General features: G+C 63.6%; 54 protein-coding genes (1 of these 54 cut by a window edge). 39 read left to right on the top strand and 15 right to left on the bottom strand.

What is annotated here, in order from left to right:
* The 6 genes from EB233_RS00270 to EB233_RS00245 form a co-directional block, all read left to right on the top strand.
* A protein-coding gene (locus EB233_RS00270; protein WP_064990536.1) for a lytic murein transglycosylase crosses the window boundary here: on the top strand, positions 1-335 show its 3' end. It extends 913 nt beyond the left edge of the window; only the last 335 of its 1,248 coding nucleotides appear in the window; its start codon lies off the left edge, out of view; it ends in the stop codon at positions 333-335.
* A gap of 260 nt (positions 336-595) precedes the next feature.
* Positions 596-2,239, top strand: coding sequence for an ABC transporter substrate-binding protein (locus tag EB233_RS00265; protein ID WP_064990537.1), 1,644 nt, complete (start codon positions 596-598; stop codon positions 2,237-2,239).
* Positions 2,240-2,257: 18 nt separating this feature from the next.
* Positions 2,258-3,319 (top strand): ABC transporter permease, encoded by a 1,062-nt coding sequence (locus EB233_RS00260; RefSeq protein ID WP_064990538.1) that lies wholly within the window; start codon positions 2,258-2,260, stop codon positions 3,317-3,319.
* On the top strand, positions 3,316-4,236 hold the full coding sequence (gene nikC, locus EB233_RS00255; protein ID WP_064990539.1) for a nickel transporter permease: 921 nt from the start codon (positions 3,316-3,318) through the stop codon (positions 4,234-4,236). Before EB233_RS00260 ends, nikC begins: the two co-directional genes overlap by 4 nt.
* Positions 4,233-5,066, top strand: a complete 834-nt coding sequence (locus tag EB233_RS00250) for an ABC transporter ATP-binding protein (RefSeq protein ID WP_064990540.1) — start codon at positions 4,233-4,235, stop codon at positions 5,064-5,066. Before nikC ends, EB233_RS00250 begins: the two co-directional genes overlap by 4 nt.
* The gene (locus EB233_RS00245; RefSeq protein WP_064990734.1) at positions 5,063-5,809 is read left to right on the top strand and encodes an ABC transporter ATP-binding protein; all 747 of its coding nucleotides are present in this window, start codon (positions 5,063-5,065) and stop codon (positions 5,807-5,809) included. Before EB233_RS00250 ends, EB233_RS00245 begins: the two co-directional genes overlap by 4 nt.
* 67 nt (positions 5,810-5,876) lie before the next feature.
* Here EB233_RS00245 and EB233_RS00240 read toward each other — a convergent pair whose 3' ends face one another.
* The 3 genes from EB233_RS00240 to EB233_RS00230 are packed head-to-tail and all read right to left on the bottom strand — an operon-like array spanning position 5,877 to position 11,091.
* A complete protein-coding gene (locus EB233_RS00240; protein WP_081294166.1) occupies positions 5,877-8,972 on the bottom strand; it encodes an efflux RND transporter permease subunit in 3,096 nt (1,031 codons plus the stop codon).
* Positions 8,972-10,048, bottom strand: a complete 1,077-nt coding sequence (locus tag EB233_RS00235) for an efflux RND transporter periplasmic adaptor subunit (RefSeq protein WP_064990541.1) — start codon at positions 10,046-10,048, stop codon at positions 8,972-8,974. Before EB233_RS00235 ends, EB233_RS00240 begins: the two co-directional genes overlap by 1 nt.
* Positions 10,045-11,091, bottom strand: coding sequence for an efflux RND transporter periplasmic adaptor subunit (locus EB233_RS00230; RefSeq protein ID WP_244277713.1), 1,047 nt, complete (start codon positions 11,089-11,091; stop codon positions 10,045-10,047). Before EB233_RS00230 ends, EB233_RS00235 begins: the two co-directional genes overlap by 4 nt.
* Here EB233_RS00230 and EB233_RS00225 point away from each other — a divergent pair.
* Complete coding sequence (locus EB233_RS00225) at positions 11,090-11,338, top strand: hypothetical protein (protein WP_171892190.1); 249 nt, start codon at positions 11,090-11,092, stop codon at positions 11,336-11,338. The two genes, EB233_RS00230 and EB233_RS00225, sit on opposite strands and share 2 nt — an antisense overlap.
* A gap of 69 nt (positions 11,339-11,407) precedes the next feature.
* A complete protein-coding gene (locus EB233_RS00220) occupies positions 11,408-12,685 on the top strand; it encodes a 4-aminobutyrate--2-oxoglutarate transaminase (protein WP_064990736.1) in 1,278 nt (425 codons plus the stop codon).
* Positions 12,686-12,787: 102 nt separating this feature from the next.
* On the opposite strand, the gene EB233_RS00215 is transcribed toward EB233_RS00220, so the two are convergent.
* Complete coding sequence (locus tag EB233_RS00215) at positions 12,788-14,041, bottom strand: NAD(P)/FAD-dependent oxidoreductase (RefSeq protein ID WP_064990543.1); 1,254 nt, start codon at positions 14,039-14,041, stop codon at positions 12,788-12,790.
* Between the two features lie 433 nt (positions 14,042-14,474).
* Between EB233_RS00215 and EB233_RS00210 the strand changes: the two genes are divergently transcribed.
* The 18 genes from EB233_RS00210 (at position 14,475) to trmB (ending at position 31,676) form a co-directional block, all read left to right on the top strand.
* Positions 14,475-15,764: an imelysin family protein gene (locus tag EB233_RS00210; protein ID WP_064990544.1), complete on the top strand. Its 1,290-nt coding sequence runs from the start codon at positions 14,475-14,477 to the stop codon at positions 15,762-15,764.
* Positions 15,765-15,871: 107 nt separating this feature from the next.
* Positions 15,872-16,183, top strand: coding sequence for a hypothetical protein (locus tag EB233_RS00205; protein ID WP_027054541.1), 312 nt, complete (start codon positions 15,872-15,874; stop codon positions 16,181-16,183).
* Complete coding sequence (gene bfr, locus EB233_RS00200) at positions 16,149-16,634, top strand: bacterioferritin (protein WP_027054540.1); 486 nt, start codon at positions 16,149-16,151, stop codon at positions 16,632-16,634. The genes EB233_RS00205 and bfr overlap by 35 nt, the downstream gene beginning before the upstream one ends.
* Positions 16,635-16,646: 12 nt before the next feature.
* Complete coding sequence (locus EB233_RS00195) at positions 16,647-18,248, top strand: di-heme oxidoreductase family protein (protein ID WP_064990545.1); 1,602 nt, start codon at positions 16,647-16,649, stop codon at positions 18,246-18,248.
* Positions 18,248-19,327 carry an imelysin family protein gene (locus EB233_RS00190; protein WP_064990546.1) on the top strand — a complete coding sequence of 360 codons (1,080 nt, stop codon included), beginning with the start codon at positions 18,248-18,250 and terminating at the stop codon, positions 19,325-19,327. Before EB233_RS00195 ends, EB233_RS00190 begins: the two co-directional genes overlap by 1 nt.
* 3 nt (positions 19,328-19,330) lie before the next feature.
* Positions 19,331-20,434 (top strand): DUF1513 domain-containing protein, encoded by a 1,104-nt coding sequence (locus EB233_RS00185; protein WP_064990547.1) that lies wholly within the window; start codon positions 19,331-19,333, stop codon positions 20,432-20,434.
* 96 nt (positions 20,435-20,530) lie between these two features.
* Positions 20,531-21,208: a tRNA (adenosine(37)-N6)-threonylcarbamoyltransferase complex dimerization subunit type 1 TsaB gene (gene tsaB, locus EB233_RS00180; protein WP_064990737.1), complete on the top strand. Its 678-nt coding sequence runs from the start codon at positions 20,531-20,533 to the stop codon at positions 21,206-21,208.
* A complete protein-coding gene (gene rimI, locus EB233_RS00175; protein WP_010913305.1) occupies positions 21,208-21,702 on the top strand; it encodes a ribosomal protein S18-alanine N-acetyltransferase in 495 nt (164 codons plus the stop codon). Before tsaB ends, rimI begins: the two co-directional genes overlap by 1 nt.
* Positions 21,703-21,729: 27 nt before the next feature.
* Entirely contained in the window at positions 21,730-22,530 is an 801-nt protein-coding gene (olsA, locus tag EB233_RS00170) for a lyso-ornithine lipid O-acyltransferase (RefSeq protein ID WP_027054535.1), read from the top strand.
* Positions 22,531-22,713: 183 nt separating this feature from the next.
* Positions 22,714-24,015 carry a tRNA (N6-isopentenyl adenosine(37)-C2)-methylthiotransferase MiaB gene (gene miaB, locus EB233_RS00165; RefSeq protein WP_425487744.1) on the top strand — a complete coding sequence of 434 codons (1,302 nt, stop codon included), beginning with the start codon at positions 22,714-22,716 and terminating at the stop codon, positions 24,013-24,015.
* A gap of 136 nt (positions 24,016-24,151) precedes the next feature.
* The gene (locus tag EB233_RS00160) at positions 24,152-25,144 is read left to right on the top strand and encodes a PhoH family protein (RefSeq protein ID WP_019863063.1); all 993 of its coding nucleotides are present in this window, start codon (positions 24,152-24,154) and stop codon (positions 25,142-25,144) included.
* An 18-nt stretch (positions 25,145-25,162) separates the two neighbouring features.
* Positions 25,163-25,663 (top strand): rRNA maturation RNase YbeY, encoded by a 501-nt coding sequence (ybeY, locus tag EB233_RS00155; RefSeq protein ID WP_064990549.1) that lies wholly within the window; start codon positions 25,163-25,165, stop codon positions 25,661-25,663.
* Between the two features lie 27 nt (positions 25,664-25,690).
* Positions 25,691-26,785 (top strand): hemolysin family protein, encoded by a 1,095-nt coding sequence (locus EB233_RS00150; RefSeq protein ID WP_064990550.1) that lies wholly within the window; start codon positions 25,691-25,693, stop codon positions 26,783-26,785.
* A 16-nt stretch (positions 26,786-26,801) separates the two neighbouring features.
* Entirely contained in the window at positions 26,802-27,272 is a 471-nt protein-coding gene (locus EB233_RS00145; protein WP_064990551.1) for a VOC family protein, read from the top strand.
* 95 nt (positions 27,273-27,367) lie between these two features.
* Positions 27,368-28,960 (top strand): apolipoprotein N-acyltransferase, encoded by a 1,593-nt coding sequence (gene lnt, locus EB233_RS00140; protein ID WP_064990552.1) that lies wholly within the window; start codon positions 27,368-27,370, stop codon positions 28,958-28,960.
* Between the two features lie 138 nt (positions 28,961-29,098).
* Complete coding sequence (locus tag EB233_RS00135) at positions 29,099-29,518, top strand: helix-turn-helix domain-containing protein (RefSeq protein ID WP_027054529.1); 420 nt, start codon at positions 29,099-29,101, stop codon at positions 29,516-29,518.
* A gap of 168 nt (positions 29,519-29,686) precedes the next feature.
* The gene (metK, locus tag EB233_RS00130) at positions 29,687-30,952 is read left to right on the top strand and encodes a methionine adenosyltransferase (RefSeq protein WP_064990553.1); all 1,266 of its coding nucleotides are present in this window, start codon (positions 29,687-29,689) and stop codon (positions 30,950-30,952) included.
* Between the two features lie 22 nt (positions 30,953-30,974).
* Entirely contained in the window at positions 30,975-31,676 is a 702-nt protein-coding gene (gene trmB, locus EB233_RS00125; RefSeq protein ID WP_064990738.1) for a tRNA (guanine(46)-N(7))-methyltransferase TrmB, read from the top strand.
* A gap of 19 nt (positions 31,677-31,695) precedes the next feature.
* On the opposite strand, the gene EB233_RS00120 is transcribed toward trmB, so the two are convergent.
* Positions 31,696-31,860, bottom strand: a complete 165-nt coding sequence (locus EB233_RS00120) for a hypothetical protein (RefSeq protein ID WP_081294167.1) — start codon at positions 31,858-31,860, stop codon at positions 31,696-31,698.
* Positions 31,861-32,209: 349 nt separating this feature from the next.
* Between EB233_RS00120 and rimP the strand changes: the two genes are divergently transcribed.
* The 10 genes from rimP to EB233_RS00070 all read left to right on the top strand — a co-directional run bounded on the left by rimP (position 32,210) and on the right by EB233_RS00070 (position 44,565).
* A complete protein-coding gene (rimP, locus tag EB233_RS00115) occupies positions 32,210-32,842 on the top strand; it encodes a ribosome maturation factor RimP (protein WP_064990554.1) in 633 nt (210 codons plus the stop codon).
* Positions 32,843-32,894: 52 nt separating this feature from the next.
* A complete protein-coding gene (gene nusA / locus EB233_RS00110; protein ID WP_010913320.1) occupies positions 32,895-34,490 on the top strand; it encodes a transcription termination factor NusA in 1,596 nt (531 codons plus the stop codon).
* A 38-nt stretch (positions 34,491-34,528) separates the two neighbouring features.
* On the top strand, positions 34,529-35,179 hold the full coding sequence (locus EB233_RS00105) for an RNA-binding protein (protein ID WP_064990739.1): 651 nt from the start codon (positions 34,529-34,531) through the stop codon (positions 35,177-35,179).
* Positions 35,176-37,758, top strand: coding sequence for a translation initiation factor IF-2 (gene infB / locus EB233_RS00100; RefSeq protein WP_064990555.1), 2,583 nt, complete (start codon positions 35,176-35,178; stop codon positions 37,756-37,758). The genes EB233_RS00105 and infB overlap by 4 nt, the downstream gene beginning before the upstream one ends.
* Positions 37,759-37,885: 127 nt before the next feature.
* A complete protein-coding gene (gene rbfA, locus EB233_RS00095; protein ID WP_027054522.1) occupies positions 37,886-38,311 on the top strand; it encodes a 30S ribosome-binding factor RbfA in 426 nt (141 codons plus the stop codon).
* Positions 38,311-39,297 carry a tRNA pseudouridine(55) synthase TruB gene (gene truB / locus EB233_RS00090; protein WP_064990556.1) on the top strand — a complete coding sequence of 329 codons (987 nt, stop codon included), beginning with the start codon at positions 38,311-38,313 and terminating at the stop codon, positions 39,295-39,297. The genes rbfA and truB overlap by 1 nt, the downstream gene beginning before the upstream one ends.
* Positions 39,298-39,341: 44 nt before the next feature.
* Complete coding sequence (gene corA, locus EB233_RS00085) at positions 39,342-40,436, top strand: magnesium/cobalt transporter CorA (RefSeq protein WP_064990557.1); 1,095 nt, start codon at positions 39,342-39,344, stop codon at positions 40,434-40,436.
* Positions 40,437-40,524: 88 nt separating this feature from the next.
* Positions 40,525-40,899 (top strand): 30S ribosomal protein S15, encoded by a 375-nt coding sequence (gene rpsO / locus EB233_RS00080; protein ID WP_272481095.1) that lies wholly within the window; start codon positions 40,525-40,527, stop codon positions 40,897-40,899.
* Positions 40,900-41,178: 279 nt separating this feature from the next.
* Complete coding sequence (gene pnp, locus EB233_RS00075) at positions 41,179-43,326, top strand: polyribonucleotide nucleotidyltransferase (RefSeq protein ID WP_064990558.1); 2,148 nt, start codon at positions 41,179-41,181, stop codon at positions 43,324-43,326.
* Positions 43,327-43,554: 228 nt separating this feature from the next.
* Positions 43,555-44,565 carry a class I SAM-dependent methyltransferase gene (locus EB233_RS00070; RefSeq protein WP_064990559.1) on the top strand — a complete coding sequence of 337 codons (1,011 nt, stop codon included), beginning with the start codon at positions 43,555-43,557 and terminating at the stop codon, positions 44,563-44,565.
* Positions 44,566-44,569: 4 nt separating this feature from the next.
* Here EB233_RS00070 and EB233_RS00065 read toward each other — a convergent pair whose 3' ends face one another.
* The 4 genes from EB233_RS00065 to fabA all read right to left on the bottom strand — a co-directional run bounded on the left by EB233_RS00065 (position 44,570) and on the right by fabA (position 48,909).
* Entirely contained in the window at positions 44,570-46,114 is a 1,545-nt protein-coding gene (locus EB233_RS00065; RefSeq protein ID WP_027054517.1) for a putative bifunctional diguanylate cyclase/phosphodiesterase, read from the bottom strand.
* 175 nt (positions 46,115-46,289) lie between these two features.
* On the bottom strand, positions 46,290-47,093 hold the full coding sequence (gene fabI, locus EB233_RS00060; protein ID WP_064990560.1) for an enoyl-ACP reductase FabI: 804 nt from the start codon (positions 47,091-47,093) through the stop codon (positions 46,290-46,292).
* 30 nt (positions 47,094-47,123) lie between these two features.
* Positions 47,124-48,344, bottom strand: a complete 1,221-nt coding sequence (gene fabB / locus EB233_RS00055; protein WP_027054515.1) for a beta-ketoacyl-ACP synthase I — start codon at positions 48,342-48,344, stop codon at positions 47,124-47,126.
* 49 nt (positions 48,345-48,393) lie between these two features.
* Positions 48,394-48,909, bottom strand: a complete 516-nt coding sequence (gene fabA / locus EB233_RS00050; protein ID WP_010913332.1) for a 3-hydroxyacyl-[acyl-carrier-protein] dehydratase FabA — start codon at positions 48,907-48,909, stop codon at positions 48,394-48,396.
* Between the two features lie 242 nt (positions 48,910-49,151).
* On the opposite strand from fabA, the gene irrA reads away from it, so the two are divergent.
* Together irrA and EB233_RS00040 are read left to right on the top strand one after the other, a co-directional pair.
* Positions 49,152-49,583 carry an iron response transcriptional regulator IrrA gene (irrA, locus tag EB233_RS00045; RefSeq protein ID WP_064990740.1) on the top strand — a complete coding sequence of 144 codons (432 nt, stop codon included), beginning with the start codon at positions 49,152-49,154 and terminating at the stop codon, positions 49,581-49,583.
* A 28-nt stretch (positions 49,584-49,611) separates the two neighbouring features.
* The gene (locus tag EB233_RS00040) at positions 49,612-49,971 is read left to right on the top strand and encodes a DUF4260 domain-containing protein (protein WP_064990561.1); all 360 of its coding nucleotides are present in this window, start codon (positions 49,612-49,614) and stop codon (positions 49,969-49,971) included.
* A gap of 46 nt (positions 49,972-50,017) precedes the next feature.
* On the opposite strand, the gene EB233_RS00035 is transcribed toward EB233_RS00040, so the two are convergent.
* Positions 50,018-50,578, bottom strand: a complete 561-nt coding sequence (locus tag EB233_RS00035) for an SH3 domain-containing protein (protein WP_027054511.1) — start codon at positions 50,576-50,578, stop codon at positions 50,018-50,020.
* A gap of 148 nt (positions 50,579-50,726) precedes the next feature.
* Between EB233_RS00035 and EB233_RS00030 the strand changes: the two genes are divergently transcribed.
* Complete coding sequence (locus EB233_RS00030; RefSeq protein ID WP_064990562.1) at positions 50,727-51,728, top strand: 2-hydroxyacid dehydrogenase; 1,002 nt, start codon at positions 50,727-50,729, stop codon at positions 51,726-51,728.
* Positions 51,729-51,885: 157 nt separating this feature from the next.
* On the opposite strand, the gene EB233_RS00025 is transcribed toward EB233_RS00030, so the two are convergent.
* From EB233_RS00025 to dnaA, 5 genes are all read right to left on the bottom strand, one after another.
* Positions 51,886-52,362, bottom strand: a complete 477-nt coding sequence (locus tag EB233_RS00025; RefSeq protein ID WP_064990741.1) for a GNAT family N-acetyltransferase — start codon at positions 52,360-52,362, stop codon at positions 51,886-51,888.
* 14 nt (positions 52,363-52,376) lie between these two features.
* Positions 52,377-53,129: a molybdopterin-synthase adenylyltransferase MoeB gene (locus tag EB233_RS00020; RefSeq protein WP_064990563.1), complete on the bottom strand. Its 753-nt coding sequence runs from the start codon at positions 53,127-53,129 to the stop codon at positions 52,377-52,379.
* Positions 53,130-53,160: 31 nt separating this feature from the next.
* Positions 53,161-54,300: a DNA replication/repair protein RecF gene (recF, locus tag EB233_RS00015; protein WP_064990564.1), complete on the bottom strand. Its 1,140-nt coding sequence runs from the start codon at positions 54,298-54,300 to the stop codon at positions 53,161-53,163.
* Positions 54,301-54,378: 78 nt separating this feature from the next.
* Complete coding sequence (gene dnaN, locus EB233_RS00010; protein ID WP_010913340.1) at positions 54,379-55,497, bottom strand: DNA polymerase III subunit beta; 1,119 nt, start codon at positions 55,495-55,497, stop codon at positions 54,379-54,381.
* Positions 55,498-55,864: 367 nt separating this feature from the next.
* Complete coding sequence (dnaA, locus tag EB233_RS00005) at positions 55,865-57,409, bottom strand: chromosomal replication initiator protein DnaA (RefSeq protein WP_064990742.1); 1,545 nt, start codon at positions 57,407-57,409, stop codon at positions 55,865-55,867.

Raw genomic sequence — 57,409 nt, 5'->3', positions numbered from 1 at the left:
GCCGCAGCGGGCCGGCGTTCATCGCCACGCCCAATTTCTACGTGCTGAAGGAATACAACACGAGCGACCTCTACGCGCTGTTCATCGGCCATGGCGCCGACCGCATCGCGCATGGCGATCAGAGCTTTTCCGGCAGTTGGGGCGCGGTCGGCGATCTCCACCGCTCCGACATCGCCGCGCTGCAGCGGGCGCTGGAAGCCAAGGGCTATGATGTCGGCAGTGCCGACGGCCTGCCCGGCTTCAAGACCCGCCGCTCGATCGGCAAGTGGCAGACGAAGAACGGCCAGGCCGCAACCTGTTTTCCAGACGCCGGCCTGGTTGCCGCCCTGAAATAGCGCGAGAATTAGCAGATTTTTCTCGACCGGCCGCCTCGATTGGCCGGTATATGCGTCGACGCGCCTGCCACCATTCTGCTCCAATGAGCCGTCGTGTAAATGCTCGTTGCCGGCCACGAGGTCGCCGGATATGGTGTTGACCAACTGGACAAAAACCGCAACGGTAAGAGGTCGTGGGGCCGTCTTCAGGCCTTGAAAGAATGCCGCAATCCTGAGCCGGGAACTCAGGTCAACAAACAACAAAACAGGGAACAATCACCATGATGATGGAAAAGCTTGCTCTACGATCCCGCATCCTGCTTGCGGGCGCCGCCATGTCGGCACTGCTTCTGGCTGGAGCGCCTGCCGGCGCCGTCACCCCCGCCGACACGCTGGTCGAGGGCTTCGCGATCGACGACATCATCTCCATGGATCCGGGCGAGGCGTTCGAACTGTCGACCGCCGAAGTCACCGGCAACACTTATGACCTGCTTGTCCGCCTCGACCTCAGCGACACCTCCAAGGTCAAGCCAGATCTCGCCGAAAGCTGGACCGTCTCGGACGATGGCCTGACCTACACCTTCAAGCTCAAGCCCGGCCTCAAATTCGCCTCGGGCAACCCGATCACCGCGGCCGATGTCGCCTATTCGTTTGAACGCGCCGTCAAGCTGGACAAGAGCCCGGCCTTCATCATCGACCAGTTCGGCATCAGCGGCGACAACGTCGCCGAGAAGGCCAAGGCAATCGATGACACCACCTTCCAGTTCGTCGTCGACAAGGCCTATGCGCCGAGCTTCGTGCTGAACTGCCTGTCGGCCACCGTCGCTTCGGTGGTCGATGCCAAGCTGGTCAAGGAGCATGTCGCGGCCGTCACGCCGAGCGCCGACTACAAATGGGATAACGACTTCGGCAATGCCTGGCTGAAGACCGGCTATGCTGGTTCCGGTGCCTACAAGCTGCGCGAATGGCGCGCCAACGAAGCCGTCGTCATGGAGCGCAACGACAATTACCACGGCGACAAGGCCAAGCTTGCCCGCGTCATCTATCGCAACATGAAGGAAAGCTCGGCCCAGCGCCTGGCGCTCGAAGCCGGCGACATCGACGTCGCCCGCAACCTCGAGCCGAACGACCTCGACGCCATCGCCAAGAACGCTGACCTCACCTCGACCAGCGCGCCGAAGGGCACGGTCTATTACATCAGCCTGAACCAGAAGAACCCGAACCTCGCCAAGCCTGAGGTTCGTCAGGCCTTCAAATATCTGGTTGATTATGACGCGCTGGGCTCCACCATCCTCAAGGGCATCGGCGAGATCCACCAGACCTTCCTGCCCAAGGGCGTGCTCGGCGAGCTGGATGAGAATCCGTTCAAGCTCGACGTCGCCAAGGCCAAGGAATTGCTGGCCAAGGCCGGCCTGCCCGATGGCTTCAGCGTCACCATGGACGTACGCACCGGCCAGCCGACCACCGGCATGGCGGAATCGATCCAGCAGACGCTTGGGCAAGCCGGCATCAAGCTCGAGATCATCCCCGGCGACGGCAAGCAGACGCTGACCAAGTATCGCGCCCGCAACCATGACATTTATATCGGCAATTGGGGCCAGGACTATTTCGATCCAAACTCCAACGCCCAGACTTTCGCCTCGAATCCCGACAATTCGGATGCCGGTAAATCCCATACGCTTGCCTGGCGCAACAGCTGGGACATTCCAGACCTGACCAAGGAGACGGAAGCTGCACTGCTGGAGAAGGACGCCGGCAAGCGCGCGGATATGTACAAGGATCTCGAGAAGAAGATTCTCGACACCAGTCCCTTCGTCATCATCCATCAGCAGTTGGAAGTCGCCGGCCTGCGCAAGAACCTCAAGGGCTTCGCGCTCGGTCCGAGCTTCGACACCAACTTCGTCGGGCCGGTCTCGAAAGAATAGCGCCCGCGGACACGCCGCATGAGCGCGGTTGAAAACGAAAGCGGGCGCGGCAGCGCCCGCGCAGTTGCCCTTGCATCATCGCTCGGCCGTTTCCTGGTCATCGCGATAACGACCTATCTTGGTCTGCTCGCGGTCACCTTCTTCATCGGCCGTGTCATCCCGATCGATCCGGTTCTCGCCGTTCTGGGCGACCGGGCGCCGGCCAATGTCGTCGAGCGCACGCGCCGCGAGATGGGCCTCGACCTGCCGCTGATCGAGCAGTTCTACATCTATGTGAAACACGCCCTGAGCGGTGATTTCGGCACTTCGGTGCTGACCACCAACCCGGTCATGACCGACATCCGCCGCGCGCTTCCCGCAACCACGGAACTGGCGACGCTGGGAACGCTGATCGGCGCGCTGTTCGGCGTGCCACTCGGCGTGCTAGCCGCCGTCAGGCGCGGCAGCATCATCGACCAGGTCGTGCGCGTCATTGGCCTGATCGGCTATTCCGTGCCGATCTTCTGGCTCGGCCTGCTGGGCTTGGTCCTGTTCTACGCCAAGCTGCAATGGGTGGCTTTCCCAGCCCGGCTCGACGTCGTCTACGAGTACACTTTCACGCCGATCACCGGGTTCTATCTTCTCGATTCGGCCATGCAGGGTCAGTGGGATGTCTTCTGGGACGCCTTCCGGCACATCATCCTGCCGGCCTCGCTGCTCGGCTATTTCTCGCTCGCCTATATCAGCCGCATGACGCGCTCGTTCATGCTCAACGAACTGGCGCAGGAATACATCGTCGCCGCGCGCGCCAAGGGCCTGTCGGAGACCCGCATCATCTGGGGCCACGCGTTGCGCAACGCTGCCGTGCCGATGGTCACGGTGATCGCGCTCTCCTATGCCGGGCTGCTCGAAGGCTCGGTGCTGACGGAGACCGTCTTCTCCTGGCCTGGTATCGGCCTCTACATTACCAACTCGTTGCAGAACGCCGACATGAACGCCGTGCTCGGCGGCACCATCGTCATCGGCTCGGTGTTCATCGGCATCAATCTTCTGTCCGACTTGCTCTACCGTGTGCTCGATCCGAGGACGAAATCCGCATGAGCGCCGAAGCGATCCAGAGCCGGCGCGACTGGCTGCTCAGCGAGCGGCCGGCCTCGCGCATGCAGGCCAGGCTCGGCCGCGCCTATGTCGCGTGGCGGCGCTTTTCCGCCAACAGGCTGGCCCTGGTCGGCCTGCTCATCATCATCGCGCTGCTGGTCATCGCCGCCCTTGCCGGCGTGCTGGCGCCGTATTCGCCGACCTTCGGCGACCTGAAGAACGCGCGGCTGCTGGCGCCGAGCGCCGAGCACTGGTTCGGCACCGACGACCTTGGCCGTGACATCTATTCGCGCATCCTCTACGGCTCACGCTGGACGCTCTATGTCGTCATCCTGGTCGCCATCATCGCGGCCCCGATCGGCCTGCTGGTCGGCACCGTTGCAGGTTACGCCGGCGGCTGGACCGATGCCATTCTGATGCGCATCACCGACATCTTCCTTGCCTTCCCCAAGCTGGTCCTGGCGCTGGCCTTCGTCGCGGCGCTCGGCCCCGGCATCGAAAACGCGGTGCTGGCGATAGCCATCACCTCCTGGCCGCCTTACGCTCGAATTGCTCGCGCCGAAACGCTGACGGTGCGCAATTCCGATTACATCAAGGCCGTGCAATTGATGGGCGCTTCCCCCGCCCGCATCGTGCTGCGCCACATCATGCCGCTCTGCATCTCCTCGCTGATTGTCCGCGTGACGCTCGACATGGCAGGCATCATCCTGACCGCCGCCGGCCTCGGTTTCCTCGGCCTCGGCGCACAGCCGCCGCTGCCCGAATGGGGCACCATGATCGCATCGGGCCGGCGCTTCATTCTCGACCAATGGTGGGTGGCCGGCGCCCCGGGCTTCGCCATTCTTATCGTCAGCCTCGGTTTCAACCTGCTCGGCGACGGCCTGCGTGACGCCCTCGATCCCCGCAGTGGTGACCAATGAGCGCGCTTCTCGACGTCGAGGATCTGCGCGTCACCTTCCCGACCCGCACGGGGCTGATCGAGGCGGTGCGCGGCGTCTCCTTCTCGCTTGGGCGAGAACGGCTCGGCATCGTCGGCGAGTCCGGCTCGGGCAAGTCGCAGACCGGCCGCGCCATCATGGGGCTGACGCCGCCGCAGGCCAGGATATCGGCCAGGAAACTGGCTTTCGATGGCATCGACCTGCTCAGCATCTCGCCGCGTGAACGCCGGGCGCTGCGGGGCAATCGCATCGCCATGATCCTGCAGGATCCGAAATACTCGCTCGACCCGGTGATGAGCATCGGCCGGCAGATTGTCGAAACGCTGCGCACGCATGAGAAGGTTTCCAAGGCCGAGGCGCGCGAGCGCGCTCTGGCCATGCTGGAAGCGGTGCAGATTCGTGATCCCAAACGCGTCTTCGACTTGCATCCGCATGAAGTCTCAGGCGGCATGGGCCAGCGCGCCATGATCGCCATGATGCTGATCGCCGGACCGGAGATGATGATCGCCGACGAGCCGACCTCGGCGCTCGACGTCACCGTGCAACTCGACGTGCTCGGCATTCTCGACCGGCTCGTCAGCGAGCGTGGCATGGGGCTGATCTTCATCTCGCACGATCTGCGCCTGGTCTCATCCTTCTGCGACCGCGTCATCGTCATGTATGCCGGCAAGGTGGTCGAGCAGCTCAAGGCCTCCGAACTCGGCCAGGCACAGCATCCCTATACGCGCGGCTTGCTCAACTGCATGCCCAGAATCGGCTTCGAGCGCCATCCGTTGCCGGTGCTCGACCGCAAGCCGGAGTGGGCGGCATGACTTCTGCGATCACCGTCGACGGGCTGGAAGTGATCTTTGACCGGTTTCGGGCGCTGAAAGGCGTCAGCCTCGAAGTCAGGTCAGGCGAATCCTTCGGCCTGGTCGGCGAATCCGGTTCTGGCAAATCGACGCTTCTCAGGGCGATCGCCGGCCTTGCGCCCATCGCCTCGGGCAGCATCACCGTCAATGGCAAGACGCTCGGCGCGCGCCGCGACAAGGCTTTCTACCGCGAAGTGCAGATGGTCTTCCAGGACCCGTATGGCTCGCTGCATCCGCGCCAGACTGTCGACCGCCTGCTGCAGGAGCCGCTCGCCATCCATGGCTTCGCCGATGGCGAAAAGCGCATCGAACGCGCGCTGGACGAGGTCGGCCTCGGCAATGGCTTCCGCTTCCGCTACGCACACCAATTGTCGGGAGGCCAGCGCCAGCGCGTGGCGATCGCGCGTGCGCTCATCCTCGAACCGTCGATCCTGCTGCTCGACGAGCCGACCTCGGCGCTCGATGCCTCGGTGCAGGCGGAAGTGCTCAACCTCCTGGAAGAGGTCCGCCGGCGGCGCAAGCTGACCTTCCTGATGGTCAGCCACGACCTCGCCATCGTCACCCATATGTGCGAGCGGCTGATGGTGATGCAGGGCGGCGAGGCGGTGGAAAATCTGACGGCGGCCCAACTTGTCGCGCACCGCGTGACAGAGGATTATACGCGCAATCTGCTCAGGGCGAGCGAAGGATTTGTGCGGGTGTAGAAGGCTGCCATCGTCGAGTTCCCTGGCGCCCCCCTCTGTCCCGCCAGCCTTTCCGATCTCAATAGGCTCAGGCTGTACTGGCTTCCGCCACCGCTTCGCTGTCTGCGGCCTCGCCATTCCCACCCGGCTCCTTGATCCTGAACCACGTGACATACAGCGCCGGCAGGAACAGCAGCGTGATCGCAGTGCCCGCGATGATACCGCCCATCATCGCATAGGCCATTGGACCCCAGAACACTTCGCGGGCGATCGGGATCAGTGCGAGGCTGGCGGCCGCCGCGGTCAGCGCGATCGGCCGCATGCGGTGCTCGGTCGCCTCGATGACTGCCGCCCAGCGGTCCTTGCCCTCCCGGACGAGATCCTCGATCTGCACGATCAGGATGACCGAGTTGCGGATCAGGATGCCGATCAGCGCCAGCACGCCGAGGATGGCGACGAAGCCCAGCGGCGCGCCGCTCGGCACCAGGGCCGCCACCACGCCGATCAGCCCGAGCGGCGCCACCGCCACGACCAGGAACAGGCGCTGGAAGCTCTGCAACTGGATCATCAGGATGGTCGCCATGACGAACAGCATCAACGGCACCACGGCGGCGATCGGCCCCTGGCTCTTGGCACTTTCCTCGACCGAGCCGGCGGTCTCGACCGAATAGCCCGGCGGCAGCTTGGCGATGAAGGCTTCGACCGATGGCTTCAGTTCGTTGACGACCGTGGCTGGCAGTACGTCGCCGACCAAGCCGGCGCGCACGGTGATCGTCGGAATGCGGTCACGCCGCCACACCGTCGGCTGCTCGAGCTCGTAGCGGAAGTTGGCCACGGCCGCGAGCGGGATCGCTTCGCCGGTGCTGGTCGGCAGCTGCATGTTCTGCAGCGTCCCGATCGAGCCGCGTTCGGCATCGCGTGAGCGCGCCACGACATCGATCAGATAGGTGGCGTCGCGCACCTGCGTGATCGTGGCGCCGCCGATCGTGCTGTTCAGCGCGCTGGCGATATCGGAGGAGGTGATGCCGAGTTGGCGCGCCTTGTCCTGCAGCACGTCGACCCTCAGAACGCGTTGCGGCTCGTTCCAGTCGAAGGTGGGTGCTGCCAACTTTGGGTTGGCCGAGATCACGCCGGCGAATTGCTGGGCCAACTCGCGTACCATCTGGATGTCGGGTCCGCCGACGCGGTACTGCACCGGGCGGCCGACCGGCGGCCCGAGTTCCAGCGGCTTGACGAAGGCGTCGGTGCCGACGAACTCCGCGCGCAGCAGCTTTTCCAAAGCCGGCTTCACCCGGTTGCGGGCCTCGATGCTCTTGGTGACGATGACCGTCTGGCCGAAATAGGGGTTGGCCGGCTGCACGTCATAGGCCAGCACGAAGCGCACCGCGCCCTGGCCGATATAGGACGAGAAATGGTCGATGTCGGGATTGCCGACCAGCGCCCGCTGCTCGAAGCGCTGCATCTGGTCGCGCGTGTCGGCGATCGAGGAATTCTGCGGCAGGTTCCAGTCGACAATCAGCTCCGGCCGGTCGGACGGCGGGAAGAACTGCTGCTGCACCAGGCCAAAGCCGGCGATCGAGCCGGCGAACAGCAGCACCGTGACGATGATGGTCAGCCAGTGATGGCGCACCGAGCCGACAAGCACGCGCCGGAACAGTGCGGTGAACCGTCCCGGCTGGTCGTGATGCTTGGCCTTCATCGTCGCCGGCAGGATGGTGACGCCGAGCAGCGGCGCGAACAGCACCGCCACGATCCATGACACCAGCAGCGACACGGCGATGACGACGAACAGGGTGAAGGTGTATTCGCCGGCCGCACTCGAATTGAGGCCGATCGGGATGAAGCCGGCGACGGTGACCAGCGTGCCGGTCAGCATCGGAAAGGCGGTCGATGTGTAGACATAGGTCGCTGCCTTGCGCAGATTGTCGCCGACCTCCAGCCGCGCCACCATCATCTCGACGGCGATCATGGCATCGTCGACCAGCAGCCCGAGCGCGATGATCAATGCGCCGAGCGAAATGCGCTGCAGCGAAATGCCGAGATATTCCATGACCGTGAAGGTGATGGCCAGCACCAGCGGGATCGACAGCGCCACGACGAAACCGGCGCGCATGCCAAGGCTGATGAACGACACCGCGAGCACGATGGCCACCGCCTCGAACAGCGCACGCGTGAAGCCCGAGACGGCCTCCTCGACGATGACCGGCTGGTCGGCGACCAGATGCACGCCGACGCCGACCGGCAGGTCGGCCAGCACCTTGTTCATCTCCACGTGCAGAGCCTTGCCGAATTCGAGCAGGTTGGCGTTGGGCTTCATGCCGATGGCGAGACCGATGGCGTCCTGGCCATTGAAGCGGAACAGCGCCGTCGGCGGATCGACATAGCCGCGCGTGATCGTCGCCACGTCGCTCAGCCGGAAGAAGCGATCGTTGACGCGCAGATTGATGGCGCGCAGGCTGTCCTCCGAGGTGAACTGGCCGCCGACGCGTACGCTGATGCGCTCCGGCCCGGACTGGATGACGCCGGACGGCGTGATCGCGTTCTGCGCCTGCAGGCTGGCCACGATCGCCTGCTGGTTGAGGCCAAGGGCGGCGATCTGGCGGGTCGAGAATTCGAGATAGATGGCTTCGTCCTGCGCGCCGACCAGATCGACCTTGCCGGCATTGGGCACAGTCAGGATCTTGGTGCGGACATCCTCGACATAATCGCGCAATTGGCGCGGCGTCAGCCCGTCTGATGTGAAAGCGTAGATGTTGCCGTAGACATCGCCGAAGCGGTCGTTGAAGAACGGTCCCTGAACGCCTTGCGGAAACTGCGCCTTGATGTCGTTGACCATGTTGCGCACCTGAATCCAGTTCGGCACGACATCGCGCGCCTTGGTGGTATCCTTCAGGTTGACGAAGATGACGGTCTGGCCGGCGGTGGTGACGGATTTGGTGTAGTCGAGACTGTCGAGCTCCTCGAGCTTCTTCTCGATGCGGTCGGTCACCTGCTGCACGGTCTCCTTGACCGACGCGCCCGGCCAGTTGGCCTGGATGATCATCGTCTTGATGGTGAAGTTGGGGTCTTCCTCACGGCCGAGATTGAGGTAGGAGAAGATGCCTGCCACCACGAAGACCAGCATGAAATACCAGACCATTGAGCGGTGGCTGAGCGCCCAGTCGGAGAGGTTGAAGCCCTTCATCAGACGCCGCCCTCCGGCACTTTGACCTTCTGGCCTTCGCTCAGGCTGTGGACGCCCGCCGTGACCACGCGCATGCCGGCTTCGAGCCCTTCGGCGACGGTGAAGGTGGCGGCATCCTTGGCGGCCACCTTTATCTCTTTCGCGCTCACGCTCGAGGTCCGCGGATCGACGATCCACACCTCATCGGCACCGTTCTTTTCGAGCAGCGCCGAGAGGGGCAGTTCGATCGTCGGCGCTACCTTGGTCATGCGGGTCGCCGTCACCGTCGAGCCGAGCCGGAAGGCCTGCGGCGGATCGGTAAGCGTCAGCTTGACGCGCCGGGTGCGTGTCGAGCCCTCGGCCTGTGGCGCGATCTCGCGCAGTTTGGCCTCGGTCTGGATGGTGGGCAGCGATTGCAGGATCACATGGAACTGTGTCCCGGCCGTGAGATCGCCGGTCAACTGATCGGGAATATCGACCACCGCCTCGCGCAGATCCGAGCGCGCCACGGTGACGACAGTCTGGCCGGCCGAGACGGTCTGGCCGACCTCGGCACCGACCGCGGTGACGACGCCGTCGAAATCCGAGAACAGCCTGGTATAGCCAAGCTGCTCCTGCGATTTGGCAAGCGACGCCCGGGCCCGCTCGACGTTGGCCTCGGCCGCCTTCCTTGCCTGCTGCGCGGCATCGAAGACGGCCTGCGAGGCGTTGGCCGAGGCGAGCAGCTGGCGCTGCCGCTCCTCGCTGGCGGCGGCGTTGGCGAACTGTGCCTCGGCATTGGAGAGTTCCGCCTTGGCCGCCTGAGCGGCCAGTTCCAGCGCGGTCGGGTCGAGCGCGGCAATCGTCGTGCCCTTGCTGACGATGTCGCCGACCTTGACGTCGCGTGAAACGACCCGGCCGAGCAGGCGGAAGGCGAGGTCGGCGCTGACCTGCGGCTCGACCGAGCCGGCAAAGCCATAGATCTGCGTGGTGCGCGGCTCGATGACCACCGACAGCACGGGCCGGATGATCTCCGGTGGCTTTTCCTCGGATTTCGAGCAAGCGGCGAGCGCGCCGAGTACGAACAGGCCAGGTATGAGGTACGGCAAGCGTCTCATTGGCCCGCTCCCGATATCTCGACCGTTTGCCCGGGACTGAGCAACTGTCCGCCTGCGGTCACCACGCTTTGGCCTTCGGTCAATCCGCTGGCGATGACGACCGTGCCCGAACTGAAGGCCAGGACCTCGACCGGCGCCGCCGCCACCGTCTTGGTCGAAGGGTCGACGATCCAGACCGCCGGTTTGCCGGCGCTGGACGTGAGCGCCTGCCAGGGCAGCAGGACCGCCTTCTCCGGCTTGGCGCTGACCGAGCCGATGACGGCTGCCCCCAGCGGCATGCCGGCGGGCGTGTCGGGAATGCCGATCTTGACCCGGATCGAACCGGAGGCCTGATCGACCGCCGGCGAGATTTCTCGCACCTTGCCTGTCGCCCGGACCTGCGGATCGGACAACAGCGTGATCGTCACCGCCGGCGAGGGCGGCGTCTTGGCGACCAGAGTCTCCTGCACGTTGAAGACGGCATCGCGGTCGCCGTCCTCGGCGACCGTGAATATGGTTTGCGCCGCTTGCACCACCTGGCCGGCTTCGACCTGGCGGGCGGTGATGACGCCGGCCGCGCCCGCCTTGAGCTCGGTGAAGGACAGGTTTTGCCGGGCGTTGGCGAATGCGCTCTGCGCGGCATCGACGCTGCCTTGCGCCACCTTCAGCGCCTGGTCGGCGGCATCATAGTCGCGCCTGGTGGTGAAGCCCTGGGCAAGCAGCGTCTTCTGTCGCTCGAAGGCAGCGGCGGACTGGGTCAGCTGCGCTTGTGCCGCGTCGAGATCGGCCTGTGCCGAGCGCAGGTCGGATTCCTGCTCTTGCGGATCGATGCGGGCAAGTACCGCGCCCTGGTCGACATGCTGGCCGATATCGACAAGCCGTTCGGCGACGCGGCCGCCGACCCGGAACGACAGATTGTTCAGCGTGCGCGCCGCGATCACCCCGGTCAGCGAGGTTCGCGGCGCATAGTCGGCCATAGCCACCGTTTCGGTGCGCACCATGACCGGCAGTTTCTTGTCCGCGGCCTCCTGCTTCTGGCAGCCGGCCAGCAGGATCGCGGCCATGAACGCTGACACTGCCGAGGCGATTGGAAAAGACAAAAGGCTGGAGGTTTTGACGGATGGCGGCGAGACGGACGATGTCGCGTTCCTGCTCATGGGCTCCCTCAGCCGCCGGTCGCCATACCTCGCGGATGCCAGGAGGATAATCAATCCCCGGAAAAAGAAAACCGGTCTCGTACGCGTATCGGATGATTGGTTAAGGGGGACCCCGATATTCAGGCCCAATCGCCAGCCGGTGGTGCCGACTTGAGGAAAACGTGAAATAAGGTCAGAAGACATCTGATCAACGAGAACGGGCGCCGGCCCGATGAGGGATATCATGAAGAATTCAGCCATTTCCGAACGCAAGAACCAGTCGATCTCGCGCGGCGTCGGCATGACCACGCAGATCTATGCCGACCGGGCTGAAAATTCGGAGATCTGGGATGTCGAGGGCCGCCGCTACATCGACTTCTCCTCGGGCATCGCCGTCGTCAACACCGGCCATCGCCATCCCAGGGTGATCGAGGCGGTCAAGGCGCAACTCGACCGCTTCACCCACACCTGCCACCAGGTTGTGCCCTATGAGAGCTATGTGCGGCTGGCCGAACGGCTGAACGCCATGCTGCCCGGCAAGTTCGAGAAGAAGACCATCTTCGTCACCACCGGCGCCGAGGCGGTCGAAAATGCCATCAAGATCGCGCGCAACGCAACCGGGCGCCAGGCCGTCATCGCCTTTGCCGGCGGCTTCCACGGCCGCACCTTCATGGGCATGGCGCTGACCGGCAAGGTCGTGCCCTACAAGGTCGGCTTCGGCGCCATGCCGGGCGACGTCTATCACGCGCCGTTCCCGGTGCCGCTGCACGGCGTGTCGGTTGCCGATTCGCTGGCCGCGCTCGACCGACTGTTCAAGGCCGATGTCGATCCGGCCCGCGTCGCCGCCATCATCGTCGAGCCGGTCCAGGGCGAGGGCGGTTTCTACGAGGCGCCGCGCGAATTCCTGACGGCGCTGCGCAAGCTCTGCGACCAGCACGGCATGCTTTTGATCGCCGACGAGGTGCAGACCGGCTTTGCCCGCACCGGCAAGATGTTCGCGATGGACCATCATGAAGTCGCCGCCGACATCACCACCATGGCCAAGAGCCTCGCCGGCGGCTTCCCGCTGTCGGCGGTGACCGGCCGTGCCGAAATCATGGATGCGCCCGGCCCTGGCGGCCTCGGTGGCACCTATGGCGGCAGCCCCATCGGCGTTGCCGCGGCACATGCCGTGCTCGACGTGATCGAGGACGAGAAGCTCTGCGACCGCGCCAACACGCTGGGCGCGCGGCTGAAGCAGCGCTTGCAGTCGATCCGCGACGACGTGCCCGAGATCGTCGACATAAGGGGCCTCGGTTTCATGAACGCCGTCGAGTTCAACGACGTCAAGAAGGGGCTGCCATCGGCCGAGATCGCCAATGCCATCCGGCTGAAGGCGCTCGACAAGGGGCTGATCCTTTTGACCTGCGGCGTCTACGGCAACGTTATCCGCTTCCTGGCACCGATCACCATTCAGGACGAAGTCATGAACGAAGCCCTCGACATCCTGGAAAGCTCGATCCGCGAAGTCTGCGCCGCCTGAGCAGTGCTTGCCTTCTCCCCGTCACTATACGGGGAGAAGGTGCCGGCAGGCGGATGAGGGGCAGCGCAGACGTCGAAATTGACGTTTGACCTAGGATGTCATCTACCCAACGGCCTTTGCAGGTTCACCCTGTTGAAACGCGGCCAGCGCCGCCTTCAACCCATCCGGTCCCGCCGCGACCATCTGCGGCGTCGGTGAGAAGCCGGCGCCGAGCATCTTGCGGCCGAGCATGTGGTCGCCGGGGCGGTTGACGGATTCGATACCGAGCAGCCGGTCGCCGGCATAGTGGTAGATCGAGAACTTGTTGTCGGGCAGGTCGCCAAGCACGACGTGGCTGTCGCCGCCGGCGGTCAGTCCGACCATCTGCAGCTTCATGTCGCCAATGTCCGACCAGAACCAGGGTACCGCCGAATAGGCGTCCGCGTGGCCTGATATCGTGCGGGCCGCGAGGCGCGCCTGGTCGGTGGCGTTCTGCACCGATTCCAGCCGCACGTCGCCGCCGGTGAACCAGTGCCGGTAGGAGGCGGCGTCGCCGATGGCCAGGATTTCCGGCACCGAGCTGCGCATCTGGTGGTCGACGCGGATGCCGTTGGCGATGGCAAGGCCGGCGTCCTGCGCCAGTTCGACATTCGGCACGGCACCGATGCCGACGATGACCATGCGCGCCGGCAGCCTTTCGCCTAACGAGGTGATCGCGGCCGTGACATGGTCGTTTTCGCCTTCGAGCCTTGCAATCGAGGTGCCGGTGAGGATGCGCACGCCTGCCGCTTCCAGCCTTTGCCGGACATGGCTTGCGACCACCGGGGCAACGGCGCGGCCGAGCAGTCGGTCGACCGCTTCCACCACCGTTACCGTGCGACCGGCCGCGCGCAGCGTCGCGGCGATTTCCAGCCCGATGAAGCCACCGCCGAGGATGACGACATCCTGGCTCCGCACGCTCAAATCCCGGATCAGCCGCGCATCGGCAAGCGAGCGCAGCGACAAGACGCCGGACAGGTCCGAGCCGGGCAGAGGCAGGACACGCGGGCGCGATCCGGTTGCCAGGATCAGATGATCGAAGGCGAGCGCACCGCCGCCCGATATTTCCAGGCGGCGTCCGCCGGCATCGATACGCTCGATCCGAACGCCCGCCCGGTAGTCGATGGCGCTGCCGGTATAAAAGGCCTCGCCACGCAAGGGCTGCGGTTTGGCCTCGGCATCCTTGATGAAGGTCTTCGACAGCGGCGGCTTGTGGTAGGGCAGCTCGTTCTCGTCACTGATCAGGATCACCGGTCCGTCATAGCCGTCCTCGCGCAGACTGGCGGCCGCCTGCACGCCCGCATGACCCGCACCGACAATGACCACGCCGTTCTTCATCGCATTCCAATCCCGGTTCGATTCTAGGACGCCTCACCACGTGGCAATTGTCTGACGCCGCCGCAAGACGGCGTTTGCGGGTCGCACCCGGAATGGCGGCTGTCAATCATACAGTTCCGAAGTCAGCTCGGTGCAGCAAGGGTGTAAAGTTGAGCATTCTAGTTTAGAATAATTCTAAACTATTGTTTCAATTGGTTTTTCCTGTCGATTTCCATTGACTTCCATCGGCGTCGAAGCTTTATGGAAGCCTGCGCATTGGCGCATCCCTTTGATGTCTGGGCCTTGAACCCGTTCGATTGGAGGCATTTTGGTGTCTTTCTTCCCTGAACCGCGCGACAGCGCGGCACGCCTTTTGGCAGGTGGCATGCACATGGCCTCGCGCCGGTCGCCGCGCGCGCCTTTTATGGAATTCCCAAAAAACTGGAGAGCGATAATGACAGCACGATATGGCGGCAGGCTCGCGGCAATTGGTGCCACGGCGCTGCTGACGGCGGCGGTGTTCGTGCTGCCTGCTAGGGCGGAAACCGATGCGAAAGCGGTTATCAAGACCTATGCCGATATCGGGCTCGCCAAATATGAGGATTCGCTGACCACGGCGCAGGCGCTCGACAAGGCAGTCGATGCGTTGCTTGCCAATCCGTCGGCGGAAACCCTCGGGGCTGCGCGCGACGCCTGGAAGGCATCGCGCGTGCCCTACCAGCAGACCGAGGTCTATCGCTTCGGCAACAAGATCGTCGATGATTGGGAAGGCAAGGTGAATTCCTGGCCGCTGGACGAAGGCCTGATCGACTATGTCGCCAAAAGCTATGGCACCGAGTCGGACGCGAATTCGCTCTATACGGCCAATGTGATCGCCAACAAGGAAATCGAGATCAACGGCAAGAAGGTCGACGCCTCGAAGCTTTCGCCGGAGTTCCTGTCCGGCACGCTGCAGGAGGCCGGCGGGATCGAGGCCAATGTCGCCACCGGCTATCACGCCATCGAATTCCTGCTCTGGGGCCAGGATCTGCACGGCACCGGCCCGGGCGCCGGCGAGCGCCCCTACACCGACTACGACCTCAAGAACTGCACCGGCGGCAATTGCGACCGCCGGGCCGAGTATCTGAAGTCGGCCAGCACGCTTCTGGTTTCGGACCTGCAGGAAATGGTCGGAAACTGGAAGGAAGACGGCGCGGCGCGCAAGAACCTGGTCGATGGCGAGCCGAACACGGCGATATCTGTCATCCTCACCGGCATGGGTTCGCTGTCCTATGGTGAACTGGCGGGCGAGCGCATGAAGCTCGGCCTGTTGCTGCACGATCCGGAAGAGGAGCAGGACTGCTTCTCCGACAACACCCACAATTCGCATCTCTATGACGCCATCGGCATTCGTGCCGCCTACCTTGCCAGTTACACACGCCTGGATGGCACGGTGGTTTCTGGACCTTCGGTGCATGACATGGTCAAGGCCGCTGATCCGGCGATCGACAAGGAACTGTCCGACAAACTCGATGTCACCGTCGCCAAGATGGAGGCGATCAAGGCAAGGGCCGAGGCCGGCGAGGCCTATGACCAGCAGATCGCCGAGGGTAACACCGAGGGCAATGCGACGGTGCAGGCAGCGATCGACGCGCTGATCGACCAGACCAAGTCGATCGAACGCGCCGTCGGCTCGCTGAAACTCAATGCCATCGCCTTCGAGGGTTCAGACAGCCTCGACGCACCCGACAAGGTTTTCAAGTAAGGCCTGGAGCACGATCCGGAGCCGCGCGATCGGCTTCGGAATAGGGTTCCGGCAGAAAATTAAGCCACACGGCGCGGGAGGCGCCGTCAGCCATCCGAGCACTGTAAATGCTGATCTGCCATTGCAACATCATCACGGAGAAGGAGATCGAGCAGACGATCATCGGGCTGCTGGACCAGGATCCCTGGCAACTGATCGTGCCGGCAAAAATCTACCACACGATGCAAAAGCGCGGTCGCTGTTGCGGCTGCTTCCCGAATGTGGTGGAAACGATCATTCGGGTCACCGAAAATTACCACGCCCGCTCGGAGGCGAGCGGCGTGGATATCGTTTCACACCTGGATCGCGTCAGAGGCCTGCGCGTCCAATACGGGAGCAGAATCCATGAAAGGCGAAAGTCAGATCATCGAGCGGCTTAACGAGGCGCTCTTTCTGGAACTCGGTGCCGTCAACCAATATTGGGTGCATTTCCGTCTGCTGGAGGACTGGGGATACACCAAGCTCGCAAAGAAGGAGCGGGCGGAATCGATCGAGGAAATGCATCATGCCGACAGGCTCATCGCCCGTATCATCTTCCTTGAAGGCCATCCGAACCTGCAGTCCGTGGCGCCGCTGCGCATCGGGCAGAACGTCAAGGAAGTGCTCGAATCCGACCTGGCCGGCGAATATGACGCGCGCACTGCCTACAAGCGTTCGCGCGAGATCTGCCACGAAGTGGGCGACTACGTGACGATGAAGCTGTTCGAGGATCTGCTGGCTGACGAGGAAGGTCACATCGACTTCCTCGAGACGCAGCTCGACCTGCTCGCCTCGATCGGCGAGGAGAAGTACGGCCAGCTCAACGCCGACCCGGCCAACGAGGCGGAGTAAAGGCATGCGGGAATGCGGCGCCTCTTAGAATTCTCGCGCCGCTTGCGGCGGGCCGCCGGCTCGCCGCCTCTCCTGAAAAGACCAGCCGTACCGGCTCGTCGGCGTTGTGCCGTTGTCGTACTGGCGCTGACATCGTCCGCGATTGCCGGCGACCTTCAGCCGCCGGGGCTCGCCACCGAGCGCAGCGATCTCAATGCCAAGGATCAGGCGCGTGTCACCGCCGTCACCAGGCCAACCACGGATTTCTCGAAACCCGAGCCGTTCGAGTTGATGCAAGGTGGCGCCGGCACGTCGGAGAAAGACGTCGACCGCGATGCCTTCTCGCAATCCTCGGCCAACCTCACCTTCGAGGAAGAGGGCACCTTCAAGCTCGGCAACGCTTTGTTTCGCAAGAACTGGGTGTCGTCGCCATCCTCGACACAGGCGTCGGACGGGCTTGGTCCGCTGTTCAACGAACGCGCCTGCCAGAACTGTCATCTGAAGGACGGCCGCGGCCGTCCGCCGCAAGGCGATGCCGGAACCACCTCGATGTTCCTGCGGCTCGCGCGCGAGGCGAGCAGTGCTGAAGAGAAGGCAGCCATCGCCGGCCATCAACTGCTCAATTTCCCCGATCCCGTCTATGGAGCGCAGTTGCAGGAGCTGGCGGTGCCCGGACTGCGCGGCGAAGGCCGCATGCATGTCGATTATCAGGAACGTAAGGTGGAACTGACGGATGGCGCCGTGGTTTTCCTGCGCAAGCCCAGCTACTCCGTCACCGAGTTCGGCTACGGGCCACTCGATCCGCGCACGACGCTGTCGCCGCGCCTGACACCGCCAATGATCGGCCTTGGCCTGATCGAGCAGATCGCTCCAGCTGACATTCTCGCTCACGCTGACCCGGACGATCTTGATGGTGACGGGATTTCCGGCAAACCGAACATCGTGCGCGACAGCCATAGCGGGGGGTTGACGCTTGGCCGTTTCGGCTGGAAGGCGCAGACCGCGTCGATCCGCCAGCAGGCGGCGGATGCTTTTGCCGGCGACATCGGCATCTCGACACCGGAAGAGCCGAAACATTGGGGCGATTGCACCGCCGCCGAAGCAAAATGCCTTGCAATGCCGAACGGCGTGCAGGCGCGCCTGGGTCAGGTCGAGGCGCCGTCACCCGTGATGGATCTCGTCACCTTCTATTCGCAGAACCTTGCCGTGCCGGCGCGCCGCGATCTCGCTGCGCCTGATGTGCTGGCCGGCAAGAAGGTCTTCTATGAGATCGGCTGCGCTTCCTGCCACACGCCGAAATTCGTTACTCGTCGCGATGCGCCCAACAAGGCGCAGGCCTTCCAGCTGATCTGGCCCTATTCCGATTTCCTGCTGCACGACATGGGGCCGGACCTTGCCGACGGCCAGCCGGTGGGCGATGCGACGGGCAGCGAGTGGCGCACCCCGCCGCTGTGGGGGATCGGCATGACCCAGACCGTCAACGGCAATTCCTTCTTTCTGCACGATGGCCGCGCGCGCAGCCTGACCGAGGCGATCCTGTGGCATGGTGGCGAGGCGCAGAGCGTGCGCGACCGCTTTGCCGCCGCCAATGCGGGCGAGCGTGATGCGCTGGTCAAATTCCTGGAGTCACTGTGATGCTGAAGCGCTCTGCCCTGCTTTTCGTCCTGCCGCTGGCCTTGCTGGGTGTTTCCCCGGCATCGGCGGCGGTGAAGGCCTCCGACATAATCCAGAGGGCGATCGACGGCTTTGTCCGGCCAGCCTATGCCGACCTGCACGAGCATGCACAAGTTCTGGCGAAAGCGGTGCACAAGCTCTGCGAAGCGCCCTCCCGAGGCGAACTCGAAACCGCACGGGCTGAATTCTCCGCCACCGTCCATGCCTGGTCGTCAGCCGAGATCATCGGCTTCGGGCCGATCAAGGAGAACAACCGGCTGGAGCGCATGCTCTACTGGCCGGATCGCAAGGGCCTCGGCCTGAAGCAGGTGCAGGCGGCGCTGGCGGACAAAGACCCGAGCGCCACCGATCCAGCACAACTGGCAGGCAAGAGTATTGCCATGCAAGGGCTCGGCGCGCTGGAATTCGTGCTATACGGCGACGGCGCCGATGCGCTGACTGGCAAGGATAATCCCTATCGCTGCGCCTACGGCGCCGCGGTCGCCGGCAATATCGAAGCCATGGCCGGCGAGGTCAGCGCAGCCTGGAACAAGCCGGATGGCTTTGCCGCGCTCTGGGCCAATCCGGGGCCACAGAACGCGCTCTACCGCGACGGCAATGAAGCAGTGACCGAACTGGCCGGTGTTTTCATCAACGAACTGGAAATGGTGAGGGATGTCCGCCTGAAAGGCTTCCTTGGCGGCAAGCCCGGTGCGGACAAGCCGAAGCAGGCGATCTACTGGCGGTCGCAAAACACCGCCAATTCGCTGGCCGGAAATCTCGCCGGCATCGATACGCTGTTCCAGGCCTCGAAGCTTGGCGATGCATTGCCTGAAGATGAGCGCTGGATGGCAGAGTCGATCCATATCCAGCTGGCCAACGGTGTCGCTACCGCGAACTCCATTCAGGGTCCGATCGACAAGACGCTTGCCGACCCGGCTCTGCGCGAAAAACTCGAGCATCTCGCTCTGATCACCTCCAGCCTGTCGACCCTTATCGGCACCAGGCTGACCGCCGAATTCGGCCTCACCGCCGGATTTTCATCGCTGGACGGGGATTGAGCCTTGAAAACCTCGCTCATCGATCGCCGGGACTTCCTCAGAGCCGCGGGCATCGGCTTTGCCGCCGCGATGGCGCCGCCGGCATGGGCGGCAACGCTTGCTGCTGACGCTGTCTTCGCCACCGCTTTCGTCAAGCGCGACGGCAGTTTTGGCGCCGCCGTCCTGTCCGAGGCCGGCAAGGTGTTGCATGCGATCGATCTGCCCGACCGCGGCCATGACGTCACCTTCGATACCATATCGAAGCGTTCGGTGGTCTTCGCCCGCCAGCCCGGCACATTTGCCGTGGTGTTCGATCATTCGGGCCGTGACGCGCCGCAGACCATCGCCAGCATCACCGGCCGGCATTTCTTCGGCCATGGCGTGTTCTCGCCCGACGGCGCCCTGCTCTATGCCACCGAGAACGACTTCGACAATGCGGCCGGCGTCGTCGGAGTCTACGATGCGCGGGCGAAATTCAATCGCATCGGCGAGTTCCCGACCTACGGCATGGGGCCGCACGAGCTTCTGCTGCTGGGCGACGGCAGGACGATCGCGGTCGCCAATGGCGGCATCGAGACCCATCCCGACTACGGTCGCGCCGAGCTCAACATCGCCACCATGAAGCCGTCCTACGTGTTGATCGACCGCGTCTCCGGCGACCTCATCGAAAAGCACGAATTGCCGGCCGCGCTGCACCAGCTGTCTATCCGCCACATGGACATCGACCCATCCGGCACCGTCTGGTTCGGCTGCCAGTACCGGGGGGCGGGCACTGACCGGCCGCTGCTGGTCGGCCGCGCCGCCCGTGGCAAGGAGTTGGCTTTGCTCGACATGCCGCAGGACATATTATCCGGCTTCCGCAACTATATCGGTTCGGTCGCCGCCAATCCTTTGGCCGGCACCGTCGCCGTCTCGTCACCGGAAGGCAATTCGCTTGTCGTGATCGATGCCGCCAGCGGCCAGGTCGTATCGTCGAGCGCGCTGATCGAGGTTTGCGGCCTTGCGCCGGACGGGTCGGGCTTCATGGCAACCACGGGAGCCGGCGAGATCGTTGAGGGCAGCGGCGCGACACGGCTGGAACCGGACTATGTCTGGGACAACCACATGCTGCGCATCGAACAGGTCTGACAGCGCGCCGGCTGAACCGAAGCCGCTTAACAAATTATGCTTGCGGTGGCGCGCCTTGGCGGGCACAGGGAGTTGTTTCTCGGAACCGGTCGTTTCATGAAAGTGCTTGCCATCGACTGTGCCGCCAGCCTCTGCGCCGCCTGCGTCTACGACGCGGCGGCCGGGCGGGAGCTTGGCCGCTCGGTGCTCGATCTCGGCAAGGGCCATGCAGAGCACCTGATGGCCGTCATCGCCGAGGCGCTGACAGGCGGCGCGACCGACTACGCCGAACTTGGCGCCATTGCCGTTTCTGTCGGTCCTGGTTCCTTCACCGGTTTGCGCGTCGGCGTGTCCACGGCGCGTGGTCTAGCGCTGGCGTTGAACATTCCGGCGATCGGCGTCACGACGCTCGAAGCGTTGGCCGCTGAGGCCGCGGCGGCTTTTCCCGGCCGCGCCGTGCTCGCGGCGCTCGATGCCGGTCGCGAGGAGATCCACGCCGCGCTGTACAACAAAGCGTTAGGCTTGACTTACGGACCGGCGGTGACCGCATTGCCGGAAGCTACCGCCCTGGCGATGGCAAGCGCCGCGGTGGTTGCCGGTACCGCGGCGGTGCAGATCGCGGCAACGTCGGGCCTTGCTTGCGATATCGGGCCTCGGACGGCCACCGCCGACATTCTCACCTACGCCCGCTTGGCTGCGGCCAGGGGTGAGGGCGAGAGGCCAAAACCGCTTTATCTGCGCGGCGCCGACGCCAAGCCGCAGGCGGGGTTCATTTTATCAAGGCAACAAAATTAATGCGCATACCTTTTCTCCAGCCACGCCGCCGGGACTATGCGCTCGAGCCGCTCAGGATCACCGACAGCCCCGCGGTCTCCGTGCTGCACCGCGAGGACTTTGTCCGTCCATGGACCGATGGCGAGTTCGCCGCCTTGCTCGAGCAGGACACCGTGTTCGGCTACGCCGCGCGCGAGACCGGGCAGGGCGCCAAGCCGCCGGTCGGCTTCGTGCTGGCCCGGCTGGCAGCCGGCGAGGGTGAGATCCTGACCGTCGCGGTGGCCCGCTCGCATCGCCGACAGGGGCTCGGCTGGCAGCTGATGGATGCGGTGCTGCGCGAACTGCATGCGCAGCGGGCCGAAGCGCTGTTCCTCGAGGTCGACGAGACCAATGTCGCCGCGATCGCCCTCTACCGTCGGCTAGGCTTCCGCGAAGTCGGCAAGCGCCCGGATTACTACAAGTCGCCCGACCGCGGGCCGACCGGTGCGCTTGTCATGCGCCGCGATCTTCGCTAGCCAGGGGCCGGGACAAGGCCGGTGAGTATGATAGGAAAAATCAGGATTTTCCTGGCCCTGGGCCTTGTCGTCGCCGGTTCGCTGGTCCTTGTGCCCTTGCAGATCCTGTCGATGAAGACCGGCTGGTGGCCGGAAACCGTCATCCTCAAGATCTGGCACAGGCTGATCCTCAGGGCGCTCGGCATGCGCGTCCATGTCAAGGGTGCGCTGTCGGACAAGCGGCCCTTGCTGGTTGCCGCGAACCACATCTCCTGGACCGACATCATGGTTCTTGGCTCCTTTGCCGATGTGAAATTCATCGCCAGGGCCGATATGGAAGGCTGGCCGCTGATCGGCATGCTGTCGAAACTGCAGCGTACCGTCTTCATCGAACGCGAACGCAAGCGCTCGTCCGGCGATCAGGCCAGCGAGATCGCCAGCCGCATGGCAAAAGGCGATGCCATGGTGCTGTTCGCCGAGGGTTCGACCGGTGACGGCAATGCCGTCCTGCCGTTCAAGAGCACGCTGTTCGGTGCCGCTTCGATGGCGATTTCGGAGGGGGCAGCCGAGCAGGTGTTCATCCAGCCGGTGGCGATCGCCTACACGCGCCTGCACGGCGTGCCGCTCGGCCGCCGCCACCGGCCGATCTCGGCCTGGATCGGCGACGAGGATTTGATGCCGCATCTGAAAGTGCTGATGGCGGAGGGCGCGCTCGACGTCGAGGTGCATTTCGGCGAGCCGATCGCCTTTGCCAAAGGCTCGAACCGCAAGGAGACAGCCCGGCTGATGGAAGGCCAAGTGCGCGAAATGATGCGGACTGCACTCGCCGATCCGCGCCCGAGCCGCTAGCGCAGGCCACGTGCCTGCGAGTGCATGTCGAGAATCGTCTGTTTTTTGTCACGGAAAGGCGTTAGAAGCCGGCCGATGGACTTGAACACGATTGAAAGCGACGACATCGGCACAGTGGTCGAGCATCCGGCTGCGCGCGCCACGGCAGCGAAAAAGGTCTTCATCAAGACCTATGGCTGCCAGATGAACGTCTACGATTCACAGCGCATGGGCGATGCGCTGGCCGCCGACGGCTATACCGCGACCGATGCCATCGACGAGGCCGATCTGGTGCTGCTCAACACCTGCCATATCAGGGAGAAGGCGGCGGAAAAGGTCTATTCCGAGCTCGGCCGCATCCGTGACATGAAGGCCGAGCGGGCCAGTGCCGGCCGTGAACTGCTGATCGGCGTCGCCGGCTGCGTGGCGCAGGCCGAAGGCGCGGAGATCATCAGGCGGTCGCCGGCCGTCGACCTGGTCATCGGGCCGCAGACCTATCACCGTCTGCCCGACGTGCTGGCGAGAGTCCGCGGCGGCGAAAAGATCGTCGAGACCGACTACGCCATCGAGGACAAGTTCGAGCATCTGCCGCAGCCGAAGCGCGCCGAGGTGATCAAGCGCGGTGTCACCGCCTTCCTCACGGTGCAGGAAGGTTGCGATAAATTCTGCACCTTCTGCGTCGTGCCCTATACGCGCGGCTCGGAAGTGTCGCGGCCGGTGGCGCAGATCGTCGCGGAGGCCGAGCGCCTGGCCGAGGCCGGCGTACGCGAGGTGACGCTGCTCGGCCAGAACGTCAATGCCTGGCACGGCCAGGGCGACAACGGCGAGGAATGGGGCCTTGGCCGCCTGCTGTTCCGTCTCGCCGAAATCCCCGGACTGGCGCGGTTGCGCTACACCACCAGCCATCCGCGCGACATGGACGACGAGCTGATCGCGGCCCACCGAGACCTGCCGTCGCTGATGCCGTATCTGCATCTGCCGGTGCAATCCGGCTCCGACCGCATCCTCAAGGCGATGAATCGCAGGCATACCGCCAGGGATTATCTGGCATTGCTCGACCGCATCCGCGCCGCGCGCCCTGATATCGCGTTGTCAGGCGACTTCATCGTCGGCTTCCCCGGCGAGACGGACGCGGATTTCGAGGCGACCATGGAACTGGTGCGTCAGGTGAACTACGCCTCGGCCTTTTCGTTCAAATATTCGCCGCGTCCGGGCACGCCGGGAGCCGAAATGCCCGATCACGTGCCGGAAACGATCAAGGACGAGCGCTTGCAGCGCCTGCAGGCACTGCTCCTGAAACAGCAGCAGGATTTCGGCTTGAGCCTTGTCGGCAGCACCATCGGCACGCTGATCGAGAAGCCCGGCCGCCAGGCTGGCCAGAAGGTCGGCCGCTCACCTTGGCTGCAGCCCGTTATTGTTGATGAAAAGGCCGGCGAAATCGGTGACATTATCCAGGTGCGAATCACGACGACGGGCTACAACAGCCTGTTCGCCGAGTTGGCCTGATGCCTGTCGCTCAAAAGTGCCCGCAGTTTTGGGACAACGACATGCATAGCCACAAGCCTCGGCAGATGAGGAGAGACGGTTGAGCGCAGCAGAGCTGAAGAACCTGCCCCCGGTACCGGCATCTGGGGCTTCTGACATGGCGCACATCGTTCTGACTTTCGACAACAACAAGCTTGCCAGCGCCCTTTACGGTCAGTTCGACGAGAACCTCGCCCGGCTCGAGCAGAAGCTCGGCGTCGACATCCGCTCGCGCGGCAACCAGTTGACCATCAAGGGGTCGGCTTCGGCCGCCGAACAGGCACGCCGCGCCTTGGACAACCTCTACGGGATTCTGCAGAAAGGCGTCGATATCGGCCAGTCCGATGTCGACGGCGCCGTGCGCATGGCGGTCGCCGCCGACGATCAGCTGACGCTGCCGACGCTGGAGCGCAAGGGCAAGGTTTCCGCCGCCCAGATCGCCACCCGCAAGAAGACGATCTATGCCCGCTCGCTCAACCAGGACGCCTATATGCGGGCGCTGGAGCGGTCGGAACTGGTGTTCGGCATCGGTCCGGCCGGTACCGGCAAGACCTATCTGGCGGTGGCGCACGCGGCGATGCTGCTCGAGCGCGGCATGGTCGAGCGCATCATCCTGTCGCGGCCGGCCGTCGAGGCCGGCGAACGGCTGGGCTTCCTGCCGGGCGACATGAAGGAGAAGGTCGATCCGTATCTGCGGCCGCTCTACGACGCGCTTTACGACATGATGCCCGCCGACAAGGTCGAGCGCGCCATTGCCGCGGAAGTGATCGAAATCGCGCCGCTCGCCTTCATGCGAGGCCGCACGCTGGCGCATGCCGCCGTCATCCTCGACGAGGCGCAGAACACCACGCCGATGCAGATGAAGATGTTCTTGACGCGTCTTGGCGAGAACTCGCGCATGATCGTCACCGGCGATCCGACCCAGATAGACCTTCCTCCGAGCACCAAATCGGGTCTGGTCGAGGCCTTGCGTGTCCTCGACGGGGTGGCCGGCGCGGTCACCGTGCGCTTCAACGATGTCGATGTCGTGCGCCATCCGCTGGTGGCGGAAATCGTTCGGGCCTATGACCGTGACGCCAAGCTGGCGCGCGGCCTGGGCGCCGAGAATTGATTTTGACGATGCAGGTTCATGCCTGAGGACAATTTATCCGGCGACGGGGCTGCTCTCGTCGATATCGATATATCGGTCGAAGCGGGCGATTGGCCCGATGAGGCCAGCCTGAAGCGGCTGGTCGATCGTGCGGCTGACGCTGCTTTTACAGAGACCGGCGTGACGGGTCGTTCCGAACTCAGCGTCGTTTTTTCCGACGATGCCCATATCCAGACCCTCAATGCCGGCTGGCGCGGCAAGGACAAACCCACCAACGTCTTGTCTTTCCCGGCTTTTCCGTTTGTAGAAGGGGGGCCATTGCCGCCGATGCTAGGCGATATCGTGCTCGCCGCCGAGACGGTTTCGCGCGAAGCGGCACTGGAAGACAAGCCCGTGCGGAACCATATCACCCATCTGGTCATCCACGGCCTGCTGCATTTGCTGGGCTACGATCACGAGACCGATACCGAGGCCGAGGAGATGGAGGCCATCGAACGCGCGGCGCTCGCAAGGCTTGCCATTCCCGATCCCTACGCGTAACTACATCTGATAATTGACCGGACGACGATGAACGACAAACCAGAGACTGCCGCCCGCCCCGACGCCGGCAGTGCGACCAAGGCTTCCGATACGTCGGAAGAGGGGTCAGGTCCGAGTACCGTTACCCCTGGTGTTGCCAACACCGGCAGCGCCGCCAGCGAAGCTTCGCCTGCCGGACCCTCCTTGTTCGACCGCGTTCTGGGCCTGTTCAGGCAACGCAACGGCACCAGCCTGCGTGAGGAAATCGCCGGCGCGCTGGCCGAGACGGCGAGTGACGCGGAATCGTTCTCGCCTGGCGAGCGCGCCATGCTCAACAACATATTGCGGCTGCGAGAGGTGCGCGTCGAGGACGTCATGGTGCCGCGCGCCGACATCGAGGCGGTCGAGATCACGACGACGCTCGGCGATCTGCTGGGCACTTTTGAACAATCCGGCCATTCCCGCATGCCGGTCTATTCCGAGACGCTCGATGATCCACGCGGCATGGTTCATATTCGCGACGTGCTGGCCCACATCACCAAGCTTGCGCGCGTCAAGAAGGGCCGCGCGACCAGGAAAGCCCCCGTCGCCACGCAGCTGGACCTCGCCCAGGTCGACCTCGCGCGGACCATCGGCGAGCTCAATCTGATCCGCCAGGTTCTCTTCGTGCCGCCGTCGATGCTTGCTTCCGACCTGATGGGCCGCATGCAGACGACACGCACGCAGATGGCGCTGGTCATCGATGAATATGGCGGTACGGATGGGCTTGTCTCGCTCGAGGACATTGTCGAGATGGTCGTCGGCGACATCGAGGACGAGCATGACGACGACGAGCCGATGATCACCCAGGCCGGTGACGGCGTCTTCATCGTCGACGGCAAGGCTGAGATCGACGAGGTCGCCAAGATGATCGGCGAGGATTTCGCCGCCGGCGAACATGGCGAATATGTCGACACCATCGGCGGCATGATCTTCAACACGCTTGGCCGCGTGCCGGCGCGCGGCGAGGTGGTGCAGGCCATTCCTGGCTTTGAGTTCCACGTCCTCGATGCCGATCCGCGCCGCGTCAAGCGCGTGCGCATCGTGCAGAGCCAGAAGGGCGAGCGCCGCCGGCGCGCCACGGCGCGCACCGAGCAGGCCTGAGCGGCCCGCTCCCCCGATGACGATCGACGATCCGTTCAAGCACGCGAGCCTTGGGTCCGGTGTCTTCTACAGGGATCCTCGCGCGGCGCTGACGTGGCTGGAGGCGGCTTTCGGCTTCGAGCGCAGCATGATGATCAGCGATGCCGAGGGAAAGCTCGTCCACGCCGAGATGCGGTTCGGCGAGTGCACCGTCATCGTCGATTCCGAATGGGTCGACTATGTCGCGAGCCCGGCCTCGGTCTCGGGCAAGAATACGCAGTCGGTCTATGTCAGGCTCAAGGATGGCCTGGACGCCCATTGCAAGCAGGCACGGACGGCCGGTGCCGACATAATCCAGGAGCCGGCGGACCAGTTCTACGGCGAACGCCAATATCGGGCCCGCGATCCCGAGGGTCATGTCTGGACCTTCTCACAGCCCATCCGTCGTGTGTCTCGCGAAGAGGCCGAGTTGTTGAGCGGTCTGCGCATCGACGGCTGGCACCGGTAGAGCGGCGATCGAGATAGCGCGGCCGACAGGCGTTTGGAGCGCGGACCGCGGCCTGTTAAATCTTGCGTCCTGATTCGCGCGACTCGGAAGTTTGCATGGAGCGCCTGGCCGGCCGGATAATTCTGCTTTGGGGTTGGCGCCGTGCGCTCGTGGCGTTTGTCGCCGGGGCGTTGGCGGTTTTGGGTCAGGCGCCCTACGATTTCTTCGCCGCCTGCTTCATCTCCTTTCCGCTGCTGGTATGGCTGCTCGACGGCGCCACCGGCGAGGCCTCTGGCAGCCTTTTCAAGCGCCTGCGGCCGGCCTTCGCCGTCGGCTGGTGGTTCGGCTTCGGCTATTTCCTTGCCGGTCTCTGGTGGATCGGCTCGGCGCTGCTGGTCGAGGCCGACGATTTTGCCTGGGCGCTGCCCTTCGCCGTGGTCGGCATTCCCTTCGCGCTCGCCTTTTTCTACGGGTTCGCAACGATGGTCGCCCGGCTCTTGTGGAGCAGCGATATCGGCCGCATCGCAGCCCTTGCCTTTGGTTTCGGGCTGGCGGAGTGGCTGCGTGGCTTCCTGTTCACCGGTTTTCCCTGGAATGCCATCGGTTACGCTGCAATGCCCGTGCCTCTTCTGATGCAGAGCGTCTCGGTGACCGGCATGATCGGCATGAACGTGCTTGCGGTGTTTCTCTTTTCGTTGCCGGCGCTGCTGGCGGCTCGCCGGCATCTTCGCCTGGGCGCAGCGCTGTTCGTCCTGCTTGCAGCGGCGCATGTCGGCTTCGGTTATGTCAGGCTCGCCGCTCCTGAAAAGCCGGCGGAGCGCAGCCTGGAAGTCCGCATTGTCCAGCCTGCCGTCGATCTCAGTGAAAAGTGGGACGCCTCGGTGCGCGACCGCATCTTCGCCACCTTGCTTGGCCTGTCCGCCAAGGCGCCGGACCCCGGTCATGGTAAGCCACAGCTCATTCTCTGGCCCGAAACCTCGGTGCCGTTCCTCTTCACCGAACGCCCGGACGCATTGACGGCGCTGGGCGACATGCTGGCCGATGGCCAGATGCTGATCGCCGGCGTCGTTCGCGAGGAAGGCGGCTCGGCGGCCGGCGCCGACAGCCGCTATTATAATTCCGTGGTGGCGATCAACGACAAGGGCGAAATCGCCGACGCCGTCGACAAGGTCCATCTCGTGCCCTTTGGCGAGTATCTGCCTTTCGCCGACCTGCTCAACCGCTTCGGTATCGCCCAGCTTGTCGCCGGACCGGTGACTTTTGCCGCCGGCAACGAGCGTCATGCCATCACCCTGCCGGGCGGCATCCGCGCGCTGCCATTTATCTGTTATGAGGTGATCTTTCCCGATCTTGTGGCTGTTGACGCTACGTCAGCGCAGCTTATTGTGAACGTTACCAATGATGCCTGGTTCGGGGACACGCCGGGACCGTATCAGCATTTCAGGCAGGCTCAGATTCGCGCGGTGGAGAACGGATTGCCCTTGCTGCGTGCTGCCAACAACGGCATCTCGGCCGTGGTCGATCCACGTGGACGCATCGTCGATGCGCTGGCAATCGACGCGCGCGGAGCCATCGATGTGACGGTACCGATTTCGGGACAGACGGTCGTTTCTTCGGGCCAGCGGCGCATTAACGGAATGCTGATCATGTTGCTGTTTGCGCTTGTGGGAGCGTTGTTGAACGTAAGGCAAAGGCTACGGGTGAATTGACAGTCGACACATTAGAAACTCATACTGTATCGCCTGAAAATTTCTCGAAGCTGGTGGATCGTTCTGTTGGGGCAGTCGCCTCCGGCTTTTTTTGGGCGGGAAAAAATCACAAAGCCGAAAAAATTCGGCGAGGAAAAAATGACAGAAGAAAACAAGAAGAAACCCAATCCCATCGACATCCACGTTGGAAGCCGCGTCCGGCTTCGCCGCAATATGCTCGGAATGAGCCAGGAAAAGCTGGGCGAAAATCTCGGCATCACATTTCAACAGATCCAGAAATATGAAAAAGGCACCAATCGCGTCGGCGCCAGCCGGCTGCAGGCGATCGCCTCCATACTCGGCGTGCCCGTCGCCTTCTTTTTCGAGGATGCGCCAGGCCAGGAGGCGGCGGCCGGCCGTGGCTTTTCGGAGGATGCCTCGATGGCTTTCGCCGTCGAGTTCTGCGGCAGTCCCGAAGGCCTTCAGCTCAACCGGGCCTTCGTCAAGATCGCTGACGTCAAGGTGCGCCGCAGGATTATCGACCTGGTGAAGTCGCTCGCCGCGGATGATCTCGACTGATCCTCGATGCGCCTCGATCCGGCGGCATTTGCCGCCGGTGGCACAAGATACCGACATCGACAGTCGTGCCAGAATAGCGGCAACGCTTGACGAGCGGCGCTTTGCCCCGCTAACACGTGGCGCGCCAAAATCGGCAGCCTGCCGATCGTTTTTCAAGAGGGGACACCCGTGACGCGGCAGAATTACTTCTTTACCTCGGAATCCGTTGCCGAGGGCCATCCCGACAAGGTCTGTGACCGGATCTCCGACGAGATTGTCGATCTGGTCTACCGTGAAGCCAAGAAGACCGGCATGGACCCGTGGAAGGTCCGTGTGGCCTGCGAGACGCTCGCGACCACCAACCGTGTCGTCATCGCCGGCGAAGTGCGCGTTCCCGAGACGCTGCTGAAGAGGGACAAGGCCGGCAATGTCCTCAAGGACGCGGCCGGACATTCGATCATCAACCCGGCCAAGTTCAAGTCGGTTGCTCGCAAGGCGATTCGCGAGATCGGCTATGAACAGGCCGGCTTCCACTGGAAGACCGCCAAGATCGAGGTCCTGTTGCATGGCCAGTCGCCCGACATCGGCCAGGGCGTCGACAACGCCGCCGACCGTCAGGGCGAGGAAGGTGCCGGCGACCAGGGCATCATGTTCGGCTATGCCTGCCGCGAGACGCCGGACCTGATGCCGGCGCCGATCTACTACAGCCATAAAATCCTCGAACTTCTGGCCGCCGCCCGTCACGAAAACAACGGCGAGGCCGGCAAGCTCGGGCCGGACGCCAAGAGCCAGGTCACTGTCCGCTACATCGACGGCAAGGCCGCCGAGGCAACGCAGATCGTGCTGTCGACCCAACATCTCGACGCGACCTGGGACTCAAAGAAGGTGCGCAAGGTCGTGGAACCCTACATCCGCGAGGCGCTTGGCGATCTCAAGATCGCCGACGATTGCATGTGGTACATCAACCCGACCGGTAAATTCGTCATCGGCGGCCCGGATGGCGACGCCGGCCTCACCGGCCGCAAGATCATCGTCGATACCTATGGCGGTGCTGCCCCCCACGGCGGCGGCGCCTTCTCCGGCAAGGATACCACCAAGGTCGATCGTTCGGCCGCTTATGCGGCGCGCTACCTGGCCAAGAATGTCGTGGCGGCGAAGCTTGCCGACCGCTGCACCATCCAGCTTTCCTACGCCATCGGCGTTGCCCAGCCTCTGTCGATCTATGTCGACCTGCACGGCACCGGCAAGGTCGACGAGGCAAGGCTCGAGGACGCGCTGCGCAACGTGATGGACCTGTCGCCGTCGGGCATCCGCCGTCATCTCGACCTCAACAAGCCGATCTACGCCAAGACGTCGTCCTACGGCCATTTCGGCCGCAAGGCCGGCCGTGACGGGTCTTTCTCCTGGGAGAAGACCGATCTCGCCAAGGCGCTCAAGGATGCTGTCGCGGCCTAAGGCCACGACAGACCGCCACCAGATGAGCCCGCAAGACAGGCCAGGCCGCGCGACCGAAGCGTTCTTCGGTCGCCGGCGCGGCAAGCCGGTGCGCCCGCAGCAGGCGGCGGCGCTGGAAAGCGGGCTTGGCGCCTATGGGCTCGATCTGAAGGCCGAGGCGCCGCCGGATCTGCGCACCCTGTTTGAGACCGACGTTTCGGCTGTCCGGCTCGAGATCGGCTTTGGCGGCGGCGAACATCTTCTTCACCGCGCCATTGAAGCGCCGACGACCGGCTTCATCGGCGTCGAGCCCTTCGTCAACGGCATGGCCAAGATGATGATGGCGGTGACGGCAAGGCCGCTAGCCAACCTGCGCGTTTTTGATGACGATGCCACGCAGTTGCTCGACTGGCTGCCGCCGGCCACGCTCGACGGCATCGATCTTCTCTATCCCGATCCGTGGCCGAAGAAGAAGCACTGGAAGCGGCGTTTCGTCAGCCCGGTCAATCTCGACCGTTTCGCCCGCGTCCTGAAGCCGGGCTCAAAATTCCGCTTCGCGTCCGACATCGATACGTATGTGAACTGGACCTTGCTGCATTGCCGGGCGCATGGCGCCTTCGCGTGGCAGGCGGCTGAAGCCGCCGATTGGCACCGCCCATATGAGGGCTGGCCGGGCACGCGTTACGAGGCGAAGGCCATTCGCCAAGGCCGTCAGCCTGCCTATCTGACCTTCGTCCGGGAATAGGCGCCTATTTCCTGAATTTTCAGAAACGGCCGATCCTGTTGAAGATGGCCGGATCCATTCCGAGCTTACGCAAATCGTCGGCCCGCGGCTTGCGGCCGGCTTCCACGGCGCGCGATGCGGCGACCGCGCTGCCAAATGTCGTGAAGAGATCGCCCAGGGCGGAAAATAATCTGCGGTTGCTCATGATCTTGTCCTCTCGCGCGCCACCGCGCGCCGCTTGTGTTCGTGTCGTGGCTAACAAATAAGAGCGCCCCGCCTCCGCTCACAGGGGGATTGCCGCATGGCGGCCATGCGCCCGGAGCAATGCTGACGCGCCAGCGCTTTTGCCGGCCCGCCACGGCGGGCTTGAAACGCCGGCCGTGTTCGTCTATATCAGCGTCAAATTCTTGGTCGGTATGACGAAGAGTGGGTCCCACCGGTCCCGCTCTTTTTTATTACCTGGCGGGTGCGTCGGACCGAAAAGTGCGAAGCGGTTTTCGGATGGTTCCGATGCGCAAACTAAAGAACATTTCGAAACGAACGACAGGCAATTGATGACTGCAACGGCAAGCGAAAGTGACGACCGCATCATCCGCGAAAGCGGCATCGATGCGCGCATTGCGCTGATCGTCCAGCCGGTGCTGCGCGGCATCGGCTTTCGCCTTGTGCGGGTGCATCTGTCCGGTCAGAACGGGTTGACGCTGCAGATCATGGCCGAACGCGAGGACGGCACCATGACCGTCGAGGATTGCGAAGAGGTCAGCCGCGCCGTGTCGCCGGCGCTCGACGTCGATGATCCGATCGAAAAGGCGTATCATCTCGAAGTGTCTTCGCCCGGCATCGACCGGCCGTTGGTGCGCAAATCGGATTTCGTGACCTGGACCGGCCATCTGGTGAAGATGGAGACATCGGTCATCGTCGCTGATCGCAAGCGCTTCAAGGGCAAGATCGCCGAGGCTGGCGAGAACGACGTCTTGATCGAGCGCGACAAGGCGGCCTATGGCGAGGAGCCGACGGTGCGGGTGCCCTATGACGCCATTGCCGATGTCAGGCTGATCCTGACCGACGATCTCATCCGCGATGCGTTGTCGAAGGACAACAGGGCGCGCAAGGAAGCCAAGAAACGCCGCGGCGAGCCGGAAGACGATATTTCCGAAGACGCCACGGAAGAACACGAACAGGAATAACGATTGAGCTGCCGGGCGCAAGCGTCTGGCAAACAGGCTCGGGAGAAAAAACATGGTTGTAAGCGCCAACAGACTCGAATTGCTGCAGATTGCCGACGCGGTCGCGCGTGAAAAGTCGATCGACAAGTCGATCGTCATCGCCGCCATGGCCGATGCGATCCAGAAGGCGGCGCGTTCGCGTTATGGTCAGGAGACCAACATCCGCGCCGACATCAACCCCAACACCGGCGAGATGAAGCTGCAGCGGCTGATGGAAGTTGTCGAAAAGGTCGACGACTATGCCACCCAGATCGCCATTTCCTCGGCCCGCGAGCGCAATCCCGACGCCCAGCTCGGCGACTTCATCGCCGAACAGCTGCCGCCGATGGATTTCGGCCGCATCGCCGCCCAGTCGGCCAAGCAGGTCATCGTGCAGAAGGTGCGCGAGGCCGAGCGTGACCGCCAGTACGACGAATACAAGGACCGCATCGGCGAGATCGTCAACGGTACCGTCAAGCGCGTCGAATACGGCAACGTCATCGTCGATCTCGGCCGTGGTGAAGCCATCATCCGCCGCGACGAGCTGATCCCGCGCGAGAACTACAAATATGGCGATCGCGTCCGCGCCTATGTTTACGACGTGCGCCGCGAGCAGCGCGGCCCGCAGATTTTCCTGTCGCGCACCCATCCGCAGTTCATGGCCAAGCTCTTCACCATGGAAGTGCCGGAAATCTATGACGGCATCATCGAGATCAAGTCAGTCGCCCGCGATCCGGGCTCGCGCGCCAAGATCGCCGTTATTTCGCGCGATTCCTCGATCGACCCGGTCGGTGCCTGCGTCGGTATGCGCGGCAGCCGCGTCCAGGCCGTCGTCGGCGAACTGCAGGGCGAGAAGATCGACATCATTCCGTGGTCGCCTTCGGCCGCCTCCTTCATCGTCAACGCGCTGCAGCCGGCGGAAGTCGCCAAGGTCGTGCTCGATGAGGACGCCGAGCGCATCGAGGTGGTGGTTCCCGACGATCAGCTGTCGCTTGCCATCGGCCGCCGCGGCCAGAACGTGCGTCTCGCCTCGCAGCTCACTGGCTGGGACATCGACATCCTGACCGAGGCCGAGGAATCCGAGCGCCGCCAGAAGGAATTCGTCGAGCGCTCGGCGCTGTTCATGGAAGCCCTGGACGTCGACGAGATGGTCGGCCAGGTGCTGGCCTCCGAAGGCTTCACCAGCGTCGAGGAAGTCGCCTATGTAGACGCCGGCGAGATCGCCTCGATCGACGGCTTCGATGACGACACCGCTTCGGAGATCCAGACCCGTGCCCGCGAATATCTCGAAAAGATCGAGGCCGAGCATGACGAGAAGCGCAAGGCGCTGGGCGTCAAGGACGAGCTGCGCGAAATCCCCGGCATCACCACCGCAATGATGGTGACGCTCGGCGAGGACGGCGTGAAGACGATCGAGGATTTCGCCGGCTATGCCGCCGACGACCTGACCGGCTGGAAGGAACGCAAGGACGGCGAGACCAAGGTCTATCCGGGCGTGCTGGCCAATCATGGTGTTTCGCGCGCCGATGCCGAGCAGATGGTGCTCAATGCCCGTCTCAAGGCCGGCTGGATTTCCGAGGACGAGCTTGCAGCCGAAGAAGCATCGGCTGACGAAGCCGTTGGTGCGTGAGGTGAAACCGCATCGCACACAACCCGCCCTTGGACGAGATGAACGATCGCACCTGCATCGTTACCCGCAAGCAGGCCGAACCGGATGAACTGATCCGGTTCGTCGTCGGCCCGGATTCGGCCGTCGTTCCCGATCTCAAGAGAAATCTGCCCGGCCGCGGTTGCTGGGTGAGTGCCGACCGCCTACATATCGACAAGGCGGCGGCGAAGAACCTTTTTGCCCGCGCCTTCAAGGCACAGGTGGTCGTGCCGCCGGATCTTGGCGGCATGGTCGATGGGCTGCTTTCCAGAAACGCTTTGGGCATGCTGGGTCTCGCCCGCAAGGCAGGTGCGATCGCGCTCGGCGCCACCAAGGTTGAGAGCGCGGTGCGCGGCGGGCTAGCGCTTTTCGTGCTTCACGCGACCGAAGCGTCGGAGGATGGCGTACGCAAGATCAGCCAGGCGCGGCGGGCGACCGTCCATATTGGCGGCCCCTCCATCCTTGCCTACAAACTTTTCTCCGAGGCCGAGTTGAGCTTGGCATTGGGGGGTACAAATGTGATACATGCTGCCGTCCTCGCGGGAGACGCGGGTAAGGCGGTCCAGAAGCGCATGGTTGCGCTCGACCGGTATCGGGGCGGTTCCCCGGACGATCTGGCAATGCTTGCGGCTGTTGCTGACGAAGATGATGCCGCAGAGGATATGGAATGAGCGATACGAAATCGGGTGACGACAATACGCTGAGTGTGACGCCGAAGAAGACCTTGACGCTGAAGCGCCCCGGTATGGAACAGGGCACTGTGCGTCAGAACTTCTCGCACGGCCGCACCAAGCAGGTCGTCGTCGAAACCAAGAAGCGCAAATTCTCGATGCCCGGCGACAAGCCGGAGCCGGTTGCCGCCCCCGTCTTCACGCCGAAGCCGGCGGCAGTCGCCGCGCCTGTCGTGCAGGAAGCGCCGAAAGCACCGCCCGCGCCACCACCGCCACCGCCGCCGGCCCCGGTCGAACGCGGCGGTATGGTGCTGAACGAACTGTCGCGCAGCGAGATGGAAGCGCGCCGCAGGGCGCTCGAGGGCTCGAAGGTCCGCGAGGTCGAAGACCGTCAGCGCGCCGCGGAAGATGCCAAGCGCCGGGCCGAGGACGAAGAGCGCCGCAAGCGTGAGCGCGAAGAATCCGCGCGCCGCCAGGCCGAGGAAGAAGCACGGCTGCAGACCGAGGCCGAATCGCGCCGTCGCGCCGAGGAAGAGGCACGCCGTCGCGCGCCGCAGGCCGCGGAACTGGCAACGGCTGACGAAGAGGAAGAGGTCAAGCCGAAGCGCACTGGCGCCGGTACCCCGGTGCGCCGTCCGATCACTGCTGAAGTGCCGCGTCCGGCCAAGCCGACCAAGGCCGAGGAAGATCGCCGCCGCGGCAAGTTGACCCTGAACACCGCGCTTTCCGACGAGGATGCGCGAGCCCGTTCGCTGTCGTCGATGCGTCGCCGCCAGGAGAAGTTCAAGCGCGCGATGCACAATGAGCCGCGCGAGAAAGTCATGCGCGAAGTGATCCTGCCCGAGACCATCACCATCCAGGAACTGGCGCAGCGCATGTCCGAACGTGCGGTCGATGTGGTCAAGTTCTTCATGAAGCAGGGCCAGATCCTGAAGCCGGGCGACGTCATCGACGCCGACACGGCCGAGCTGGTCGCCACCGAATTCGGCCACACGGTCCGCCGCGTCGCCGAGTCCGACATCGAGGAAGGCCTGTTCAACATCGCCGACAATGCCGAGGACCTGGTATCGCGTCCGCCGGTCGTGACCATCATGGGCCACGTCGACCACGGCAAGACCTCGCTGCTCGACGCCATCCGCAATGCCAATGTCGTCTCCGGCGAGGCCGGCGGCATTACCCAGCATATCGGCGCCTATCAGGTCGAGAAGAATGGTCAGAAGATCACCTTCATCGACACCCCCGGCCACGCCGCCTTCACGGCGATGCGCGCCCGCGGCGCCCAGGCCACCGACATCGCCATCCTCGTGGTGGCGGCCGACGACAGCGTCATGCCGCAGACGATCGAATCGATCAGCCACGCCAAGGCGGCCGGCGTTCCGATCATCGTGGCGATCAACAAGATCGACAAGCATGGCGCCGATCCGCAAAAGGTTCGCTCCGAACTGCTGCGCCACGAGGTCTTCGTCGAATCGATGGGCGGTGAAGTGCTCGACGTCGAAGTGTCGGCGACCAAGGGCACCAATCTCGACAAGCTGCTCGAGGCGATCCTGCTGCAGGCCGAAATCCTCGACCTGAAGGCCAATCCGGACCGTACCGCCGAAGGCGTCGTCATCGAGGCGCAGCTCGACAAGGGCCGTGGCCCCGTGGCCACCGTGCTGGTGCAGACCGGTACGCTGATGCCAGGCGACATTCTTGTCGCCGGCAACGAATGGGGTCGCGTGCGCGCGCTGGTCAACGATCGCGGCGAGCAGATCAAGGAAGCGCCGCCGGCGATGCCGGTCGAGGTGCTCGGCCTTCAGGGAACCCCGCAGGCGGGCGACCGCTTTGCCGTGGTCAACAACGAGGCCCGCGCCCGCGAGATCACCGAATATCGCCAGCGTCTGGCGCGTGAGAAGGCGGTGGCCAAGCATGCCGGCCAGCGCGGTTCGCTCGAACAGATGATGTCGCAATTGCAGACGAGCGGGCTGAAGGAATTCCCGCTGGTCATCAAGGGCGACGTGCAGGGTTCGATCGAGGCGATTAACGCGGCGCTCGACAAGCTCGGCACCGACGAGGTGCGTGCGCGCATCGTTCATGCCGGCGCCGGCGCCATCACCGAAAGCGACGTCTCGCTGGCGGAGACTTCGGGTGCTGCGATCATCGGCTTCAACGTTCGCGCCAACGTGCAGGCACGTGCCGCGGCCGCGGCCGCCGGCATCGAGATCCGCTACTACTCGATCATCTACAACCTCGTGGATGACGTGAAGGCGGCTCTGTCGGGCCTGCTGTCGCCGGAGCGTCGCGAGACCTTCATCGGCAACGCCGAGATCCTCGAGATCTTCGACATCACCAAGGTCGGCAAGATCGCCGGCTGCCGTGTCACCGAAGGCAAGGTCGAGCGTGGTGCGGGCGTACGCCTGATCCGCGACAACGTCGTTATCCACGAAGGCACGCTGAAGACGCTGAAGCGCTTCAAGGACGAGGTTTCGGAAGTTCCCGGCGGCCAGGAGTGCGGCATGGCCTTCCAGAACTACGAAGACATGCGCGTCGGCGACATCATCGAGTGCTTCCGCGTCGAGATGGTGACCCGGACACTCTGAGTTCGAGTGACTTGTCGGTTTCGGGCGGTGGTCGAAAGACCGCCGCCCCAAGCCTGTCGAGAATGACCCCGTATGAGACATGCGGCACGGTCCCATCCCGCGCCTCACGCTTTCAGGATTGAGAAAAATGCCCCGTTCAACCACGTCCAGCCCGTCCCAACGCATGCTTCGCGTCGGCGAACAGGTGCGCCATGCGCTGTCTGAAACCCTGCAGCGCGGCGAGATCATCGATCCGGTGATTGAAAATTCCGTGGTTTCGGTCTCGGAAGTGCGCATGTCGCCCGATCTGAAAATCGCCACGGCCTTTGTGTCTCCGCTCGGCGCCAAGGATGCCGACGCGGTGATCGAAGCACTGAACAAGCATGCGAAATTCGTCCGCGGGCGTGTCTCCGGCGCGCTCAGGCAGATGAAGTACATGCCGGAATTCCGCTTCCGGCTGGACACCTCCTTCGACAATTTCGCCAGGATCAACGATCTCTTGAAGTCGCCCGAAGTGGCGCGTGACCTGGATGCGGACGGCCAAGGCAAAGACGACGATGGGGACAGCGAATAATGGGCCGCCGCGGCAAGAAGAAGGGCCGGCCGGTCTCCGGCTGGGTGGTGCTGGACAAGCCGGTCGGCATGGGGTCGACCGAGGCCGTGTCCAAGATCAAATGGCTGTTCCAGGCCGAAAAGGCCGGTCATGCCGGCACGCTCGATCCGCTCGCTTCCGGCATGCTGCCGATCGCGCTCGGCGAAGCCACCAAGACCGTGCCCTATGTGCAGGACGGCGCCAAGATCTATCGCTTCACCGTTGCCTGGGGGCAGGAGCGCTCGACGGACGACCTTGAAGGGCCGGTGACGGAGAGCTCCGACCTGCGTCCGCCGGAAGCCGAGGTCAGGGCGCTGCTGCCGAAATATACCGGCGTCATCATGCAGACGCCGCCGCAATTCTCGGCCATCAAGATCGCGGGCGAGCGCGCCTACGACCTCGCCCGAGAAGGCGAGACGGTGGACATTCCCGCGCGCGAGATCGAGATCGGCCGCCTCGACATCGTCGAGCACCACGCCGACCACACCGTTTTCGAGGTCGAATGCGGCAAGGGCACCTATGTGCGCTCGCTGGCCCGCGACATGGGCCGCGACCTCGGCTGTTTCGGCCATATTTCCGATTTGCGCCGGATCGAGGTCGAGCCGTTCACGCCCGAGGATTTCGTCACCATCGCCGAACTCGAGGCGGCTCGTTTCGGAGACCAGGGCGATGAGGGGCCGGAAGCGGGCGACGAATCGGACCAGGCCGAGGCGGTGGCCAAGCCGGTCGACTTCGGCGCGATCGATGCGCTTCTCGTCGACACGTCGGCGGCTCTCGACTGCTTGCCGCAGATCGCCATCAGCGACGACGCGGCGACCAAGATCCGTCTCGGCAACCCGGTCATCATCCGCGGCCGCGACGCGCCTGTCGAAGCCGAAGAAGCTTGCGCCACGGCACGTGGCAAGCTGGTCGCCATCGGCGCGATCGAGCAAGGCATGTTCAAGCCCAAGCGGGTCTTTGCCGGGTGACGGCTCTGGTCTAACTTCAGGTTGACGTTACGCTCGAGGAGCAGATGGCAAAGGCCGAGGCGATGAAAAAGCGGGCGCCGGTGAAAACGCGGCGGCCGCCCGTCGGCGCTTCCCCGGGTACGCTGATCGCCGATCCGGCGGCGCGGCGAAGCGAACTCAGGCTGACGCTGATTTCGCCCGAAAAATTCAAGACCATCGACAATGCCAGCATCGACGATCTCAATACCCATTGCGACCGCTGGCCGGTCGTCTGGCTGGACTGCACGGGCTTGGCCAACATCCAGTTGATCGAAGAGATCGGCCGGATCTTCAGCCTGCATCCGTTGGCGCTGGAAGACGTGGTCAACACCGGCCAGCGGCCGAAGGTGGATTTCTTCGAGGACCATGCCTTCGTTGTCCTGCGCATGATCGACGATGTCACCTTACACCGTTACGAGCAGATCGCCGTCTTCTTCGGCAAGAACTTTGTCGCTACCTTCCAGGAGCGCGAAGGCGATCCGTTCGATCCCGTGCGCAAGCGCATAGCTGCCTCGATGCCCAACCGGTTGCGCACCCGCGGCGCTGACTATCTCGCCTATGCGCTGATCGACGCTATCGTCGACAGCTATTTTCCGCCGATCGAGGCGGCCAGCGACGTGGTCGACGGTATCGAGGACGAGATGCTGCATTCAACGCACAAGCATCAGATGCGCCAACTGCATGAATTGCGGCGCGACGCCAATGTGCTGAAAGGCGTGCTGTGGCCGATGCGCGATGCGCTGGCGACACTGATCCGCAACGATGTGCCCTACGTGAAGGCTGAAACGAAAATCTTCTTCAATGATACGCTGGACCATGCATTGCGGCTGATCGAGCTGGTCGAGACCCAGCGTGACATGTTGACCGGCCTGATCGAGATGCATCTGTCGCTGAGCCAGGCGCGCACCAACGACGTCATCAGCTATCTCACCATCGTCTCGGTCATCTTCATGCCGCTGACCTTCCTGGTCGGCGTCTGGGGCATGAACTTCAGTCCCGACGCCTCGCCATGGAACATGCCGGAGCTGCGGTCCTATTATGGTTATCCGGCGGCACTCGTCTTCATGCTGCTTGTCGCGGTGGGACTGATCGTCTTCTTCAGATGGAAGAAGTGGCTTTAGCCGCGGCAAAAGTCTCTTTCGTGCCGCAAAAACCACGCCGAAGCCGGCTTCGTGAATTAGGCTGGTGTTTTCAGGGGAATTGCACTATATGCGCCGCAGCATAGCGCCACGACGCTTTGCTTGCACCGGCCCCTGCTGGACGACATCCCGGCTGAGGGCGACCCGTTTCCTCAAACAGATAAGGAAAAACACGATGTCGATTACTGCCGAGCGCAAACAGGAATTGATGGGCGAATTCGCAACCGCCAAGGGCGATACCGGGTCTCCGGAAGTCCAGGTGGCTATCCTTTCCGAGCGCATCAAGAACCTGACCGACCACTTCAAGGACCACAAGAAGGATAACCATTCCCGCCGTGGTCTGCTCGCTCTCGTCTCCCAGCGCCGCAGCCTGCTTGATTATCTCAAGCGCAAGGACGACGCGCGCTACCAGACGTTGATCGAGAAGCTCGGTCTGCGCCGTTGACGAATTGACCGGCGGGCTTTCTTCGGAGAGCCCGCCGGTCGCGCATTCTGCCAGTCGTAGAGATTGGCCAGACCCGGTTTCGAGCGCGCAGAGGGCCACTCGAAACCGCCCATGGACGGTCATGGGGCAGGATTGCAGGACGCTCGCGCGCTTAGCCCGCGCTGAAATCACCCGAGCTTCCCGTTGTCTTGCCCGTGGCTGCCCGAGAAAGGAAGCCAGGGAAAGGGCATCCGCGCACCGTGAAACGGCGCGGCCCTTTCCGCTTATTAAGGACAAGATATGTTCAATCACCACAAAGTGGAAATCGAATGGGGCGGTCGTCCGCTCACCCTCGAAACCGGCAAGATCGCGCGCCAGGCTGACGGCGCCGTGCTCGCCACCTACGGCGAGACCAAGGTTCTGGCCACCGTCGTTTCGATGAAGGAGCCGAAGCCCGGCCTCGATTTCTTCCCGCTGACCGTCAACTACCAGGAAAAGACCTACGCCGCCGGCAAGATCCCGGGCGGCTATTTCAAGCGCGAAGGCCGTCCGAGCGAGAAGGAAACGCTGGTTTCCCGCCTCATCGACCGCCCGATCCGCCCGCTTTTCGCCGACGGCTACAAGAACGACACCCAGATCGTCGTCACCGTCGTCCAGCATGATCTCGAGAACGATCCGGACATCCTGTCGATCGTCGCCACCTCGGCCGCGCTGACCCTGTCGGGCGTTCCGTTCATGGGCCCGGTCGGTGGTGCCCGCGTCGGTTACATCAACGGCGAATACGTGCTCAACCCGCACATCGACGAGATGCAGGAATCCAAGCTCGACCTCGTCGTCGCCGGCACCGCCGACGCCGTGCTGATGGTCGAATCCGAAGCCAAGGAACTTGGCGAAGAGCTGATGCTCGGCGCCGTCATGTTCGGGCACAAGGGCTTCCAGCCGGTCATCGACGCCATCATCAAGCTGGCCGAGGTTGCCGCCAAGGAGCCGCGCGATTTCACCGCGCCGGACTATTCCGCGCTTGAAGCCGAGATGCTGAAGATCGTCGGCGACGAACTCAGCACTGCCTACAAGAACGTCGACAAGCAGAAGCGCTACGCCGCCGTCGACGCCGTCAAGGCGAAGGTCAAGGCAGCCTTTGCTCCGGCCGAAGGCGAAGACGCCAAGTACACCTCCGAGCAGATCGGCTCCGTCTTCAAGGAGCTCCAGGCCAAGGTCGTGCGCTGGAACATCCTCGACACCGGCTCGCGCATCGATGGCCGCGACCTGAAGACGGTCCGCAAGATCGTCTCCGAAGTCGGCGTCCTGCCGCGTACCCACGGTTCGGCGCTGTTCACGCGCGGCGAGACCCAGGCGCTGGTCGTTGCCACGCTCGGCACCGGCGAGGACGAGCAGTATGTCGATTCGCTGACCGGCATGTACAAGGAGAAGTTCCTCCTTCACTACAACTTCCCCCCCTATTCCGTCGGTGAGACCGGCCGCATGGGTTCGCCGGGCCGCCGCGAGATCGGCCACGGCAAGCTCGCCTGGCGCGCCATCCGTCCGATGCTGCCCAGCGCTGACCAGTTCCCCTACACGCTGCGTGTCGTCTCGGAGATCACCGAGTCCAACGGTTCGTCGTCGATGGCCACCGTCTGCGGCACCTCGCTGGCGCTGATGGATGCCGGCGTGCCGCTGGCCAAGCCCGTTGCCGGTATCGCCATGGGCCTGATCAAGGAAGGCGAGCGCTTCGCGGTCCTCTCCGACATTCTGGGTGACGAAGATCATCTCGGCGACATGGACTTCAAGGTCGCCGGCACCGCCAACGGCATCACCTCGCTGCAGATGGACATCAAGATCGAAGGCATCACCGAAGAGATCATGAAGATAGCGCTGGACCAGGCCAAGGATGGCCGCCAGCATATCCTCGGCGAAATGGCGCATGCCCTGACCGGCGCCCGCCCCGAACTCGGCGAGTTCGCGCCGCGCATCGAGGTCATGCACATTCCGACCGACAAGATCCGCGACGTCATCGGTTCGGGCGGCAAGGTCATCCGCGAGATCGTCGAGAAGACCGGCGCCAAGATCAACATCGAGGACGACGGCACGGTGAAGATCGCTTCCTCGAACGCCAAGGAGATCGAGGCGGCGAAGAAGTGGATCCACACCATCGTCGCCGAGCCGGAAGTCGGCGAAATCTACGAAGGCACGGTCGTCAAGACCGCCGACTTCGGCGCCTTCGTCAATTTCTTCGGCCCGCGTGACGGTCTGGTCCACATCTCGCAGCTCGCCAACGACCGGGTCGCCAAGACCTCGGACGTTGTCAAGGAAGGCGACAAGGTCTGGGTCAAGCTGATGGGCTTCGACGAGCGCGGCAAGGTCCGCCTGTCGATGAAGGTCGTCGACCAGGCCACCGGCAAGGAAGTCGCTCGCGAGAAGAAGACCGAAGGCGAAGAAAACGCCGCCTGAACGGCCTGACAGTAAAATCGAAGCGGGCGCGGCTTATGTCGCGCCCGTTTTCGTTTGAAGCAATTCCAGGAAACGTGCAGCGCTTTCCCTTGGGAATTGCCTAATGCCTGTCGCCCAGAAGTGTGCAGCGGTTCTGGGACAACGACAATGCATCAAAACAAAGACTTGAAGCGCGTTGCGTGAATCCGTTTCAGAGCGACGCGCTTTAAGACCCTGGGGAGCACATCGATGTCCATTGAGGCGCTGAAGACGCTTTTTCATCCGTTCGAGGCCGAGGCTCTGTCCCTGCCACGAAAGGGCGAGCGCGTCCTCTTCCTCGGCGCCGAGCCCGGCTTGCGCTGGCCGCCGGGCTTCGAGGCGGCGCTGCATCTCGTGCAGGGCTTCCGGCCGCATTTCCGCGCCTTGCAGGCGGCGGGTTTCGCCGTCACGCCGAGAACCGAGGGCGACGGTTTTGATGCCGCGCTGGTGCTCGCGGGCCGTCATCGCGGCCAGAACGAACTGCGCATGGCCGAGGCTCTCGAACGCGCGGCTCCGGGCGGACTGGTCGTCGTTGCCGGTGGCAAGGAAGACGGCATTGCCAGCCTGCGCAAGCGCGTCGGCGAGCTTGTGCCGCTCGACGGATATCTGCCGAAATATCACGGCATCGCCTTCTGGCTGCGCCGCCCGGTGGATAGCCGGGCCGCCGACGCGCTTCGCGCCGCCAATCCCGCTGTGCTGGTCGAGGGCCGGTTCCACACCGCACCCGGCATGTTCTCCTTCGATCGCGTCGATGCCGGTTCGAAACTGCTGGTCGACAGCCTGCCCGGTGACCTGCGCGGCAATGCGGCCGATTTCTGCGCCGGCTGGGGTTATGTCGCAGCCGAGATGGCTGCCAGCTCGCCAGGCCTGTCGGGCGTCGATCTCTACGAGGCCGATTTCGATGCGTTGGAGGCAGCCAAGAGCAATCTCGGCAACACCGTGCCGCGCGGCTTCTTCTGGACCGATCTGCTCGCTGATCCTGTCGAGCGCCGCTATGACGTCATCGCCATGAACCCGCCCTTTCACCGCAGCCGGGCGGCGGAGCCGGAGATCGGCGCCGGCATGATCCGCGCCGCGGCCAAGGCGTTGAAGCCCGGTGGCAGGCTGTTCATGGTCGCCAACCGCCAGCTTCCCTACGAGCCCGTGCTGTCGGCCGCCTTTTCAAGCCATGCGGAGCTTGCCCGCGATGGCATGTTCAAGGTGATTTCTGCCCGTCGTTGATTGCTCAATGAAGATTGGCGACGCGCCGCACGTCCTCACCGGCGTGCTTGTCGCCAAGCCCGATCTTGAGCGGCGCCGGCCGGCCGAACAGGTAGCCCTGCACCACCTCGCAGCCGGCCGCTCTCAGCAGCGTCGCCTGGTTTTCGGTCTCCACGCCTTCGGCAATGATGCTGACGCCGAGCGCGCGCGACAGCCCGACAATCGTCGAGACGACGGCGCCGGAGCTGGAATCGGTATCGATGCGGCTGACGAAGGAGCGGTCGATCTTCAGCTTGCCGAACGAGAAATCGATCAGATAGCTGAGGTTCGAATAGCCGGTGCCGAAATCATCGACGGCAACGGAGATGCCCATCTCGGCAAGCTCTTTCAGGATGGCAGCGGCGCGGTCGCGGTCCTGCATCATCGCAGTCTCGGTCACTTCCAGCTCCAGCCGCGACGGCTTGATGCCGGTGGTCCTCATCGTGTCGCGCACGACCCCGACGAAATCCTTGGTCATGAACTGGACCGGCGAGATGTTGACGGCGACGAAGCAGTCGTCCGGCAAATGGCGGGCGTCGCTGCAGGCCTTGCGCAGAACCCATTCGCCGATCGGGTTGATCATCCCGGTTTCCTCGGCGATCTGGATGAACTCCATCGGTGGGATCATACCGCGTTCGGGATGGTTCCAGCGGATCAGCGCTTCATAGCCGATGATACGGCCGGTCGGCAGGTCGAGTTGCGGCTGATAGTGGAGGTCGAAGTCCCCGCGCTCGAAAGCGGTGTGCAGTTCGGCTTCGACCCATTGGCGATAATCGGCGACACGCCCCATCTCGCTGTCGAACACCGACCAGTTGCCGACCCCGCTGCTGCGTGCATGCTGCAGCGCCAGGTTGGAGCGGCGCAGGATAAGGACCGGATCGACGCCATCCTTGGGCATGGCCACGATACCCACCGACAGGCTCACCGATTGCTGATGGCTGCTGAGCTCGTAGGGCTCCATCATCTCGTCGATGAGCCTTTCGACCATGCTTTCCATCGTTCCTTGGATCTGGTGATCCGGAAGCAGCACCGCGAACTCGCCGGCGCCGATACGCCCGATCAGGGCACGTGCGGGCACGCAGCTCTGCAGCCGCTTGGTAAAGGCGCGGATCAACTCGTCGCCCTGTGTATAGCCGATTGCGTCGTTGATCTGCTTGAAGCGGTCGATGTCGATGTCGATCAGGAACATCGGTTCCCCGGTTCGGCTTGTCGCGCACGCCGCCTCGGCGACTCTGCCCACCATCGCCGGCCGCGCCAGCAGTCCGGTCAGCTTGTCGAAATGGGTTTCGTTGAACACGAAATCCGCCGATTCATCGATGCCGGCGAAGAATGACATTGCCGCCACCGACGCCGCCAGCGCGCAAAGCGCGGCCATGATCGCGACCATCATGTCCACCGAGATGCCGCCAAACCCGTCGCCGAAGCCGTGCTTCAAGCCCCAGATGCCGAGGATGAAACTGCCAATACCCGAACTTGCTATGGTGAGCAGTCGGAACACCGGTGTTCGCTTCGGGTTGCTGACGACAGGCATTCAAGGATCCCCAGAATGCGGGACTCTATAGCGGAAATCTTCTTAAAATGAGTTTCCGTGAATGCGTTCAATTTTACTGGAGAAGACTATTTTTGTAGTCGGAAACGGCAATTTCTCCGAAACAGCCCCATGCACCTTGCCAAAAGCATGTGACCTTGGTTCGTCTCAGGACCTGTCAACCATCCGTCTGCTTCAACTCATCGAGCGTCGGCATCGAGACGATGTGATAGCCGGAATCGACATAGTGGATTTCGCCGGTGACGCCTGAAGACAGGTCGGACAGCAGATAAAGCGCGGAGCCGCCAACCTCGTCGATGGTCACGGTGCGGCGCAGTGGTGAGTTGCGCTGCTGGTAGGAGAACATGTGGCGGGCGTCCGAAATGCCGGCGCCGGCCAGCGTGCGCACCGGCCCCGCCGAGATGCCGTTCACGCGGATGCCGCGGGGGCCGTAGTCGTTGGCGAGGTAGCGCACGCTGGCCTCGAGGCCGGCCTTGGCGACCCCCATGACATTGTAGTTCGGCATGACGCGGACCGAGCCGGCATAGGTCAGCGTGATCATCGAGCCGCCCTGCGTCATCAGTGGCGCGGCATTGCGGGCCACTTCGGTGAAGGAGTAACAGGAGATCACCATGGTGCGGACGAAGTTTTCCCGGCTGGTGTCGGCGTAAAGGCCCTTCAATTCGTTCTTGTCGGAGAAGCCGATGGCATGGACGACGAAGTCCAGTCCGCCCCAGGCCTTGCCAAGCGTCTCGAACGTGGCGGCGACCGAAGCGCTGTCCTCTACATCGCAGGGAACGACAAGCGAGGCGCCGAGCTTGTCGGCAAGCGGCTTGACCCGCCGGCCAAAGGCCTCGCCCTGGTAGGTGAAGGCGAGTTCCGCCCCGTGTTCGGACAATTTTTGGGCGATGCCCCAGGCGATCGAATGATCGTTGGCGACACCCATGACAAGCCCGCGCTTGCCCTTCATCAGTCCGTCCATGGCTGGCAATCCTTTTAGAAAAACGCTGGCCTATGCGGAATAGCGCTGGAAAACGAGCGTTGCGTTGGTGCCACCGAAACCGAAGGAATTTGACAGGACGGTGTCGATCTTGGCGTTGTCGATGCGCTTGCGCACGATCGGCATGCCCTCGAATTCAGGGTCGAGTGTGTCGATATGGGCGCTTTCGCCGATGAAGCCGCCTTGCATCATCAGGATCGAATAGATGGATTCCTGCACGCCGGCAGCACCGAGCGAATGGCCAGTCAGCGATTTCGTCGAGGTGATGAACGGCATCTTCTCGCCGAACACCTCGCGGATGGCGCCCATTTCCTTGGAATCTCCGACCGGCGTCGAGGTGCCGTGGGTGTTGATGTAATCGACCGGCGTGGAAACCGTCGCCAGCGCCTGGCGCATGCAGCGCACCGCGCCCTCGCCGGAAGGCGCGACCATGTCGTGGCCGTCCGAGGTCGCGCCGTAGCCGACGATTTCGGCGTAGATCTTGGCGCCGCGCGCCTTGGCATGCTCGAGCTCTTCCAGCACCAGCACGCCGGCGCCGCCGGCGATGACGAAGCCGTCGCGATCGACGTCATACGCGCGCGAAGCCGTCGATGCCTTATCATTGTACTTCGACGACATGGCGCCCATGGCATCGAACAGGTCCGACATGGTCCAGTCGAGATCTTCATGGCCGCCGGCAAAGACGATGTCCTGCTTGCCCCACTGGATCAGCTCATAGCCATTGCCGATGCAATGCGCCGAGGTCGAGCAGGCCGACGAGATCGAATAGTTGACGCCGTGAATCTTGAACCAGGTGGCCAGAGTGGCCGAGGCCGTCGACGACATCGCCTTCGGCACGGCAAAGGGGCCGATGCGCTTGGGGCTGCCGTTCTTCAGCGTTGTTTCGGCCGCCTCGACGATGGTGCGGGTGGAGGGGCCGCCCGAGCCCATGACGATGCCGGTGCGCTCATTGGTGATGTCGCTCTCGCCCAGACCCGCATCGGCGATAGCCTGATCCATGGCGACGTGGTTCCAGGCGGCACCCTGCGACAGGAAGCGCATCGCACGGCGATCGATCATGGCCGTCGGGTCGAGCGTCGGTGCGCCCCAGACCTGGCAGCGGAAACCGTGCTCGGCGAAGGAATCGGAAAAGCTGATGCCCGATCTGGCGTCATGCAGCGACGTCTGCACCTCGTTGGCATTGTTGCCGATCGACGACACGATGCCGAGGCCTGTGACTACGACACGTCTCATTCGCAACTCCTTCCAAGGATGCTGGCCAGTGGGCAGGCCAAGGCTGCGGTCAAGCGACCGCCGACTGCTTGGACAGACCAACCTTCAGGTCCGTCGCCGCATATATGGGCTCGCCATCCGCCTTCATCCAGCCATCTGCGATGCCCAGAACCAGCCGGCCGCGCATCACGCGCTTGAAATCCACGCCATACTCGACCTTCTTGACCGATGGTGTGACCATGCCCTTGAACTTGACCTCACCGGTCGACAGCGCCATTCCCTTGCCAGGTTCGCCGAGCCAGCCGAGATAGAATCCGGTCAACTGCCACAAGGCATCCAGGCCGAGGCATCCTGGCATGATCGGATTGCCGATGAAATGGCAGGCAAAAAACCACAGGTCCGGCTTGATGTCGAACTCCGCGCGGATGAAGCCCTTGTCGAAGGCGCCACCGGTTTCGCTGATTTCGGTGATACGGTCGAACATCAGCATGGGCGGGTAGGGGAGCTGGGCATTGCCCTCTCCGAACAGCTCGCCGCGGGCGCAGGCCAGCAATTCTTCGTAGTCGTAGCTGGATTTACCCGCCATCAATCTCGTCCCCATATCGTCCGGGCGGTAGCGCGCCCTTGTCGTTGGTGTCCTAACACAATCTGTTTCGGGCCGGAAACCGGCGTTTGCGCTTAACCCGCCAGTCTGCCCGGGTCAATGCGCGCTATTGATCGCTTTCCGGCGACAGAATATATGTCAACAGGGGTCCGGTTTGGGCAGACAATCATTTTTTTGCCATCCTGGGCGTGTCTTGAAGCGGGACTGCGAGCTTGGAAGACCAGATGGACCGGGGCTGCCGGAAGGAAAATGTCGCTGTGGACAAGCGGGTACGTGAAGCCGGCCTGAGGCCGACGCGGCAGCGCATCGCGCTGGCCGACCTGCTTTTCGCCAAGGGCGATCGCCACTTGTCGGCCGAGGAACTGCACGAGGAGGCGCTGGCCGCCGGCGTGCCGGTGTCGCTGGCCACCGTCTACAACGCGCTCCACCAGTTCACCCAGGCGGGTCTGCTGCGCATCTTGGCCGTCGAGGGCTCCAAGACCTATTTCGACACCAACATCTCCGACCACCACCATTTCTACATTGAAGGCGAGAACCGGATTTTCGACATTGCCAACGGTCCGGTGACGGTCACCAACCTGCCGGAGCCACCCGAGGGCATGGAAATCGCCAATGTCGATATCGTGGTGAGGCTGCGCCACAAGCGCCAGGAATGAGCGGCCAGCGCCGAACAATCTGTCAGGAATGAAACCTCTCGACCTGACAATCCGGCTCGAATGGGCCGTCGTGGCGGTTGCGGCCATCGTCTTCTATGCTTCGACAGGCGTTTCCTGGTGGCTCTTCGCGGTGCTCATCCTGGCGCCGGACCTGTCGATGTTCGGCTACCTCGGCGGGCCGCGCATCGGCGCCCTTACCTACAACGCCCTGCACATCCTCGTCGTACCCGTGCTGCTGCTGATCGCCGGGTACCTGTCCGGTCATGCTGTCGCGATCGCGGTCGCACTGATCTGGTTCGCCCACATCGCCATCGATCGGGCGCTGGGTTACGGCCTGAAACTGTCAACGGGCTTTCAGGATACCCACCTTGGCCGAATCGGCCGTTGATCCGAGCCTTGGCCCGCAACGAACCCGCTGAAACGGCGGCAAAGAATCAGTCCTTGACCCGCTCGCCGGGATAGGCGCCCCAGACCGTCGATTGGGCAAGCCAGCCGGTATGGCCATCGAGCGTCATTTCGCACCACTGGCCGTCACAAGTCTTGATCGTGCCCATGACACCCGGCTCGACGATCGCAACGACCCTGGCGTCCTTGTCCGGGCTTTTCATGAGACTGATCTGGCCGCCCTTGCCGCGTTGCCAGGGGGCGATGATGGCGGTACGCCGTCCCGAAAGCATCGACTGGTTGATCCAGCCTTCCGAACCGTCCGCGTCACGGACGCGGCGCCATGTGTCGAATTCCTGGATGACCTCCATCGGCAGGCCGGCCCTGACATACATCCAGTTGACGGAGTAGTTGGCGCCGGGACCGACGCGCGAGTTGACGCGCGCTGGCTTCAGGCTGACGAATCGCGGCAGCGGCAGGCCGCTCGGTCCGAGTGTGACGACGCCCTGGGCGGGCGCTGCCGCGCTCTGCGCGCCAGCGGCCGGAGAACAAAGGAGAGCGCCAAGAAATGCCGCGCTGAGGCTCAGGCGAAGCGACGCGAAACCAGACACTTTCGTTCCTTTCGGCGCCGGCCCGATGGTTGCGGCGCCCCTTTTTCTTTGTCTTCGGCGGCACCGCTTGTTACATGGGTAAATCGGCTACCGCGACCGGCTTTCAGTTTCGCCGGTCTTGGTTAAAGAGGTCTCAACGAGGGAAACAATGGTAGGCAAAAAGAAGCCTCTCGTGGTCATCACGCGAAAGCTGCCCGACCCGGTCGAGACCCGCATGCGCGAGCTGTTCGACGCCAGGCTGAATGTCGAGGACAGGCCGATGACGCAGCCGGAACTGGTCGCGGCGGTCAAGGAAGCCGACGTGCTGGTGCCGACGGTGACCGATAACATCGACGCCGCGCTGATCGCCCAGGCCGGCGACAACCTCAAGCTGATCGCCAATTTCGGCAACGGCGTCGACAAGATCGACGTTGCGGCCGCCGCCAAGAAGGGCATCACCGTCACCAACACGCCCAATGTGCTCACCGAGGACACCGCCGACATGACCATGGCGCTGATGCTGGCGGTGCCGCGCCGGCTCGCGGAAGGCGCCAACGTGCTCACCGGCGACAAGAAATGGGCCGGATGGTCGCCGACCTGGATGCTTGGCCGGCGCATCTGGGGCAAGCGGCTCGGCATTGTCGGCATGGGCCGCATCGGCACGGCCGTTGCCAGGCGGGCCAAGGCTTTCGGCCTGTCCATCCACTACCACAACCGTCACCGTGTGTTGCCGGCGGTCGAGGACGGGCTGGAGGCGACCTATTGGGAAAGCCTCGACCAGATGCTGGCCCGCATGGACATTATCTCGGTCAATTGTCCGTCGACGCCCGCGACCTTCCACCTGTTGTCGGCACGGCGGCTGGCGCTGTTGCAGCCGACGGCCTATGTCGTCAACACCGCGCGTGGCGACATCATCGATGAGGAAGCGCTGGTCAAGCTGATCCAGGACGGCAAGATCGCCGGCGCCGGTCTCGACGTCTATGAGCATGAGCCGGCGCTCAATGCCAAGCTGCTCAGGCTCGCCGCCAAGAATAAGGTCGTGCTTTTGCCGCATATGGGCTCGGCCACGCTCGAGGGCCGCATCGACATGGGCGAGAAGGTCATCATCAACATCAGGGCCTTCGTTGACGGTCACCGTCCCCCCGACCGCGTGCTGCCGCTCAGAACCTGACGCCGCGTTGTCCCAGAGAAATTCCAGGAAAAGTGTGTAGCGGTTTTCCCGGGAGAAGCGAATGGCGCTTCCCCTTGGGAATTGCTTAAAAACAAAGAGTTAGAACGGTTCGGCGGGTTCCATCAAACGCTGAACCGCTCTCTACGGAAGTCAAGGCTTACGAAAGAGTCTTGCGCATGGTGATCGAAGTGAGCCTGGCGTAGCCCTCATGCGCCGTCCGGTCGGTTTCGTGAAAGCCGAGGCGGGCAAAGGCGGCGTGATTGGCGGTGAGTTCGATGCGTGTCTGCAGCTCCAGCGCCGCCTTGCCGCGGTCGAGCGCCAGATTTTCGACCTTCCGCATCAGCCGCCGGCCGAGGCCCTGCCCCTGGCAGTCCGGGACGACGGCGAGCTTGCCGACGTAAAAGTCGTCGGCCCTTTCGAGGGCAAAGACGCAGCCGACGATCCTGTCGCCATCGAGGGCCACGAAACCGGTCTCGCGCCCGGCCTTGTCGCGCAGTGCGTCGACAGTGAGCAGGTGAGCCGAGGACGGCGGGTCGATGATGCCGTCCATGAAGGCGAAGGCACGCATGATCAGGGCAAGCACTTCGTCCCAGCGGCCGAAATCGGCCGGAATGCGGTCGATGGTGACGGTCATGGTCCGCTCCAAGGTCAGCGCCTGCCGTAGCGGATCGTTTCGAAGCGCGCGGCGAGCGCATCGTAGAGCAGCAGCCGGCCGACCAGCGGCTCGCCAATGCCGGTGATCAGCTTGATCGCCTCCATCGCCTGCAGCGTGCCGACGACGCCGGTCAAGGCGCCAAGCACCCCTGCCTCGGCGCAGGACGGCACCAGGCCCGGCGGCGGGGCTTCGGGAAAGAGATCGCGATATCCAGGGTTCGGTCTGCCGTCCTTACCGTCCTCGAAAGGCTTCAGCACCGTCACCGAGCCGTCGAAACGGCCGACGGCGGCATGCACAAGAGGTTTGCGCGCGCTCGCGCAGGCATCGGCTACCGTATAGCGGGTCTCGAAATTGTCGGAACCATCGACGACGATGTCATACCGGGCGACAAGGGCAGGGGCGTTCTCCGCGCTCAGCCGCACCGTGTGCGTCTCGACCGCGGTGTTGGGATTGATGCGGGCGATTGCCGCTTTGGCGCTCTCGGTTTTCAGCATGCCGACCGTATCGGTGCCGTGGATGACCTGGCGTTGCAGATTGGAGAGCGACACGATGTCGTCGTCGACGATGCCAAGCGTGCCGACGCCGGCGGCCGCGAGATATTCGAGCACCGGCGCACCCAGCCCGCCGGCGCCGATCACCAGGACGCGCGCCTGCTTGAGCTTCTGCTGGCCCGCGCCGCCGACCTCGGGCAGCACGATGTGGCGGGCATAGCGTTCGATCTCGTCGGTCGTGAGCGCAGTAGTCATGTGAGAACCATATCGCGCCCAAAAAACCTTGTCAGGCGTCTTCGGTTGGCCCAACCGTGCCGTGGTCGACGGTCAGGAACTGCGCACGCCCCCTGAGGCTGGAAAACAGCGCGGCATCGGTTCCCGTCATGAACGCCTGGCAGTTCAACTCCTCCAGGATCGAAAACAGCGCTGCCCGCCGTCCGCCATCGAGGTGTGCCGCGATCTCGTCGAGCAGCAGTATCGGCGTCATGCCGGACATCTCGCCGGTCAGCCGGGCGTGCGACAGGACGATGCCGACCAGCAATGCCTTCTGTTCTCCGGTCGAACAAAGGTCGGCCGGCATTGCCTTTGGCCGGTGCCTTACCAGGAGATCGGAACGGTGCGGCCCCTCGAGCGTGCGCCCGGCAGCGCGGTCGCGATCACGGCCGTTGGTAAGCGCCCGCCGGAACCGCTCCTCGACATCGACCGCCGGCGCGGTGGAAATCTCGGCTTCCAGATCGCCCGAAAGGCTGATATCGGCCTGCGGGAACGGCCCTGTGTCGGGCAGCCTGTCGATCATGGCGGCGAGCAGGCGAACCAGTTCGGCGCGCGCCGCGGCAATGGCGACACCGGTTTCGGCCATCTGAGTCTCGATCGCATCGAACCAACGGTCGTCCCTGGTTCCATCCGTAAGCAAGCGGTTACGGCCGCGCATCGCCTTCTCGTAGTCGAGGGCGCGCTGGCCGTGGCCGGGATCGATCGCCAGAACGAGCCGGTCGAGAAAGCGCCGGCGATCCGCGGCCGGTCCGGTGAACAGTGCATCCATGGCTGGCGTCAGCCACACGACTCGCAGCCATTCCAGCATGTCCTCGGCCGATCTGGCAGCGGCGCCGTTGATGCGAACCCGTCTGCCGCCTTCGCCCTCGCCAACCGAAATGCCCGTACCGATCTCGGCCTGGCCATCGGGCCCGTCGAGCCGGGCATGCAGCGCAAAGCCGCCGCCGCCGCCTTCGCGTGCGACATCGGCGTAAGGCGCACGGCGCAGGCCGCGCCCGGGCGTCAGGAAGGAAATCGCTTCGAGGAGGTTGGTCTTGCCGGCGCCATTGTCGCCGGAAAACACCACGGCACCGGGGGCGAGATCGAGCGCCAGCGTTGCATAGTTGCGAAAATCAGTAAGTGTGAGCTTACTTATATGAGTTTGTGCCGGCAACCGCTATCCGCCTGTAGTAGTCGCCATTGTTTCCGCTGCCGGTCCCGTCGCGGAGCCGGCTCGATGATGCAGTGCCGGCTATACCCGCATAGGCATCAGCACGTAAAGCGCGGTCTCGTCGGCCATATCGTGGATCAGCGTCGGCGAACCTGCATCGGCCAGCATGAATTTGGCTTCAGTGCCGGTCAGCTGGGCGGCGACATCGAGCAGATACTTGGCGTTGAAGCCGATTTCGATAGGATCGGAAGAATAGTCGGCAGCCAGTTCCTCGGTGGCGCTTCCGGAATCCGGATTGTTGACCGCAAGCGTCACTTGGCCTTCGCTGATCGAAAGCTTCACCGCGCGTCCGCGTTCGGAGGAAATGGTCGAGACGCGATCGACCGCTGCGGCAAAGCTCTGGCGGTCGAGGATCAGCTTCTTGTCATTGCCGGTCGGAATGACCCGCTGATAGTCGGGGAAGGTGCCGTCGATCAGCTTCGAGGTCAGGACCACGCTGCCGATGGTGAAGCGGATCTTGGTATCGGACAGCTCAGTGGTCACGGCGACATCCGGATCATCGACCAGTTTCTGCAACTCGCTCACCGTCTTGCGCGGGATGATGATGCCCGGCATGCCTTCTGAGCCCGCTGGGGCGTCGATTTCGGCGCGCGCCAGGCGGTGGCCGTCGGTCGCCACCGAGCGCAGCTTCAGCTTGCCGCCGACCTCATGCGTGTGCAGGTAGATGCCGTTGAGATAATAGCGTGTCTCTTCGGTTGAGATAGCGAACTGCGTCTTCTCGATCAGCCCCTTCAGGGCAACCGAGTCGAGCCGGAAGATATGGGAGAAGGATCCGGCCGAAAGCTCGGGGAAGTCGGATTGCGGCAGGCACTGCAGCCGGAAGCTCGAGCGGCCCGACGTCACCGTCATGGCGTTGCCGTCCTCGTCCGTCTTCAGCATCACCTCGGCGCCGTCGGAAAGCTTGCGCACGATGTCGTAGAGCAGATGCGCCGGAACCGTCGTCGCCCCGCCGCGCTCCACCTTGGCGGGCGTCGCTTCCGTCACTTCGAGGTCGAGGTCGGTGGCCTTCATTTCCAGGCTGGCGCCCTCGGCACTGAGCAGCACATTGGACAGGATCGGTATCGTGTTGCGCCGTTCGACCACACGGTGGACGTGGTTGAGCGACTTCAGGAGATTTGACCGTTCCAGGATAACACGCATGACGAAACAGGCTCGCTTGAAAGGATGAGCGGGTCTCCGGCTGGCGGCGCCCCGCGAAAGGTCTGAACAGGCTCAGAATCTGCGTAAACTGACAGGAAAAAGCCAGCAAACGCAAGCCCGCGCCACTGGTTCGGGCCGGCTGCGCGGGCTTTCTGGGGATAAACGTCACGAAGACCGCTGGCCAGGGCGCCGAATCCGGAATCCGGACCATCGCCCGACTTCGTTTTGTCTCGATTCCGAAGGAAACGCGCTACGCGCTTTCCCGGGAAACCGAATTGCTCACGGTCGCGAGCCTGCTTCGAGCTCGTGGCCGGGCAGGCAAGCCATTGAATTCCAGTGCGGTTCTGGCTTGCCTGTCGCGGATCGATCAAGCCTGGTCGTTGATCAGCCGTCGCAGCAGTTCGAGTTCCTGGGCCAACGTGTTGTCATTGCCGGACAGGTCCTCGATCTTGCGCACGGCGTGCAGCACCGTGGTGTGGTCGCGGCCGCCGAAGCGCCGTCCGATTTCGGGCAGGGAGCGCGGCGTCATCACCTTGGACAGGTACATGGCGACCTGCCGTGGCTTGACGATCGTGCGCGTACGCCGGTTGGACAGCAATTCGGTCTTCGACACGTTGTAGTGGCGCGCCACGATGCGCTGAATATCCTCGATGCGGACCCGCTTCGGCTCGCCAGTGCGATAGATGTGGCCGAGGATTTCGTCGATGCGGTCGATGGTGATCTGTGGTTCGAACGACTGCCGAAACAGCAGCTGATTGAAGGCGCCCTCCAGTTCGCGTCCGCTGCCGGTCACTGTGCGGGCGACGTGATTGAGGATCTCCTCGGAAATGTCCAGCGACGCGTCGTCGACCCTGGCCGTGGCCAAGCGCAGTTTGAGCATGCCGAGGCGCATGACGAAATCGGGCGCCGACATTTCGAGCGCGACGCCGCCATTGAGGCGCGAGCGGACGCGCGGCTCGAGCGATTCCAGCTCCGACGGCGGCCGGTCGGCGGCGACAACCACCTGCTTGGCGCTGTCGAGCAGCATGTTGATCAAATGGCAGAATTCATGCTGGATCGACTTTCCCTGCAGGAACTGCATGTCGTCGATGATCAAGAGGTCGATGTCGCGCAGCTGCTCCTTGAGCGTCAGCGCGTTGTTGTCGCGGATCGCCGTGGCGAAGCGCCACATGAAGTATTCCGCGGTGAGATAGACGACGCGGGATTTAGGGTTCTGCTTCAGCGACTCCGCCGCGATGGCCTGCAGCAGGTGGGTCTTGCCGAGCCCGACGGTCGCGTGCAGGAACAGCGGATTGAAGCGCACGGCGCTCGACTGCGATTCCGCTACGGCCTTGGCGGCAGCGAAGGCCACCCGGTTCGACGGCCCCTCGATGAAGGAGCCGAACGTGTAGCGCGGGTCAAGCGGCGACCCCAGCACGTTGTGGCGGAATTCGCTCTCGGTTGCAGCCCCCGGACGTGGCACGGGAGGCCGTTCCACCCTGCTGGGGCTCACGGTGCCGGCGGCCAGCGCCGTCTGCGTCTGCCGTGTCATCTTGCGCGCCGGCGCCAATTCCGGTTCGGCATGGCTGCGCCCCTGGCGGGTGGCCGTGCGCACCACGATCTCGATCTTGAGCAGATCGGCGTCCTCCTGCTTCCACAGTTCAGAGATGAGGTCGAGATAGTGGCCGTTGATCCATGAGCGCAGGAACGCGGTGGGCACCGAGATGCGTACAATGCCCTTGGACGCCTCCGCCACTTTCATGCGGCCGAACCAGCTCGAATAGACCTCAGCCCCCAGACGCGCCTTCAACTGGATCTTGACCCGGTCGAACTTCTGCTCCGCGTCGCTGGAGACCGCCATCTCGTTTGCTCCGATCAAAGTTCCAGGAAATGGGAGGTCGCCCGTAAGCTCCCTTTCGATGCCGCTCTGCAT

Origin of the sequence: Mesorhizobium erdmanii (genome assembly GCF_013170725.1) — a bacterium.
Lineage (GTDB): Bacteria > Pseudomonadota > Alphaproteobacteria > Rhizobiales > Rhizobiaceae > Mesorhizobium > Mesorhizobium erdmanii.
Note: the sequence above shows the minus strand (reverse complement) of the source record. Positions and strands in the feature narration are given on the sequence as shown.

Coding starts and splice junctions, on each gene's coding strand:
- EB233_RS00220 (WP_064990736.1), top strand. CDS start 11,408: ATGAAGAATTCAGCCATTTCCGAACGCAAGAACCAGTCGATCTCGCGC.
- dnaA (WP_064990742.1), bottom strand. CDS start 57,409: ATGCAGAGCGGCATCGAAAGGGAGCTTACGGGCGACCTCCCATTTCCT.
- fabI (WP_064990560.1), bottom strand. CDS start 47,093: ATGGACGGACTGATGAAGGGCAAGCGCGGGCTTGTCATGGGTGTCGCC.
- infB (WP_064990555.1), top strand. CDS start 35,176: ATGAGCGATACGAAATCGGGTGACGACAATACGCTGAGTGTGACGCCG.
- EB233_RS00160 (WP_019863063.1), top strand. CDS start 24,152: ATGGCGCACATCGTTCTGACTTTCGACAACAACAAGCTTGCCAGCGCC.
- truB (WP_064990556.1), top strand. CDS start 38,311: ATGGGCCGCCGCGGCAAGAAGAAGGGCCGGCCGGTCTCCGGCTGGGTG.
- rimP (WP_064990554.1), top strand. CDS start 32,210: ATGACTGCAACGGCAAGCGAAAGTGACGACCGCATCATCCGCGAAAGC.
- EB233_RS00150 (WP_064990550.1), top strand. CDS start 25,691: ATGAACGACAAACCAGAGACTGCCGCCCGCCCCGACGCCGGCAGTGCG.
- nusA (WP_010913320.1), top strand. CDS start 32,895: ATGGTTGTAAGCGCCAACAGACTCGAATTGCTGCAGATTGCCGACGCG.
- EB233_RS00250 (WP_064990540.1), top strand. CDS start 4,233: ATGAGCGCGCTTCTCGACGTCGAGGATCTGCGCGTCACCTTCCCGACC.
- EB233_RS00195 (WP_064990545.1), top strand. CDS start 16,647: ATGCGGCGCCTCTTAGAATTCTCGCGCCGCTTGCGGCGGGCCGCCGGC.
- EB233_RS00205 (WP_027054541.1), top strand. CDS start 15,872: ATGCTGATCTGCCATTGCAACATCATCACGGAGAAGGAGATCGAGCAG.
- EB233_RS00265 (WP_064990537.1), top strand. CDS start 596: ATGATGATGGAAAAGCTTGCTCTACGATCCCGCATCCTGCTTGCGGGC.
- nikC (WP_064990539.1), top strand. CDS start 3,316: ATGAGCGCCGAAGCGATCCAGAGCCGGCGCGACTGGCTGCTCAGCGAG.
- EB233_RS00020 (WP_064990563.1), bottom strand. CDS start 53,129: ATGACTACTGCGCTCACGACCGACGAGATCGAACGCTATGCCCGCCAC.
- EB233_RS00240 (WP_081294166.1), bottom strand. CDS start 8,972: ATGAAGGGCTTCAACCTCTCCGACTGGGCGCTCAGCCACCGCTCAATG.
- EB233_RS00260 (WP_064990538.1), top strand. CDS start 2,258: ATGAGCGCGGTTGAAAACGAAAGCGGGCGCGGCAGCGCCCGCGCAGTT.
- ybeY (WP_064990549.1), top strand. CDS start 25,163: ATGCCTGAGGACAATTTATCCGGCGACGGGGCTGCTCTCGTCGATATC.
- olsA (WP_027054535.1), top strand. CDS start 21,730: ATGATAGGAAAAATCAGGATTTTCCTGGCCCTGGGCCTTGTCGTCGCC.
- miaB (WP_425487744.1), top strand. CDS start 22,714: ATGAACGTCTACGATTCACAGCGCATGGGCGATGCGCTGGCCGCCGAC.
- EB233_RS00245 (WP_064990734.1), top strand. CDS start 5,063: ATGACTTCTGCGATCACCGTCGACGGGCTGGAAGTGATCTTTGACCGG.
- lnt (WP_064990552.1), top strand. CDS start 27,368: ATGGAGCGCCTGGCCGGCCGGATAATTCTGCTTTGGGGTTGGCGCCGT.
- rpsO (WP_272481095.1), top strand. CDS start 40,525: ATGCGCCGCAGCATAGCGCCACGACGCTTTGCTTGCACCGGCCCCTGC.
- dnaN (WP_010913340.1), bottom strand. CDS start 55,497: ATGCGTGTTATCCTGGAACGGTCAAATCTCCTGAAGTCGCTCAACCAC.
- trmB (WP_064990738.1), top strand. CDS start 30,975: ATGAGCCCGCAAGACAGGCCAGGCCGCGCGACCGAAGCGTTCTTCGGT.
- EB233_RS00135 (WP_027054529.1), top strand. CDS start 29,099: ATGACAGAAGAAAACAAGAAGAAACCCAATCCCATCGACATCCACGTT.
- EB233_RS00210 (WP_064990544.1), top strand. CDS start 14,475: ATGACAGCACGATATGGCGGCAGGCTCGCGGCAATTGGTGCCACGGCG.
- EB233_RS00070 (WP_064990559.1), top strand. CDS start 43,555: ATGTCCATTGAGGCGCTGAAGACGCTTTTTCATCCGTTCGAGGCCGAG.
- EB233_RS00230 (WP_244277713.1), bottom strand. CDS start 11,091: ATGGCCGCGATCCTGCTGGCCGGCTGCCAGAAGCAGGAGGCCGCGGAC.
- bfr (WP_027054540.1), top strand. CDS start 16,149: ATGAAAGGCGAAAGTCAGATCATCGAGCGGCTTAACGAGGCGCTCTTT.
- EB233_RS00025 (WP_064990741.1), bottom strand. CDS start 52,362: ATGACCGTCACCATCGACCGCATTCCGGCCGATTTCGGCCGCTGGGAC.
- EB233_RS00190 (WP_064990546.1), top strand. CDS start 18,248: ATGCTGAAGCGCTCTGCCCTGCTTTTCGTCCTGCCGCTGGCCTTGCTG.
- corA (WP_064990557.1), top strand. CDS start 39,342: ATGGCAAAGGCCGAGGCGATGAAAAAGCGGGCGCCGGTGAAAACGCGG.
- EB233_RS00235 (WP_064990541.1), bottom strand. CDS start 10,048: ATGAGACGCTTGCCGTACCTCATACCTGGCCTGTTCGTACTCGGCGCG.
- EB233_RS00065 (WP_027054517.1), bottom strand. CDS start 46,114: ATGCCTGTCGTCAGCAACCCGAAGCGAACACCGGTGTTCCGACTGCTC.
- rbfA (WP_027054522.1), top strand. CDS start 37,886: ATGCCCCGTTCAACCACGTCCAGCCCGTCCCAACGCATGCTTCGCGTC.
- fabB (WP_027054515.1), bottom strand. CDS start 48,344: ATGAGACGTGTCGTAGTCACAGGCCTCGGCATCGTGTCGTCGATCGGC.
- EB233_RS00030 (WP_064990562.1), top strand. CDS start 50,727: ATGGTAGGCAAAAAGAAGCCTCTCGTGGTCATCACGCGAAAGCTGCCC.
- EB233_RS00120 (WP_081294167.1), bottom strand. CDS start 31,860: ATGAGCAACCGCAGATTATTTTCCGCCCTGGGCGATCTCTTCACGACA.
- EB233_RS00145 (WP_064990551.1), top strand. CDS start 26,802: ATGACGATCGACGATCCGTTCAAGCACGCGAGCCTTGGGTCCGGTGTC.
- EB233_RS00105 (WP_064990739.1), top strand. CDS start 34,529: ATGAACGATCGCACCTGCATCGTTACCCGCAAGCAGGCCGAACCGGAT.
- EB233_RS00225 (WP_171892190.1), top strand. CDS start 11,090: ATGAACGCTGACACTGCCGAGGCGATTGGAAAAGACAAAAGGCTGGAG.
- EB233_RS00215 (WP_064990543.1), bottom strand. CDS start 14,041: ATGAAGAACGGCGTGGTCATTGTCGGTGCGGGTCATGCGGGCGTGCAG.
- fabA (WP_010913332.1), bottom strand. CDS start 48,909: ATGGCGGGTAAATCCAGCTACGACTACGAAGAATTGCTGGCCTGCGCC.
- irrA (WP_064990740.1), top strand. CDS start 49,152: ATGGACCGGGGCTGCCGGAAGGAAAATGTCGCTGTGGACAAGCGGGTA.
- EB233_RS00040 (WP_064990561.1), top strand. CDS start 49,612: ATGAAACCTCTCGACCTGACAATCCGGCTCGAATGGGCCGTCGTGGCG.
- rimI (WP_010913305.1), top strand. CDS start 21,208: ATGCGCATACCTTTTCTCCAGCCACGCCGCCGGGACTATGCGCTCGAG.
- tsaB (WP_064990737.1), top strand. CDS start 20,531: ATGAAAGTGCTTGCCATCGACTGTGCCGCCAGCCTCTGCGCCGCCTGC.
- pnp (WP_064990558.1), top strand. CDS start 41,179: ATGTTCAATCACCACAAAGTGGAAATCGAATGGGGCGGTCGTCCGCTC.